This window comes from Phytohabitans sp. LZ39 (assembly GCF_059359075.1).
Genome location: NZ_JCADBM010000014.1, coordinates 169668 through 227338, shown reverse-complemented (window position 1 = coordinate 227338; position 57671 = coordinate 169668). Strand labels below are relative to the sequence as shown.

The 57671-nt window shown below is 72.8% G+C and carries 48 protein-coding genes and 3 tRNA genes (1 of these 51 only partly in view); 26 read left to right on the top strand and 25 right to left on the bottom strand.

Annotated features, from left to right (window positions below):
* The 9 genes from AC5L36_RS26305 to AC5L36_RS26265 form a co-directional block, all read left to right on the top strand.
* Positions 1-677: the 3' portion of a cyclase family protein gene (locus tag AC5L36_RS26305; protein WP_441221352.1), read on the top strand. The gene continues 226 nt to the left of window position 1, outside the view; the window shows 677 of its 903 coding nt (coding positions 227-903); its start codon lies beyond the left edge, outside the window; the stop codon is at positions 675-677.
* Positions 678-916: 239 nt separating this feature from the next.
* Positions 917-990 (top strand) — tRNA-Gln (locus AC5L36_RS26300).
* Between the two features lie 27 nt (positions 991-1017).
* A tRNA-Ser gene (locus AC5L36_RS26295) sits at positions 1018-1100 on the top strand.
* 4 nt (positions 1101-1104) lie between these two features.
* Positions 1105-1176 (top strand) — tRNA-Lys (locus tag AC5L36_RS26290).
* Between the two features lie 49 nt (positions 1177-1225).
* Positions 1226-2437, top strand: a complete 1212-nt coding sequence (locus AC5L36_RS26285) for a hypothetical protein (protein ID WP_441221350.1) — start codon at positions 1226-1228, stop codon at positions 2435-2437.
* Between the two features lie 21 nt (positions 2438-2458).
* Positions 2459-3052, top strand: coding sequence for an acetoacetate decarboxylase family protein (locus AC5L36_RS26280; RefSeq protein ID WP_441221348.1), 594 nt, complete (start codon positions 2459-2461; stop codon positions 3050-3052).
* Positions 3049-4062, top strand: coding sequence for an SMP-30/gluconolactonase/LRE family protein (locus AC5L36_RS26275; protein ID WP_441221346.1), 1014 nt, complete (start codon positions 3049-3051; stop codon positions 4060-4062). The genes AC5L36_RS26280 and AC5L36_RS26275 overlap by 4 nt, the downstream gene beginning before the upstream one ends.
* A 670-nt stretch (positions 4063-4732) precedes the next feature.
* Positions 4733-5227, top strand: coding sequence for a hypothetical protein (locus AC5L36_RS26270; protein ID WP_441221344.1), 495 nt, complete (start codon positions 4733-4735; stop codon positions 5225-5227).
* A gap of 185 nt (positions 5228-5412) precedes the next feature.
* The gene (locus AC5L36_RS26265) at positions 5413-6237 is read left to right on the top strand and encodes an alpha/beta fold hydrolase (RefSeq protein ID WP_441221342.1); all 825 of its coding nucleotides are present in this window, start codon (positions 5413-5415) and stop codon (positions 6235-6237) included.
* 56 nt (positions 6238-6293) lie between these two features.
* Here AC5L36_RS26265 and AC5L36_RS26260 read toward each other — a convergent pair whose 3' ends face one another.
* Positions 6294-7271 carry a DMT family transporter gene (locus tag AC5L36_RS26260; RefSeq protein WP_441221439.1) on the bottom strand — a complete coding sequence of 326 codons (978 nt, stop codon included), beginning with the start codon at positions 7269-7271 and terminating at the stop codon, positions 6294-6296.
* A 117-nt stretch (positions 7272-7388) separates the two neighbouring features.
* On the opposite strand from AC5L36_RS26260, the gene AC5L36_RS26255 reads away from it, so the two are divergent.
* Together AC5L36_RS26255 and AC5L36_RS26250 are read left to right on the top strand one after the other, a co-directional pair.
* The gene (locus tag AC5L36_RS26255) at positions 7389-8318 is read left to right on the top strand and encodes a LysR family transcriptional regulator (protein ID WP_441221340.1); all 930 of its coding nucleotides are present in this window, start codon (positions 7389-7391) and stop codon (positions 8316-8318) included.
* Between the two features lie 85 nt (positions 8319-8403).
* A complete protein-coding gene (locus AC5L36_RS26250; RefSeq protein WP_441221338.1) occupies positions 8404-9642 on the top strand; it encodes a hypothetical protein in 1239 nt (412 codons plus the stop codon).
* On the opposite strand, the gene AC5L36_RS26245 is transcribed toward AC5L36_RS26250, so the two are convergent.
* The gene (locus tag AC5L36_RS26245) at positions 9623-10621 is read right to left on the bottom strand and encodes a hypothetical protein (RefSeq protein ID WP_441221336.1); all 999 of its coding nucleotides are present in this window, start codon (positions 10619-10621) and stop codon (positions 9623-9625) included. The two genes, AC5L36_RS26250 and AC5L36_RS26245, sit on opposite strands and share 20 nt — an antisense overlap.
* An 82-nt stretch (positions 10622-10703) precedes the next feature.
* Between AC5L36_RS26245 and AC5L36_RS26240 the strand changes: the two genes are divergently transcribed.
* Together AC5L36_RS26240 and AC5L36_RS26235 are read left to right on the top strand one after the other, a co-directional pair.
* Positions 10704-11051, top strand: coding sequence for a YciI family protein (locus AC5L36_RS26240; protein ID WP_441221335.1), 348 nt, complete (start codon positions 10704-10706; stop codon positions 11049-11051).
* A gap of 2 nt (positions 11052-11053) precedes the next feature.
* Positions 11054-12250: an RNA polymerase sigma factor gene (locus tag AC5L36_RS26235; RefSeq protein WP_441221333.1), complete on the top strand. Its 1197-nt coding sequence runs from the start codon at positions 11054-11056 to the stop codon at positions 12248-12250.
* Between the two features lie 548 nt (positions 12251-12798).
* On the opposite strand, the gene AC5L36_RS26230 is transcribed toward AC5L36_RS26235, so the two are convergent.
* The 5 genes from AC5L36_RS26230 to AC5L36_RS26210 form a co-directional block, all read right to left on the bottom strand.
* On the bottom strand, positions 12799-14979 hold the full coding sequence (locus AC5L36_RS26230; RefSeq protein WP_441221331.1) for a glycoside hydrolase family 15 protein: 2181 nt from the start codon (positions 14977-14979) through the stop codon (positions 12799-12801).
* A 91-nt stretch (positions 14980-15070) separates the two neighbouring features.
* Positions 15071-15265 carry a hypothetical protein gene (locus tag AC5L36_RS26225; RefSeq protein ID WP_441221329.1) on the bottom strand — a complete coding sequence of 65 codons (195 nt, stop codon included), beginning with the start codon at positions 15263-15265 and terminating at the stop codon, positions 15071-15073.
* Positions 15266-15486: 221 nt separating this feature from the next.
* Positions 15487-16494 carry a hydroxyacid dehydrogenase gene (locus AC5L36_RS26220; protein WP_441221327.1) on the bottom strand — a complete coding sequence of 336 codons (1008 nt, stop codon included), beginning with the start codon at positions 16492-16494 and terminating at the stop codon, positions 15487-15489.
* A gap of 57 nt (positions 16495-16551) precedes the next feature.
* Positions 16552-17616 carry a LacI family DNA-binding transcriptional regulator gene (locus tag AC5L36_RS26215; RefSeq protein WP_441221325.1) on the bottom strand — a complete coding sequence of 355 codons (1065 nt, stop codon included), beginning with the start codon at positions 17614-17616 and terminating at the stop codon, positions 16552-16554.
* Between the two features lie 57 nt (positions 17617-17673).
* Positions 17674-19620: a DUF2264 domain-containing protein gene (locus AC5L36_RS26210; RefSeq protein ID WP_441221323.1), complete on the bottom strand. Its 1947-nt coding sequence runs from the start codon at positions 19618-19620 to the stop codon at positions 17674-17676.
* 124 nt (positions 19621-19744) lie between these two features.
* On the opposite strand from AC5L36_RS26210, the gene AC5L36_RS26205 reads away from it, so the two are divergent.
* Positions 19745-22474, top strand: coding sequence for an exo-rhamnogalacturonan lyase family protein (locus AC5L36_RS26205; RefSeq protein ID WP_441221322.1), 2730 nt, complete (start codon positions 19745-19747; stop codon positions 22472-22474).
* An 8-nt stretch (positions 22475-22482) separates the two neighbouring features.
* Positions 22483-24711, top strand: a complete 2229-nt coding sequence (locus AC5L36_RS26200; protein WP_441221320.1) for a rhamnogalacturonan lyase family protein — start codon at positions 22483-22485, stop codon at positions 24709-24711.
* A gap of 14 nt (positions 24712-24725) precedes the next feature.
* Here AC5L36_RS26200 and AC5L36_RS26195 read toward each other — a convergent pair whose 3' ends face one another.
* The 8 genes from AC5L36_RS26195 to AC5L36_RS26160 all read right to left on the bottom strand — a co-directional run bounded on the left by AC5L36_RS26195 (position 24726) and on the right by AC5L36_RS26160 (position 36396).
* Positions 24726-25613 (bottom strand): Vgb family protein, encoded by an 888-nt coding sequence (locus AC5L36_RS26195; protein ID WP_441221318.1) that lies wholly within the window; start codon positions 25611-25613, stop codon positions 24726-24728.
* A 702-nt stretch (positions 25614-26315) separates the two neighbouring features.
* Entirely contained in the window at positions 26316-26579 is a 264-nt protein-coding gene (locus tag AC5L36_RS26190) for a hypothetical protein (protein WP_441221316.1), read from the bottom strand.
* A 653-nt stretch (positions 26580-27232) separates the two neighbouring features.
* Positions 27233-29914, bottom strand: coding sequence for a hypothetical protein (locus AC5L36_RS26185; RefSeq protein WP_441221314.1), 2682 nt, complete (start codon positions 29912-29914; stop codon positions 27233-27235).
* A 9-nt stretch (positions 29915-29923) separates the two neighbouring features.
* Positions 29924-30754 carry a carbohydrate ABC transporter permease gene (locus AC5L36_RS26180; RefSeq protein ID WP_441221312.1) on the bottom strand — a complete coding sequence of 277 codons (831 nt, stop codon included), beginning with the start codon at positions 30752-30754 and terminating at the stop codon, positions 29924-29926.
* 61 nt (positions 30755-30815) lie between these two features.
* Positions 30816-31760: a carbohydrate ABC transporter permease gene (locus AC5L36_RS26175; protein ID WP_441221310.1), complete on the bottom strand. Its 945-nt coding sequence runs from the start codon at positions 31758-31760 to the stop codon at positions 30816-30818.
* A 2-nt stretch (positions 31761-31762) separates the two neighbouring features.
* Positions 31763-33070: an ABC transporter substrate-binding protein gene (locus AC5L36_RS26170; RefSeq protein WP_441221308.1), complete on the bottom strand. Its 1308-nt coding sequence runs from the start codon at positions 33068-33070 to the stop codon at positions 31763-31765.
* A gap of 5 nt (positions 33071-33075) precedes the next feature.
* Complete coding sequence (locus tag AC5L36_RS26165) at positions 33076-35169, bottom strand: glycoside hydrolase family 36 protein (RefSeq protein ID WP_441221306.1); 2094 nt, start codon at positions 35167-35169, stop codon at positions 33076-33078.
* Positions 35170-35349: 180 nt separating this feature from the next.
* Positions 35350-36396 carry a LacI family DNA-binding transcriptional regulator gene (locus AC5L36_RS26160; protein WP_441221437.1) on the bottom strand — a complete coding sequence of 349 codons (1047 nt, stop codon included), beginning with the start codon at positions 36394-36396 and terminating at the stop codon, positions 35350-35352.
* 144 nt (positions 36397-36540) lie between these two features.
* Between AC5L36_RS26160 and AC5L36_RS26155 the strand changes: the two genes are divergently transcribed.
* Both AC5L36_RS26155 and AC5L36_RS26150 read left to right on the top strand, forming a co-directional pair.
* A complete protein-coding gene (locus AC5L36_RS26155; RefSeq protein WP_441221304.1) occupies positions 36541-37707 on the top strand; it encodes a TIR-like protein FxsC in 1167 nt (388 codons plus the stop codon).
* A gap of 18 nt (positions 37708-37725) precedes the next feature.
* Positions 37726-38289: a protein-tyrosine phosphatase family protein gene (locus AC5L36_RS26150; protein ID WP_441221302.1), complete on the top strand. Its 564-nt coding sequence runs from the start codon at positions 37726-37728 to the stop codon at positions 38287-38289.
* Here the strand turns inward: AC5L36_RS26150 and AC5L36_RS26145 are convergent.
* Entirely contained in the window at positions 38263-39381 is a 1119-nt protein-coding gene (locus tag AC5L36_RS26145) for a DNA glycosylase AlkZ-like family protein (protein ID WP_441221300.1), read from the bottom strand. The genes AC5L36_RS26150 and AC5L36_RS26145 overlap by 27 nt on opposite strands.
* A gap of 193 nt (positions 39382-39574) precedes the next feature.
* Between AC5L36_RS26145 and AC5L36_RS26140 the strand changes: the two genes are divergently transcribed.
* Together AC5L36_RS26140 and AC5L36_RS26135 are read left to right on the top strand one after the other, a co-directional pair.
* Complete coding sequence (locus AC5L36_RS26140; protein ID WP_441221298.1) at positions 39575-40753, top strand: MFS transporter; 1179 nt, start codon at positions 39575-39577, stop codon at positions 40751-40753.
* 36 nt (positions 40754-40789) lie between these two features.
* On the top strand, positions 40790-41161 hold the full coding sequence (locus AC5L36_RS26135) for a VOC family protein (RefSeq protein WP_441221296.1): 372 nt from the start codon (positions 40790-40792) through the stop codon (positions 41159-41161).
* Between the two features lie 45 nt (positions 41162-41206).
* Here AC5L36_RS26135 and AC5L36_RS26130 read toward each other — a convergent pair whose 3' ends face one another.
* A complete protein-coding gene (locus AC5L36_RS26130; RefSeq protein WP_441221295.1) occupies positions 41207-41965 on the bottom strand; it encodes an alpha/beta fold hydrolase in 759 nt (252 codons plus the stop codon).
* Between the two features lie 74 nt (positions 41966-42039).
* Between AC5L36_RS26130 and AC5L36_RS26125 the strand changes: the two genes are divergently transcribed.
* Together AC5L36_RS26125 and AC5L36_RS26120 are read left to right on the top strand one after the other, a co-directional pair.
* A complete protein-coding gene (locus AC5L36_RS26125; RefSeq protein ID WP_441221293.1) occupies positions 42040-42888 on the top strand; it encodes a glucose 1-dehydrogenase in 849 nt (282 codons plus the stop codon).
* Between the two features lie 17 nt (positions 42889-42905).
* A complete protein-coding gene (locus tag AC5L36_RS26120; RefSeq protein WP_441221291.1) occupies positions 42906-43226 on the top strand; it encodes a plasmid stabilization protein in 321 nt (106 codons plus the stop codon).
* Between the two features lie 4 nt (positions 43227-43230).
* Here AC5L36_RS26120 and AC5L36_RS26115 read toward each other — a convergent pair whose 3' ends face one another.
* Complete coding sequence (locus tag AC5L36_RS26115; protein ID WP_441221289.1) at positions 43231-44391, bottom strand: MFS transporter; 1161 nt, start codon at positions 44389-44391, stop codon at positions 43231-43233.
* A 5-nt stretch (positions 44392-44396) separates the two neighbouring features.
* Here AC5L36_RS26115 and AC5L36_RS26110 point away from each other — a divergent pair, with 5 nt between their 5' ends.
* The 4 genes from AC5L36_RS26110 (at position 44397) to AC5L36_RS26095 (ending at position 46286) form a co-directional block, all read left to right on the top strand.
* A complete protein-coding gene (locus tag AC5L36_RS26110) occupies positions 44397-44915 on the top strand; it encodes a MarR family winged helix-turn-helix transcriptional regulator (RefSeq protein WP_441221287.1) in 519 nt (172 codons plus the stop codon).
* A gap of 249 nt (positions 44916-45164) precedes the next feature.
* Positions 45165-45350 (top strand): hypothetical protein, encoded by a 186-nt coding sequence (locus AC5L36_RS26105; RefSeq protein WP_441221285.1) that lies wholly within the window; start codon positions 45165-45167, stop codon positions 45348-45350.
* Complete coding sequence (locus AC5L36_RS26100) at positions 45343-45501, top strand: hypothetical protein (protein WP_441221283.1); 159 nt, start codon at positions 45343-45345, stop codon at positions 45499-45501. Before AC5L36_RS26105 ends, AC5L36_RS26100 begins: the two co-directional genes overlap by 8 nt.
* Positions 45498-46286, top strand: coding sequence for an endonuclease/exonuclease/phosphatase family protein (locus AC5L36_RS26095; RefSeq protein ID WP_441221281.1), 789 nt, complete (start codon positions 45498-45500; stop codon positions 46284-46286). Before AC5L36_RS26100 ends, AC5L36_RS26095 begins: the two co-directional genes overlap by 4 nt.
* A gap of 12 nt (positions 46287-46298) precedes the next feature.
* On the opposite strand, the gene nhaA is transcribed toward AC5L36_RS26095, so the two are convergent.
* Positions 46299-47522, bottom strand: a complete 1224-nt coding sequence (nhaA, locus tag AC5L36_RS26090) for a Na+/H+ antiporter NhaA (protein ID WP_441221279.1) — start codon at positions 47520-47522, stop codon at positions 46299-46301.
* Between the two features lie 158 nt (positions 47523-47680).
* The gene (locus AC5L36_RS26085) at positions 47681-48268 is read right to left on the bottom strand and encodes a hemerythrin domain-containing protein (RefSeq protein WP_441221277.1); all 588 of its coding nucleotides are present in this window, start codon (positions 48266-48268) and stop codon (positions 47681-47683) included.
* Between the two features lie 130 nt (positions 48269-48398).
* On the opposite strand from AC5L36_RS26085, the gene ku reads away from it, so the two are divergent.
* A complete protein-coding gene (ku, locus tag AC5L36_RS26080) occupies positions 48399-49313 on the top strand; it encodes a non-homologous end joining protein Ku (protein WP_441221275.1) in 915 nt (304 codons plus the stop codon).
* Between the two features lie 3 nt (positions 49314-49316).
* On the opposite strand, the gene AC5L36_RS26075 is transcribed toward ku, so the two are convergent.
* The 5 genes from AC5L36_RS26075 to AC5L36_RS26055 form a co-directional block, all read right to left on the bottom strand.
* Positions 49317-50114, bottom strand: a complete 798-nt coding sequence (locus tag AC5L36_RS26075; protein WP_441221435.1) for a SigB/SigF/SigG family RNA polymerase sigma factor — start codon at positions 50112-50114, stop codon at positions 49317-49319.
* Between the two features lie 126 nt (positions 50115-50240).
* Positions 50241-53432: a glycoside hydrolase gene (locus AC5L36_RS26070; RefSeq protein WP_441221274.1), complete on the bottom strand. Its 3192-nt coding sequence runs from the start codon at positions 53430-53432 to the stop codon at positions 50241-50243.
* A gap of 79 nt (positions 53433-53511) precedes the next feature.
* Complete coding sequence (locus AC5L36_RS26065) at positions 53512-54966, bottom strand: glycoside hydrolase family 43 protein (protein WP_441221272.1); 1455 nt, start codon at positions 54964-54966, stop codon at positions 53512-53514.
* A gap of 11 nt (positions 54967-54977) precedes the next feature.
* Positions 54978-56372 (bottom strand): family 43 glycosylhydrolase, encoded by a 1395-nt coding sequence (locus AC5L36_RS26060; protein ID WP_441221270.1) that lies wholly within the window; start codon positions 56370-56372, stop codon positions 54978-54980.
* Positions 56373-56446: 74 nt separating this feature from the next.
* Positions 56447-57643 (bottom strand): ROK family protein, encoded by a 1197-nt coding sequence (locus AC5L36_RS26055; protein WP_441221268.1) that lies wholly within the window; start codon positions 57641-57643, stop codon positions 56447-56449.
* Positions 57644-57671: the final 28 nt, after the last annotated feature.

Genomic DNA, 57671 nt, shown 5'->3' with positions numbered 1-57671 from the left:
CTCCGCGGCGAGCCGGCCGGCTCGTGGAGCTCAACCACGTCATCACCGCCGGCATGACCACCTACCCCGGCCTGCCCGGACCGGAGATCACCCCGCACCTCACGCGCGCCGACTCGCGCGGCCGCTACGCGCCCGGCACCGAGTTCGCCATCGACCGGATCAGCATGGTGGGCAACACCGGCACCTACCTCGACAGCCCCTTCCACCGGTACGCCGACGGCACCGACCTGGCCGGCGTACCCCTGGACGCGGTCGCCGACCTGCCGGTCGTGCTCGTCCGGCTGACCGGCAGTGCTGAGCCGGGCGTGACCGCGACGGCTCTCGCCCCGTACGGCGTGGCCGGCGCCGCCGTGCTGCTGCACACCGGCTGGGACCGGCACTGGGGCACCGATGCGTACGGCGCGCCCGACGCCCCGTACCTCACCGAGGACGGCGCACGTGCCCTCGCCGCGGCCGGCGCGCGGCTGGTCGGCATCGACAGCGTCAACATCGACAGCGTCGCCGGCGACACCCGCCCCGCGCACTCGATCCTGCTCGCCGCCGGGATACCGGTGCTGGAACACCTCACCGGGCTCGACCAGCTCCCACCCACCGGCGCCCGCCTGCACGCGGCACCGCCCCGGGTGCGCGGCTTCGGTACGTTCCCGGTGCGCGCATACGCGGTACTGACCGAATAGGACGGTGGCGGGCTAAAAGCGTTGCGCCGGCTGCCGGCGCGGGCTTACCGTCATTGTCGATACCACACCGACCGGGGAGTCACCGACATGTTGCGGCAAGCCACCGCCAAACCGCGGCGCTGCGCGCTGTGCGGTTTCGCGGGCACGCCCTCCGTCGGCGGGCCCGGCCAGTGCCAGCGGCGGCGAAGTTAGCCGGGGACACTCCCGCGCCGGCGCCGCCCACCCACACCGCTCCACCTTCCGGGGTACGGCGTTGGCGTCCGTGACCGCGCTTTGAACGCGGGGCCCGTGGGTTCGATTCCCGCCCCCGGAGCGGCGCCGAGTCCGGCCGCTGGCTCGCGGAGGGTTCGCCATTGGCAAGGCACGCGGGTTGCTAACCCGTCGCGGGTCACACCGTTGCCGGTTCGACTCCGGCACCCTCCTCTTCGCCGCCGGCGCCTGATGGACGGGCTCCGCACTTTTAATGCGGACTGCGGGGGTTCGATTCCCTCCGGCGGCACCCTCACCGGCGACGGGAACCCGCCGCCGCCTCCACGGCTCCTACCGGCATGGCGCATCACTGGGGCCGCATCCTGGCCGGCACCGCCCTGTCCCTGTCCGTGCTGGCGGCGGCTACCGCCTGCGACGCGGACACCGGCCGGCCGGCCGCCGCGCCGACGACGCCCGGCCACGCGCCGCCGCCGCTGGCGGAGGTGAAGGTCGACCTCGGGCTGCCGGAGGGGTACGCGCCGGTGTCGGTGGAGTTCGCCGACGCGTGGCACGGGTACGCGCTCTTCGTCCGCTGCGGCACGCTCTGCGACGCGCGGCTCTTCCACACCGCGGACGGCGGGCGCACCTGGCGGCCGCGCGAGCACCCGCGTCCGGAGGCGAAGAACCACCAGCTCTACAGCGGTGGCGGCCACGTGGTCGTGCTGCTGGCCGAGCCGCACTCCTGGTACGTCTCGCGGGACGCCGGCGCCTCCTGGCAGCCGCGCCCCTACGACGCCCGGGGACGCACGCCGGTCGAGTACCACTCGGCCAACGGCACGTACTACCTCGACTGCCCCGAGTCCGGTGGCCGATGCGCGGTCCGGGACTGGACGGCCGGCACCGGCTGGCGGCGGGATGTGCCGGCGGAGCTGGCGGCGGCCCGCTCGCTGACCAACGGACGCGACGGCCGGATCTGGCTGTCGGGTGTGGACGGTGGGCGGATCGTCACCGCGGTCGGCTCGGCCGGCGGCGGGTTCACCCGGCTCCCGGTCCCCGACCAGCCGGGCCGCGCCGTCTGGAACGCCCGGGTGGTGACCTCCGCGGACGGCCGGGACATCTGGCTCGTGGCCGGCCAGGAGCAGGCGGACGCCGCCGCGGCGCCCGCCCGCCTCGCGCCCGCCCGGCTCGCACCCGCCCGGCTCGCACCCGCCCGGCTCGCGCCCGTCGGGCTCGTGGCGAGCGCGCGCAAGGGCACCGGGCTGCCGCTGCTGTGGCGGTTCGAGGCGGGCGCCTGGGTGCCGTACCCCATCAGGGGGATCGAGGAGAAGGCCAACTGGCCCTACTCGGTCGCGCCGGCCGGTGGCGGCCTCCTGGTGCTCGCCGGGCCGGAGCTGACCGGATACCTCGACGGTGGCGCCTACTCCCCCGCACCCGGCGCGCCCCGACTGGACTGGGTGGGTCAGCTGCCGGACGGCACGCTCTTCGGCCGCGACAACCGTCCCGGCGTCACGTACCTCAGCCCGGGCACCGGCCCGGCACGCACGTGGTCCACCGTTGAGGTGAGCGCCTGACCCGTGGGGCACCATGGACGGGTGAGCTACCCGCCGGAGCCGTGGCACCTGCGCGGCCAGATGTACGTGTCGCTGTGGATGGTGCCGCGTGCCGCGCTGCCGCCGCCGCCCCAGGCCCGGCCGCTCACCGTCGCCGGCCGCGGGTTCGTCGGCACTGCCTGGGTCGACTACGGCCCGGGTGGTGTGCTGGAGTACCGGGAGCTACTCTCGGCGGTGCTCGTCCGCCGGGCCGCCCGCCCGCTGGTGTCCATCGTGGACATCTGGGTGGACAGTCCCGCGTCCCGCGACGGCGGCCGCGAGCTGTGGGGCATCCCCAAGGAGCTGGCCGAGCTCGATTTCACCGAGACCCGGGCGCGAGCCGGCGGGATCGCCGAGGCCCACCTCGCCACGGGCCGGCGCCTGCCGGGTCGCTGGCCCACGCGGTTCTCCGTGATCCAGGAGCTCGCCGGCCGGGCGAAGGTCTCGCCGGTACGCGCCCGCGCCGCCGTCCGCCTCGCGAAGGCCACCTGGCAGGTGGCGCCAGCCGGCCCGCTTGCCTACCTCGCCGGCCGCCGCCCGCTGCTCACGCTCGCCCTGCGCGACTTCGACATGGTCTTCGGAAGCGAGTCCAAATGAACGCCGTCCCCCGCCCACCGGCGCCCTGGCTGATCCGCCCGGCGAAGCTGCCGGCCACCACCCCGCCGCCCCTCACCGGCCCGTGGGCGCCGGCCGACACCGGCCTCGACACCGCCGACATCCTCGCCGTGCCCGGCGGCGCCCGCGGCCCGGAGGACGTCGTCGCCGACCCCGAGGGCCGGATCGTGACCGGCACCGAAGACGGCTGGATCTGGCGCTTCCCGCCCGGCGCCGCACCCGAACGCCTGGTCAACACCGGCGGCCGCCCCCTCGGCATCGAGCTCGACCCGCGCGACGGCAGCCTGATCGTCTGCGACGCCTACCGCGGCCTGCTCCGGATCACCGGCGACGGCGCCATCACCGACCTGACCCGCTCCGCCGGCGGGACCCCGATCCTGCTGTGCAACAACGCCGCCGTGGCCCGCGACGGCACGGTCTACTTCACCGACAGCTCCAACCGCTTCCCCGTCTCACACTGGCGCCGCGACCTGCTCGAACACCGCCCCAACGGCCGCGTCCTCGCCTACGACCCCGCCGCCGGCACCACCGAGGTCGTCGCGACCGGCTTCCACTTTCCGAACGGCACCGCCCTCACCCCCGACGAGTCCGCGCTGCTGGTCTGCGAGACCGCCGCCCACCAACTCGTCCGCCTGTCCCTGCCGGACGCGACGGTCACCCACCTCGGCGACCTGCCCGCCTACCCGGACAACATGTCGTCGGCCGGCGACGGCACCTACTGGGTCGCGCTGGCCAGCCCCCGCGTGCCCATCGCCGAACGCCTGCTCCCCCACCCGGCGATCCGGCGGCTGGCCGCCATCCTCCCCACCCGCCTACAACCCCAACCGATGCCGTACAGCATCGTCGCCCGCGTCGACGGCGACGGCCGGGTGCTGCGCACGATCCACGGCCCGGCCGGTCGCTACGTGATGGTGACCGGCGTCCGCCAGCACGGCGACACCCTCTGGCTGGGCAGCCTCACCGAGCGGGCGATCGCCCGCCTCCCCCTCTAGAGACCTTTCGCGCACGGTCCGTTTGTCCACAATGCCGCGTGCCGAGTCGACGGGCACCAGACCCGACAGAGGCGCCGTCACCGCGAGTAACCGCCACTGCGATGTGAACGGCGTCCGATGCCAGATCTTGGAGAGTTACGCCGCTATATCAACCCGAAGTCTCCTAGATCTCAAGCCCGACCCCCGACGCTGGTGACGCCGCGTCAGGATGTCGTAGGTGGGGGCTTGTCCCGCGGAGCCGGCAGTGGACGGCCGGAGATTTCGGCTCGCCCTGGCGAGCCGCCGGCCGGGAGCGGTGCCCGCGGGAGCATACGGTCCGCAGCTGACGCGGACCTGGGAAAATCTGTCTCGAGTCTGACCGTGCATTGTGGCCAAGCGCGCCGACCCCGACCGCGCTCCCGGAGTCGGTATGTGCCGCGGCCCGCAGGCCGCGAGACGGGGAGGTGCCATCCCGGCGGCCATCAACCTCGGAGGGCTGTCGACCTGCTCGCACAGACGGGGCAGCTCGACAGCACGGGGTGGGCGCGACAAGGCCGGATGTGACACGGGTGGGGCCGTGCGGCGACAGCTCGCATCGTGGCCGCGCCCGAACGGGTGATAGCCCGCCTTACGCCACCGCCGGGATCCTGTACACATAGGAGCATCTTTCCCCCCTCGAAAGGTAAGACCGATGGCGTGGAGCAAGGAGAAGGTCAAGGCCGTCCTGCTCGATATCCTCGAACGGGCCGGCTGGTCGGCCGGGCAGGTGTTCTTCGCGACGCTCCTCGCGGGCGGCACCGCGAGCACCGTCGCCAACCTGCCGTGGCGGTACGCCATCACGGTCGCGATCAGCGCGGCGGTGTCGTCGGCGTTGCTGACGGTGTTGCAGTACGTCGGCCGGATCACCGACCTGTCCTTCTGGCCGGACCTGCTGGTGCGCCTGGCGAAGACGTTTCTCGCCTCCCTGGCCGGTTCCATCGCCGCGGCGGGTGTCTTCGACGTGACGACCTTCAACTGGGACGCCGCCCTCAACGTCGCGATCATCGCCACGGTCACGGCGCTCGGCAAGGGCCTGCTGGCGCGGGAGCGGCCGGTGCCGCCCGCGACGACCGCGAAGCAGGCGGAGCGGGAGGCGAGTCCGTCGACGTTGCCGCTGGAGACGTACAACGAGGCGACCCAGCGGTAGTCCGGTCCGTCCGGAAAGGACGGTCGGGCGGGGCCGCTCAGCCGCCGCGACCAGGAGCACCGCCAGGCCGGCGACGACGAGGCGGTGCGCTTTCTTGACGCGGACCCCGATTAACGCCCCAGATGTGTAGATCTTGGCGTTGCGGGTGTTGGATCCGGGCGGTGCGGCGGGGCCAGGATCAGGGCATGACGACTTCGACCGCCACCCACGCGCTGGACGTGCCCGGCGCCACCCTGCACTTCGAGATCCGCGGCGACGGGCCGCTCGTGGCCCTGGTCGGCGCGCCGATGGACGCCGACGCGTTCGCCCCGCTCGCCGACCTGCTCGCCGCCGACCACATGGTGCTCACCACCGATCCGCGCGGCATCCGCCGCAGCCCGCTCGCCGACCCCGAGCAGGAGTCCACCCCGGAGCTGCGGGCCGGCGACCTCGCCGCCCTGCTCACCCACGTCGGCGGCGGGCCTGCCGCGGTGTTCGGCTCCAGCGGCGGCGCATGCACGGTGCTCGCGCTGGCGCAGGCCCACCCGGAGACGGTGCACACGGTCGTCGCTCACGAGCCGCCGCTGGCCGACCTCTTGCCCGACCGCGACACCCTGGCCGCCGGCACCGACGAGATGATCGCGAGGTACCTGGCCGGCGACCCGCTCGGCGCCTGGCGGATGTTCTTCGCCCAGGCCGGCATCGACCTGCCCGAGGGCGCGCTCGAGGCGATGTTCGGGGGCGAGCGCGACCCGCGGCACGTGGCCGACGAGCGCCGCTGGTTCGCACACGAGGTGCGTGCGAGCACGTTCTGGCGCCCGGACCCGGCCGCGCTGCGCGCCGGCGGCGCGCGCGTCGTGGTGGGCATCGGTGAGGACTCGGCCGGCCAGCTCTGCGACCGCGCGTCCCGCGCGCTGGCGTCCACTTTGGACGCCCAGGTCGTGATGTTTCCGGGCGACCACACCGGTTTCGTCGACGCACCCGAGCCGTTCGCCGCCACGCTGTCGCCGGTGATCCGCCCGCGAGCCTGACCCCGGAAAGGCGCGCGTCCCGCGGGGCGTGCGCCTCGTCCACAATAGACCGGGTGTCACCAGTCCAGCTTCACCGCCAGCGCGCTTGGGGTGGGTCGGAGCTGGAGGACGGCGACGGAGGACAGGACCAGCACCCCGCCGGCCAGCTGCACCGGGGTCAGGATCTCGCCGAGGGTGAGCGCGGCCAGCGCGGTGGTGACCACGGGTTCGAAGGTGGACAGGATGGCGGCGGTCGACGGACCGGTCCGCTTCAGGCCGGCGAAGAAGGCCAGCATCGCCACGACGGTGGAGACCACCGCGATGCAGACGAGCCAGAACCATCCCCGCCACCCGAAGCCCAGGTCGACGCCGCCGGTGAGCAGGGCGCGGCCGCCGAGGGTGCCGGCGGCGCCGGTCATCACGAGGGTGGAGAGCACCACCGGCGCCAGCCGGTGCACGACGGTGTCGGCGACCAGGATGTAGACCGTGTAGGTGACCGCGGACCCGAAGGCCAGCAGCGCACCGAGCGGGTGGAAGCTCCCGCCGCCAGCGCCGAGCAGGACCAGCAGCGTCCCGCCCGACGCGGCCGCCAGCGCGGCGCCACGTCCACCGGTGAGCCGGTCGCGGCCGAGCAGCACCGCCGCCACGGTGACCAGGACCGGGTAGGTGTAGAGGATCAGCGCCAGCAGCGAGGCGTCCATGAGTTCCAGCGACGAGAAGAACAGGCTCGCCTGCGTGGCGTAACCGATGGCCCCCAGCCCGACGGCGGTGGCCAGTGCCCGGCCGCGCGTCACCGCCGGCCGGCCGGCGGCCTCGCCCGGACGCCGGTCCGGGGCGGCGGCCGCGACCCCGCGCCGGTCCGATCCCGCGGCCTCGACCCGGCGCGGGCCCGGCTCCGCGGCCTCGACCTGGCGCGGACTCGGCTCCGTACGGCGAAGGCCCGGCCGCGCGAGCAGGACCGCCCAGAGCAGGGCCGCGGCCAGGCCGAAGCGCACCAGCAGCAGGGCCCCGGGCGAGACGCCGTCGTCGTAGGCCAACTTGCCGAAGATCGCCATGGCGCCGAAGCACGCCGCGGACAGAAGACACAGTGCGGGACCCACGCTCCAAGGATCAGCGGCCCTACTCGTCGGGTCCAGCGATGATTCATGGAGGCAACTCGTTAGGATTCTCGCATGGTCACGCTGGACCTTCGGCGGCTGCGCTTCCTCCGGGAGTTCGAGGAGCGCGGCACCCTGGCCGCGGTCGCCGCGGCTCTGGGCTACAGCCCCTCCACGGTCTCCCAGCAGCTCACGCTGCTGGAGAAGGAGGTCGGCGCCGCCCTGCTCGTCAAGGCCGGGCGGGGCGTGCGGCTCACCGACGCCGGACAGCTCCTGGCCCGGCACGCCCGCGTGCTGCTCGCGGCCGCCGAGACGGCGGAGGCCGACCTGGCGGCGCTGGGCGGCGACATCCGGGGCACCGTGCGCGCCGGTGGACTCCAGTCGGCCGCCCGGCGCCTGCTGGTCCCGGCACTGGCCCGTATGACGGTCGACCACCCCCGGGTGCGCATGGAGATCTTCGAGCTGGAGCTCGAGCAGTCGCTGCCGGGCCTGCGGCTGGGCGCGGTCGACCTGGTCATCGGTGACGAGTACGACGGCCATCCCCGCCCCCGCCCGGCCGGGCTGCGCTTCACGGTCCTGCTCGAAGAGCCGATCAAGGTCGTGCTGCCGGCGGCACATCCGCTGGCCCGGCCCGGAGGAGCCGTCGCGGTCGCCGCGTTGCGATCCGACGTCTGGACCGCGTCCGCCGAGGGCACCGGTCACCACGCCATGGTCGTCGGGACCTGCCGCTCCCTCGGCGGCTACGAGCCCGACCTGCGGCATCGCTCCAGCGACGCCGACGTCCAGCTCGAACTCGTCCGCGCCGGGGCGGCGGTCGCCCTGATGCCGCCACTGGCTCTGCCGGCCGGCGACCCCGCTGTCGCCATCCGGGACGTCGCCGAAGCCGCCCTCGGGCGCCGCCTTGTCGCCGTCACGCGGGACATTCCGCCCGCTCCCGCGCTGACCGCCCTCCTGACGGCCGTGACGGACCAGGTGCGCGGACTCGACCCGGTCAGAGCCGAGTAACAGGTACCGGAACAAATGGGCCCACGCGGCGATGACCAAGGACGGATGCATTGTCAGTTGTCGATGCCACACCTAGGGTGTCGGCATGCGTCGCATGTGGACAGGGCTGGCGGCCGCCCTGCTGTTGACCGGCACCGCCGTCGCCGTCGCGGAGAGCGCCGCCGCCACGGTGGTCTTCGCGCACGACTTCGAGGACGGCGGCTCCGCCGGCTGGCAGCTCACCGGCGGCCGGTGGGGCGTCTCCACCGACGGCTCGCGCGTCCTGCGCCAGTCGCGCTCCGGCGCCACGTCCGCACGGGCCACCGCGGGCGAGGCCGGCTGGGCGGGCTACACGCTCTCCGCGCGGGTCAAACCCACCTCCCTGTCCGGTCCGTGGGCCGCCGCCGGCATCGTCGCCCGGTCCACCACATCCGGCGGGTACACGCTGGCGTTGCGCCCCGGCGACCGCGTGGAACTGGCCCGCGTGGCGGCCGGGCGGCGCACCGTGCTGGCCACCGCGACGCTGCCGGTGCGCACCGGCCGGTGGTACGACCTGAGCCTGCGCGTCGAGGGCGACCGGCTCCAGGCGACGGTCGGCGCGGCGACGCTCACCGCCACCGACGCCACCTTCGCGGCGGGCGCGGTCGCGCTGTTCACCGAGCGGGCGGCGGCCTCGTTCGACGACGTCACCGTCGACACCGTCCAGGACACCCGGGCACCGTCCCTGCCCGGCCGCCCCGAGCTGCTGGAAGTGACCCCGACGACCGCGACGATCACCTGGCCGGCCTCGACCGACGACACCGGCGTGACCGGCTACCTGATCTACTTCGGCGGCCAGTTCTACGAGGACCACTTCCTGCGCCAGGTCGCCACCAACGCGCCGGTCACGCTGTCGATCGGGGGCAACACCGGCGCCAGCTACCACTTCTCGGTACGCGCCGTGGACGCGGCCGGCAACATGAGCGGCTTCGGCCCGCGGGTCAGCTTCCCGCACCCGCCCACCGTCCCGCGCGTGCCAGGCGACACCGTGCCGCCCACGGCGCCGGGCGTGCCCGTGGTCACCGGCACGGCGAGCGGCACCCTGGTCAGCTGGGCACCCGCCACCGACGACACGGGGATCGTCGAGTACCACGTGGTGCACTCGTTCAACGTCGACGAGGTGCGCGTGCGCGCGATCGTGCCCGGCGGCGTGACCAGCGCGACCGTGTCGTCGCCCGGGACGATGCCCAACCAGGTGTGGGTGGTCGCCTACGACGCCGCCTGGAACGCCACCCGCGGCCCGTCGGCCACCCTGATCCCGTCGACGCCGCCGCCGACCCCGCCGCCTACTGCATCGCCGTCTTGACCGGGTGGTCGAAGGAGCGCGGGCAGTAGAAGACCCACAGTGAGTACGAGCGGCCGATCTGGACACCGGTCGGCTCGCTCGGGCCGAAGAGCGCGTCGGTCTCCGGCTCGGCCGCGTCCTCGACCGGGCGCCAGCTGCCGCTGCCGCCGTCCCACTCGCTGCTCGCCGCGGTGAGCAGCAGCTCCATCGGCGTGCCGCAGTCGTCGCAGTCCATCGGGTACGGGTCGGTCAGGTGCCAGGAGGCGAAGCCGCCCAGCTTCCAGCCCGGGGCGATCGACAGGTCGTACTGGTACGAGTGCTCCGCCTCCTCCTCCCACTCCTCGATCTCGCCGTCGAGGTCTTCGGGCAGCAGGCCGCCGTACCGGTACTCGACCACCGGCTCCGGGTGCACCACGCACGGCACGGGCAGGTAGTGCTCGTCGGCGGCCAGCGGCTCGGGCGGCGCGTCCAGGGCGGTGGCGACGTCGGCCGCGCGCCGCCAGCGGACCGCCACGCGGGGGCAGTACTCCAGGTCGGCGTGGTCGAGCGGGCACCACAGCACCTGGAGCAGGTCGGCGCCGTCCGGGCCGATGAATCCGGGCGTGTCCCGCCGGTAGAGCTGCGCGACCGGCACCATCGCGACCGGCCGTCCGTCGAGCTCCGGCGCCTCGGCCTCCTCCAGCGCGTCGATCTCGGCCTGCTCGGCGTCGGTGATCCGCAGGTCCTCGTCGCGCGGCGTGCGGCGCCAGGCGGCGTCCAGGATGGCGCGCCGCCGCCGCACCGCCGCAGGGTCCGCCGGGTCGCTCACGTCTTCGTGCGGGTCGTCGCAGTGCGGCCACGGCTCGTCGGCGGGCCACAGCAGCGGGCCGCCGACGGAGCTGTGCGTAGCCGCCGGCGCGCCGGGGCGAGGGTGCAGCCGCGTCGTCGAGCGCGCGTGCGCCGCCAGCGCGGGAAACAGCGCCACGACGTCGACGGGGCGAGGAGGGGTAGTCCGGACCACGGTCCAGATGAAATCACGGAAGCGGTGTCGAAGTGGTCCCGGGTCGTTCGTGTACAGGATGGGACAAGAAGGGAGCACGACGATGCAGCAGTACCTGTTCAGCATCTACCAGCCCGACGGCGAAGCCCCGCCGCCCGAGTTCCTCGAACCGATCATGCGGGAGCTGGACGCCCTCAACGCGGACCTGAAGGCCGCCGGCGCGTGGGTCTTCGCGGCCGGGCTGCACGACCCGAGCACCGCCACGGTGCTGCGCGCCACCGACGACGAGGTGCTCATGACGGACGGCCCGTACCTGGAGGGCAAGGAGCACCTCGGCGGGTTCACGATCATCCAGGCGGAGGATCTCGACGCCGCGCTCGCCTGGGCCCGCCGCCTCGCCACCATCGTCAAGCCGCTGCACATCGAGGTCCGGCCGTTCCAGGAGCACTGAGCGTGTCGGTCGAGCAGGTCTTCCGCGAGCACTACGGCTACGCGGTCGCCGTCCTGGTCCGCGCCTTCGGCGACATCGACGTCGCCGAGGACGCGGTCCAGGAGGCGTTCGCGGTGGCGGTGCGGCGCTGGCCGGAGACCGGGCCGCCGCCCAGCCCGCAGGGGTGGATCGTCACCACCGCCCGCAACCGCGCCATCGACCGCCTCCGCCGCGAGGCCACCCGCGCGGACCGGCACGCCGAGGCCGCCCTGCTGCACGCCGCCGAACCGCCCACCGAGGAGGGCCCCGTGCACGACGAGCGGCTGCGGCTCATCTTCACCTGCTGCCACCCGGCACTGGCGCCGGCCGCCCGGGTCGCGCTGACGCTGCGCCTGCTGGGCGGGCTCACCACGGCGGAGATCGCGAGAGCGTTCCTGGTGCCGGAACCGACGATGGCCCAACGCATCTCGCGCGCCAAAGGCAAGATCCGGGACGCGCGCATCCCCTACCGCGTGCCCCGCGAGGCGGACCTCCCCGACCGCCTGCGCTCGGTGCTCGCCGTGCTCTACCTCGTCTTCACCGAGGGCCACACCGCCAGCTCCGGCGAGCACCTGGTCCGCGCCGACCTGTGCGCCGAGGCGATCCGGCTGACCCGCGTCCTCGTCCAGCTGATGCCGGACGAGGCGGAGGCCATGGGCCTGCTCGCCCTGATGCTGCTCACCGAGTCACGCCGCGCCGCCCGCACCACACCGGACGGCGACCTGGTGCCACTGTCCGAACAGGACCGCACCCGCTGGGACCCGGACCTCGTCGCCGAGGGGCAGGCGATCGTGCGCGCCTGCCTGCGCCGCGGCAGCCCCGGCCCCTATCAGATCCAAGCCGCGATCAACGCCGTGCACAGCGACGCGCCGGCGGCCTCGGCCACCGACTGGGGCCAGGTCCTGGCGTTGTACGACCAGCTGCTGGCCCTGACGCCCACCCCGGTCGTGGCCCTGCACCGGGCGATCGCGGTGTCCGAAGTGGACGGCCCGGCCGCCGCGCTCGCCCTCGTGGAGGCGCTGGACCTGGACCGCTACCACGTCTACCACGCCGCCCGCGCCGACCTGCTCCGCCGCCTGGGCCGCACAGCGGAGGCCGCGGCCGCCTACGACGCCGCGATCTCCCACACCGCCAACACCGCCGAGCAGTCGTTCCTCCGGCGCCGCCGCGCCGCACTCTAAGACCTTTCGGAGTCGGGGTGGCTTCGACCCCCTATTTAGACAGAGATTCGAGCTACCGCGATGTCCGTCGTGGTCCAGACCGCTGCGCGGGGCCCCCGGGGAAACGTGGAGCGCAGCGGAGCGTTTTCTTGGGGTGCATTTCCCGCGGCCTCACCCGTCCGCCGTTGGTCACGCTCACCCTGCGCGCAACCGGCGGGGGCAGCTAGCTTGAGCTCACACGCCATGCGGCGGTCGACGTTTGTCCACAATGCCTGTTCCCGGATCGGCGATCCGGGAAAGCAACCGCGATCTCCTCCCCTTAGCTGGTTTACGCTACGTCAGGACCGCGGGGGTCGGGCCGCGAAGACCCCTTCGGGGCTTGTCTCGCGGAGCTGGCAGTGGACGGCCGGGGATTTCGGCTCGCCCTGGCGAGCCGCCGGCCGGGAACGGTGCCCGCGGGAGCATACGGTCCCCCGCTGACGCGAGCATGGGCAAATATGCCTCGAAGTGATGCCACGGCGGGCGGCGACCCTGACACGGAGAGGCCTCTGGAAGCGCGGCGGGCGGGCTCACGTGTAGCGGGCGGCGACCACGGCGGGCTGTTCGAGGACGCGGCCGGCCGCCAGGTTTTGGGCGAGGCGCACGAACTGGGCGTGCGTCCAGGTCAGCGGCGTCGCCGAGAACGTCGGCGTCCCGGCCGGGAACGTCGCCGGGGGCTGGTGGTCCCAGACCTGCTCGGGCAGCATGTAGCCGGGGCCGACCGCGCGGGCCATCGCCGCCAGCTGCCGGCGGGCGCCGGCCTTGTCCCCGGCGGCGATCTGGTACTCGCCGCGCTCGCCGTTGAGCAGGGGCCACGCCCGGCCCAGCGTTATCCGCGAGTCGTCCGGCAGGCCGAACTCCCAGCGGCTCCCGTCGCGCTTCTCGCCGTACCCGTCGAACGAGGCCCGGTGCCAGTAGAGGCCCCGCGCCGTGCGCACGCCGAGCTGGGCGTCGATGACCGGCAGCGTGTTGACGACGGCCGGGTCGTCGGCGGGCAGGACGCCGAGCCGCACCAGGTCGAGGAAGCTCGGGTCGACCACCCGCCGCTGGTCCACGTTGGACGGTCCACTGTCGCCGATCGTGTAGGTGGTGCCGGCGTCGGGGTTTCCGTCCTTGGTGAGGCGCAGGAAGTACGGGCCGGACGAGTACGGGCCGGTGGTGGTCACGGTCCACGACTTCACCTGCGACTGCCACTCGTCGGCCGTCGCCAGGTAGCGGTCCGCGGCCGCGCTGTCGCCGTTGGCCCGCGCGATGTCCGCGGCGCAGACCAGCGCGGCGATCTCGCTGGCGATGGTGGCGGGCGAGTAGCCGGACTGGTTCTCCCACCGCTCCTGCGGCGTGACCGGGCCGGCGCCGAGCAGGAAGTCCGCCGCGCGCCGCACGTGGTCCCACGACCGCGCGTCGGTCCGGCCGAGCTGGTGGGCCAGCACGATCGGGAAGGCCACCTCGTCCAGCTGGAGGCCTTCCCAGACCGGGGTGCCGTCGACGCGCGAGTTCTGCGGGAACGAGCCGTCCGGTTTCTGCTGCACGGTGAAGAGGTAGTCGAGCGCGCGGCCCGCGCCGGCGACGTCGCCGGCCGCGATGAGCGCGGTGGCGATCTGGTAGAGGTCGCGGGACCACACGAGGTGGTACGGGCCGGACGGGTCGTCGCGGCCCCACACCCAGGGCATGCTCGGCGAGGCCACGTAGGCGCCGCGGTGGGTCTTGTCCTCGCCGGCGGCCAGGACCATCACCGACACCCGGTAGAGCCGCCGCTGCTCCGCGCCGTCGAGCACGGCCGGCGGGGTGTGGAGCGACGCGAGGTACCGGTGCCAGCCCGCGGCGTACCCCCGCATGGTGGCGGTGAAGCCGGCGGTGAGCGACCCGCGGGCGGCGGTCAGCGCGGCGCCGGCGTCCGGTCCGAAGCCGAGCGCGAGGGTGGCCCGCCCGCCGCCGCCGAGGCGCAGCCGCGCGGTCTGCACCACGTTGCCCGGGGACGGGGCGCTGGCGTAGCGGTGGTCGAGCCGGCCGTCGGCGAGCAGGTCGGTCCAGCCGTCGCTGGTCCCGCGGTAGCCGCTGGAGGTCGCCGCGAGCGGGGGCGAGCCGGCGAGGGCGCTCGCCGCGGCGCCGTCGGTGGCCACGAGCGCGGCGCCCTCGGTGCGGCCCGTGTCGTCATGGCGGGTGTTGGCCAAGGCCGGGTCGTAGAGCGCGTAGACGTCGTAGTGGCGGCGGTCGGACGCGGTGAAGCGGACCTCGGTGAGCACGGTGGCGCGGGCCGGGTCGGTCACGTACGTCGCGGTGAGCCGCCACCGGCCGGTCCGCTCGGTGAACGTCTGCCGGTAGACGAGCGCGCGGTCGTCGACGAGCTCGGTGCGGACCCGGGCGGCGTCGTTCGCGGCCACCGCGCGGCGGCCGTCCGCGACGGCGAACCGGAGCAGCCGGGCGCTCGGCGTGCTCAGGTCGGGGTAGAAGACCTCGCCGAGGCCGCCCGCCTTCTGCACGGTCAGCCAGACCCGGCTGCCGGTCGCGGTCGCGGTGCCGAAGCCGGACTTGTCGGCCGGCAGGAAGTCCTCGGCGGCTCCCGGGGCGCCGGGCGCGGCACCGGCCGGCGCGGCTACCGGGGCGCCGGGCGCGGCACCGGCCAGCGCGGCTTTCGCGGTGCCGGGCGGCGCGGCGGAGGGTGCGACGAACAGCGTCGCGCCGATGGCGAGGAGCATGGCGAACACGCGCATGGCGGACTCCCGGGATCGAGATATCTACACGCGCGATGTTTCCCCGCTCGTCCCCTCCCAAACTGGGTGTCCGGTTAAGAGTCCTGCCTATTTATGTCCGCGAAAGGACCTGGCGCAACAATGCGGCCGAGCCGTCGGTCAGATGTCCGTAAGTGACCACGGTGCCGCGCTCGCCGTCGCGCTCGACGGCGATTTTCCGCTCGGCGAGCGCGACCGGCCCGCCCACGATCGCGGCGAGCGTGGACTCGAACTCCTGCCAGGTCAGGAGCCCGTCGATGGCCGCCAAAGGGCCATCCATCTGGACCCGCACGCCGAGTCTCCCGACGAATAAGCTGGTGTGCGACATCGCTCTTCTCGCGCTGGCCGACAGTTTCTTCACTCGTGGTGAAAAATTTTCACGTGAGCGTGAACAACAGCAACCTAGCGATCTTCTTTGCCCCAGGCAATGCGCAATTCGTTGTGCGCCGCGGCATCACCCATTTGATGCGGGTCAATCGCGCCCGCAGTCTAGGCGATGCGGTGCAGCTGGTCTGCCCGCACCAGCCCCAGAAGCGGCTCGCCGCGCACGATACGGCCCACCTCCGCGACCGCGAAGTCGCCCAGCCGGCGCAGCTCGCTGCCCTGCGACCCGGCCAGGTGCGGGGTGACCAACACGTTCGGCAGGCGCAGCAGGGGGTGGTCGACCGGCAGCGGCTCAGGCTCGGTGACGTCGAGCACCGCGTCGATCCGACCCTTGGCGCAGTGGTCGGTGAGCGCGGCCGTGTCGACCAGCGAGCCGCGGGCGGTGTTGACGACGGTCGCGCCGTCCGGCAGCAGGGCCAGCCGCCGGGCGTCGAGCAGGTGGCGGGTCTCCGGCAGCGCGGGCGCGTGCACGGTCACCACGTCGCCGCGGCGGCACAGCTCGTCGGTGTCGACAAGCTCCGCCCCGAGCGCCTCGGCCTCCGCGGCGGTCAGGTACGGGTCGGCGACCAGCGGGCGGACGTCGAACGCGCGGAGCCGCTCCAGCACCAGCCGGCCGATCGTCGAGGCGCCGATGACGCCGACCGTCCGCCCGTACAGCCCGGTGCCGGCCCCCGAGCGCCAGTCGCCGGCCGCGCGGTCGTGGGCGTACCAGTGCGCCCGGGTGAGCACCCGCTTGGCCGCGAACACGACCGCGGCGACCGTGTACTCGGCGACCGGCACCGCGTTGGCCCGGGTGGCCGAGGAGACGGCGACGCCGCGCGCGAACACGACCGGGTCGACGTGCCGCTTCACCGAGCCGGCCGCGTGCACGACGGCGCGCAGGCGGGGCGCCGCGGCGAGCACCTGCGCGTCGATCCGCGGGCAGCCCCAGCCGGTCACCAGTACCTCGGCCTCGCGCAGGGCGGCGCCCGCCTCCGCCGTGCCGAACGACGTCAGCGCCGGGCCGGGCGGCAGCCGCAGCAGTGTCCGCAGCCGCTCCAGCAGGTCGGGCGGAAACAGTCCGGACAGCGCCCAGTCCTGCATGGCGAGCGCCGCGGCGGGGCGGTCCGGCACGGTCGACCTCCTCGGAAACGGCTCGTGTAACGGTTACCCCGACCGGCCTCGGGTCGGTCAGGGCAGGCGGGGGCGGACCGAGTCGCGCACCACGAGGTGGGTGCCCAGCGTGACGTGGGGTGGCGTGCCGCCGCGGGTCTCGTGTTCCAGCGCGAGCCGCACGGCGGTGCGCCCGACCTCCTCGTGCGGCAGGTGCACGGTGGTCAGGTCGAGGTCGAGCGACGGCGGCAGGTCGTCGAAACCGACCATCGACACGTCGTCGGGCACCCGCAGACCGCGCTCCCGCAACGCTTTGTGCGCGCCGCCGGCGATCAGGTCGTTGAGGCAGAACACCGCCGTGAAGTCCGGCGGGCCGTCGCCCAGCCGCGCCTTCATCATCCGGTAGCCCTCGTGCCACTCCATCGTGCCCTCGACCTCCAGCGCCGGGTCGTGCGGCACGCGGTGCGCGTCGAGCGCCCGCCGGTATCCGGCCAGCCGCCCCTCCGCGGTGGTGTAGCCGGGGCGGCGGCCGAGGAAGAGGATCCGCTCGTGGCCCGCGGAGAGCAGGTGGCTGGTGGCCGCGAAGGCGCCGCCCGCGTTGTCGTACTCCACCACGACCGCGGGCACGTCGGGGCCGAGCGGCGGGCGGCCGCACAGCACGAGGCAGGAGCCGATGGCGGCCAGCGCGTGCGCGTACTGGCTCATGCGCTCCCGGTACTTGTCGTCGGCGACCACGTTGCCGACGAGGATGACCGCCTCGGCGTGCTGCTCGCGCATGAACTTGACCATCGCCAGCTCGCGCTCCGGGTCGCCGCCGGTGGTGCCGACCAGGCACAGCCGCCCCTCGGCGGCCGCCTGGGTCTCCACGCCCTGCGCGACGTGCGCGTAGTGCGGCGAGATCACCGAGTTGAGCACGATGGCGACGCTCTTGCTGGGCGTGCCGGCCAGGGCGCGGGCGTGCGCGTTGGCCACGTAGTCGAGATCGCGGACGGCGCGCATGACCCGGGCCCGGGTGGCCGGGGCGGCCGGGTAGCTGCCGGTCAGGATCCGGGACACGGTGGCGACGGAGACGCCGGCCCGGTCGGCGACCTCGCGGATCGTGGACCGCCGGCGGTCCGCGGGATCGCTCGCCTGCCGCGCCATCGTCCCCCATTCCCTCGGCAAGTTTGCAGAAAACGGTTACAGAAACACCGGGCGGTGTCAACCCGCGGACCAGCGGACCGGCGTGCCGCCGCCGGCCGGATGGCGTGCGTAGGACGGCGTGTCGCCGAGCGCGACCTCGACCCGCTCCCCGTCCGGATACGTCACGGTGACCGTGTCGCCGTCGACCGCCACGGCGAACGCGTCGGCCAGCGCGGCCGGTTCGACCCGGTCACCGGTCAGTGCCACAAGCGAGACGAAGACCGCGCTCCCGCCGGGATGCGGCCCGGTGAGGTACGGCGTGGCGGAGCGGACGCCGTACGCGTTCGCGTCGACCGCCGGGGCGACCGCGGCGCCGCCCAGCCCGTGCAGGCCGACGACGACGCTGGAGAGCCCGTCCGGCCGGCTCACCCGAGCCCAGCCGGGTCCGGTGTGGACGGACGGCGGGCGCGAGCCGGCCAGCGCGTAGCCGCCGTCTCTGACCGTGCGGCCGGCCGGCGCGGTGACCCGGTGCGCCCGCACCTCCCAGGGCCCGCGCGCGACCGAGGCCGTGACCACCCGCACGGGGCCTTCCGGCGTCTTGTCCACATAGGCCGACGCGGCGAAGCGGTCGTGCGCGGCGACCGGCTCGATCCGGCGCCGCCGGGAGACGGTGCCGTCGGGGGCCATGACCGCGAGGTGCCCGTCGACCGCCCGCACGCGGGAGTCCTCGCCGGCCTCGGGCGCGGCGTGCGACGCGTACCCGAACCGCGCGTAGTGCGGGTCTTCCAGCCCTTCGGGCGCGATGTGGCGGGCCCGGTCGCTGCCGTGGTTGACCAGCCGGACGATCCCGTCGTGCCGCGTGGCGTGCACCAGCCAGCCGGGGCCGGGCATCGCGACCACGCGGTCGCCCTCGTCGATCGGCGCGGCCGCCTCCCGCACCGTCCACGCTGGATGGTCGGCGGGCAGCAGCAGGCCGACGAACGCCTTGCTGGCCCAGTACGGCGAGGCCGGCCCGGAGTAGTGCTGGACGCACGGCAGAAACCGGTCGTACCAGCCGAGGCTGAGCAGCCCGCGCTCGTCGGGCACGCCCCGCTCGACGAAGTGGCGCAGCGCCCCGCTGGCGATCCGCCGGGTGCGGCCGGCCGGCAGCGGGGTCGCGTCGAACAGCTCGCCCAGCCACAGTGGAGCGACCGCGGCGAACCTGTAGCACAGCGACCGTCCCTGGTGGACCGGCGCGCCGTCCCTCGCGAACATGTGCTGGTACTGGTCGAGGAACACCCGCAGCCGCTCCCGGTAGCGGGCGGCGCGCGCCTCGTCGCCGGACATCCGGGCCCACAGCAGCGGGTAGAGGTGCAGCGCCCAGCCGGCGTAGTAGTCGAAGCTGCGGCCGTCGCCGTCGGTGTACCAGCCGTCGCCGACGTACCACTGCTCGATCCGGTCGAGCCCAGCCTCCACCGCGGCCGGGTCGTGCGGCCCACCGGCGCCGGCGAGGAACTGCTGGACCATCACCGGAAACAGCACCCAGTTGCTCTGCCAGGTGCGCTTGCCGGCGAAGCCGTCGAGCCAGGCCACCACCCGCTCACGCTCGCCGGGGTCGAGCCGGTCGAAGAGCCACGGGCGGGTCTCGTGCAGCGCGACGGCGATCGAGGCCGCCTCGACGATCTGCTGGGAGCAGTCGGCGGCGACCGGCCACGCGTACGGGTGCCCGGGGTCGGTGCCGTGGACCAGCCCCTCGGCGTAGCGCTCCAGAAGGGACGGCGCGACCTCGCCCCCGGCGCCGGCGATCCGGAACGCGGCCAGCAGGAACGTGCGCGCGAACCCCTCCAGGCCGTCGCTGGCCAGCCCGGAGATGCTGGGCCGGCCGGGCAGGCGGAACCGCGCGAAGCCGGGCGTCGCGTAGGGCACCACCGCGTCGAGCAGGTGGTCGGCGAGCGCCTCCCAGTGCGCGCGGGTCCACCCGGTGTACGGCGACAGCGGGGGGTCGACCGGCGGCAGCCTTGTTAAAACGTTTGTAGCGATGCGCACGAGCCTAGACGAGCCTCCGGCAGCGGATCAAGCAGGTACAAGTAGGTATTGACAGCTGTCAGCACTCCTGGTTACCTGCATGGTCATAGTAAGCGTTTTCCACCCCCACGAAGTGGAGTGCGCCATGCCCCAGCTGCCCAGGCGCAGCCTGCTGATGGGCGCGGCGATCGCCGGCGCCGCGTCCCAGTTGCCTCTCACCCGCCCGGCCGCCGCGGCGCCCGCCGGAGCCACCGCCGAGACCCTCGCCGCGGTCGAGCCGGCCGACGTGCCCCTGCGCTGGCTCGACGGCGGCACCCCCTCGGCGCTCGTCGGCTCCACCTGGGGCGTGCCCTGGGCGCGCGGCACGCTCGCCCGCGGCCAGGAGCTGTCGCTGGCCACGGCCGACGGCGCGGCCGTGCCCGTGCAGTCGTGGCCGATCGGCTTCTGGCCGGACGGCAGCGTCAAGTGGACCGCCCACGCGATCGGCACCGGCGTCCCGCCCGCCGAGCGATACACGCTGCGCCCCGGCGCCCCGGCCGCGCCGGCCGCTCCCCTGAAGGTCACCGAGACCCGCCGCGAGGTGGAGGTCGACACCGGCGCCATCCGCTGCGTGTTCGCCCGCCAGGGCCGGGTGCTCGTGCGCGAGATCGTCCGCGGCGACCGCACCGTCGCCACCCACGGCACGCTCGTGTGCCTGCGCAAGGACGACGCCGACGACGCCCCGGCCACGGTGCACACCGAGCGGTTCACCAGCGAGATCCACAAGGTGACCGTCGAGCAGAGCGGCCCGGTCCGCGCGGTCGTCCGGGTCGAAGGCAAGCACCGCGCGGACAAGGGCCGCCGGGAGTGGCTGCCGTTCACCGTGCGGTTCTACCTCTACGCGGGCAGCGACGGCATCCGGATGGTGCACACCTTCGTCTTCGACGGCAACGAGAAGAAGGACTTCATCAGCGGCCTCGGCGTCCGGTTCCGGGTGCCGATGGCCGACCAGCTCTACGACCGGCACGTGCGGTTCGCCGGCGACGGCGACGGTGTGCTCGGCGAGGCCGTCCGCGGCATCACCGGCCTGCGCCGCGATCCCGGCGCGGCCGTGCGCCAGGCGCAGATCGCCGGCCGGCCCCTCCCGGATCCGTCCACATGGGACCAGCGGGTGACCAGCCGGCTGCACCTCATCCCGGCCTGGGGCGACTACAGCCTCCGGCAGCTCGCCGACGGCTGCTTCGACATCCGCAAGCGGACCAGCGCCGGGCACGGCTGGGTGCAGGTCGACACCGGGCGACGGGCCAGCGGCCTCGCCTACGCCGGCGGCGTCTCCGGCGGGCTCGCGTTCGGCATGAAGGACTTCTGGCAGCTGCACCCGACCCAGCTCGACGTCCGCGGCGCGGCCGGGGAGCACGCCGAGGTCACCGCCTGGCTGTGGTCGCCCGACGCCACCCCGATGGACCTGCGGTTCTACCACGACGGCATGGGCCAGGACACCTACCCGGAGCAGCTCGAAGGCCTCGAGATCACGTACGAGGACTACGAGCCCGGCTTCGGCACCCCGTACGGGATCGCGCGCACCACCGAGCTGTCGTTCTGGGCGCTCGACGCCACCCCCTCCGCCGAGCGCTTCGCCCAGCTCGCCGCCGCCACCGCCGCGCCGCCGCTGGTCGTCAGCACGCCGGAGCACCTGCACGCCGCCGGCGTGTTCGGCGACTGGAGCCCGGTCGACCGGAGCACCGACGCCCGGCGCGAGATCGAGGACCGGCTCGACTTCCTCTTCGACCACCACCGCAAGCAGGTCGACCAGCGCTCCTGGTACGGGTTCTGGCACTACGGCGACATCATGCACAGCTACGACACCGACCGGCACGTGTGGCGGTACGACGTCGGCGGCTACGCCTGGGCCAACTCGGAACTCTCCCCCGACCTCTGGCTGTGGTACCAGTACCTGCGCTCCGGCCGCGCGGACGTGTTCCGCTTCGCCGAGGCGATGACCCGGCACACCGGCGAGGTCGACGTCTACCACCTCGGCAAGTGGCGCGACCTCGGCACCCGGCACGGCGTGCTGCACTGGGCCGACAGCGCCAAGCAGCTGCGGATCAGCAGCGCCGCGTACCGCCGCGTCTACTACTTCCTCACCGCCGACGAGCGGGTCGGCGACCTCATGCGCGACCTCGTCGACTCCGACCGCACTTTCCTGGTGCTCGACCCGATCCGCAAGATCCGCACCGAGCCGTACGAGCCGGACCCGCACGCGCTGTCGATCGGCACCGGCACCGACTGGAGCGGCCTGGCGGCGGCCTGGCTCACCGAGTGGGAACGCGGCGGAAACCCGATCGCCCGCACCAAGCTGCTCAACACGGCGCGCACCATCGCCGCCATGCCCAACGGGTTCATCCAGGGCAGCGGCCTCTACGACCTCGACACCGGCGAGTTCGCGCCGGCCCAGCCGGTGGTGTCGGTCGGTTCGCTCGGCGCGGTGTTCGGCCTCGTCGAGATGTGCAGCGAGCTGATCGACCTCGTCGACATGCCGGAGTTCACCGACGCCTGGCTCCAGTACTGCCGGCTGTACAACGGCACCGCCGCCGAGCAGATCGCCGAGACCGGCCAGTCGTTCGGCAACCTCAACCTGCGCCAGGCGCACTCCCGGCTCACCGCGTACGCCGCCGTGAAGACCGGCAACGAGGCGCTCGCGGCCCGCGCCTGGCAGGAGTTCTACACCGGACACGCCGGCTACCCGCGCAACCTCAACTGGCGCTCCGTGCGGGTCGGCGGCTCCGCCGTGCTCAAGCCCGTCGACGAGGCCGCGTTCGTGTCCACCAACGCAAGTGCCCAGTACGGACTCGCCGCGATCCAGTGCCTCGCGCTGGTCGGCGACCACCTTCCGTGAGGCTTACCATGAGACGTTCGTTGACGGTCGCGTCCGCCGCGACCCTCCTGTTCGGAGCCGGCGTCGTCGTCGCGCTCCACGCGTCCGCCGCGACCACCCGCTACGAGGCGGAGAACGCCCCCGCCACCTGCGAGGGCACCATCGCCTCCAACCACTCCGGCTACTCCGGCGGCGGGTTCTGCGACACCAACAGCGGCACCGGGGTCGCGGCGCAGTTCACGGTCAACGCGCCCGCCGCCGGCAGCGCCACAGTGGACATCCGGTACGCCAACGGTGCCGCGGCCGGGCGCCCGGCCGATGTCAGCGTGAACGGCTCGGTGGCACACGCCGGCGTACCCTTCGACGGCACCGGCGCGTGGAACGCCTGGGCGACCCGCACGCTGACCGTCCAGCTCAACGCGGGCAACAACACCATCCGGCTCGCCGCGACGACCGCGGGCGGGCTGCCCAACGTCGACTACCTCGACGTCACCACCGGTGGCACCACCACCCCGCCGCCAAACGGCCGCCGGATGGAGAGCCTCGGCCGCGGCGTCGTGGCCGTCCGCTCCGGCACCAACCAGGTGCTGGTCAGCTGGCGGCTGCTCGGCCTCGACCCGGCCGGCATCGGCTTCAACGTGTACCGCTCCACCGGCGGCGGCGCCGAGACCAGGCTCAACCCGGCCGTCCTGACCGGCGGAACGAACTATGTGGACAGCACGGCCAACCTCGCCCAGGCCAACACCTACCGGGTGCGGCCGGTCGTCGGCGGCGCCGAGCAGGCACCGAGCGGCGCGTTCACGCTGACCGCCAACCACGCGACCGAGCCTGTCGTGCGGGTGCCGATCCGCGGCGGCGGCGCGGTCAAGTTCGTCTGGGTCGGCGACCTCGACGGCGACGGCGAGTACGACTACGTGCTCGACCGGCAGACGTCGCCGCAGACCATCGAGGCGTACCGGAGCAACGGGCAGTTCCTCTGGTCCGTCGACATGGGACCCAACAGCACCAACCAGGACAACATCGAGGGTGGATCGTCCACCATCGACATCGGCCACAACGACGGCGTCACCGTGTACGACCTCGACAGCGACGGCCGCGCCGAGGTGGCGGTGCGGATCGCCAACGGCGTCCGGTTCGGCAACGGCGTCACGTACAACGGCCTGAGCGACAACACCCGCCAGGCCATCGCCATCCTCGACGGCATGACGGGCGCGGCCCGCGCCACCGCCGCGGTGCCCACCGACTACCTCTCCGACGGTCCGCTGTACGCGCGCTTCGGCGTCGGCCACCTCGACGGCGTCAACCCCAGCCTCGTCGCGTACATGAAGAACCGGATCGGCTCCGGCGACTTCAACCTGATGTTCACCGCGTGGCGGTTCACCGGCGGCGCGCTGAGCATGCAGTGGAAGTTCCTGCGCGGCAACCAGAACCTTCCCGACGGGCACAACACCCGCATCGTCGACGTCGACGGAGACGGCCGGGACGAGATCGCCGAGATCGGCTTCGTACTCAACGGCAACGGCACCCTCCGCTACTCCCTCGCCCCGCGCGGCATCATCCACGGCGACCGGTTCCACATCACGAAGATGGACCCGAACCGGCCGGGCCTCCAGGGGTACGGCGTGCAGCAGGTCAACCCCAGCGGCCTGCGCGACTACTACTACGACGCCACGACCGGCAACATGATCTGGCAGCACGTCGAGTCCGGCACCGCCGACGTGGGCCGGGGCATGGCCGGCGACGTCGACCCGCGCTTCCCCGGCATGGAGGTCTGGGCCTTCTCCGGCCTCTACAACGCCCCCACCAACCAGCTCACCCAGTCGAACACCACGCTCCAACCCTGGCCGCAGCTGGGCCTGTGGTGGGACGGCGACATCACCATGGAGCTGCTCAACGACGGCAAAATCGAGAAGTGGAACCCGACCGCCCCGACCGGGACCGGCAGCGTGCCACGGCTCGTCAGCACCTGGAACTACGGCGCCGTCGACGCCAGCCAGGGCGTGCAACCAACGTTCTACGGCGACATCCTCGGCGACTGGCGCGAGGAGGTCGTCTACACCAACGCCGCCTTCAACGAGCTCATCGTCTTCACCACCAACCAGCCGTCCACCACGAGGCTGTACACGCTCGCGCACAACCCCGCCTACCGCAACGCCATGACCCTCAAGGGGTACATGCAGTCACACCACGTCGACTACTTCCTCGGCTCGGGCATGGCCACACCACCCCGGCCGGCCATCACCTACCCCGCTCGGTAGCCGCGCCGCCCGGGTCACGTCCCCCACGGCGTGACCCGGGCGGCCGCGCCGGTCTCCAGCGCGACCCAGACCGCACCGTCCGGCCCGACCGCGAGACCGTGCGGCTCGGCGCCGGGCGTCGGCAGGTCGTGGTGGCGAAACTCCCCGCCGGGGCTCACGTACCCGACCCGGTTGGCACCCCACTCGGTAAACCAGCAGCCTCCGTCGGGGTCGGCCGCGATCGCGTGCGGCCGGGCGCCCCGGTCCGGCAGCGGATACTCGGTGATTTCACCATCGGGCGCGATGCGACCGACCTGACCCGCGCCGATCTCGACGAACCACAGCGCGCCGTCGGCGCCACGGGCGATGCCGACCGGCGCGGCGCCCTCGGTGGGCAGCGCGTGCAAGGTGACCGCACCGCCGAGACCGATCCGCCCGATCGCGTTCGCCTGGTTGAGCGTGAACCACATGGCCTCGTCGGGCCCGGCGCAGATCATCGAGGCGAAGCCGCCGCGCACCGGCAGCGGATACTCGGTGACCTCGCCATCCGTGGTGACCCGACCGACGGCGTCCGCGTTCATCTCGGTGAACCACAGCGCGCCGTCAGCGCCCGCCGCGATGCCGAACGGCCCGCTCTCCGCCGTAGGCGTAGGGAACGACACACTCTCCCCACCGGTCGTGATCCGACCGATCCGGTGGTCACGGTTGCGGGTGAACCACAGCGCCCCGTCCGGCCCCGCCGTGATGACCGAAGGCCCGCAGGCCGGCGCGTCCAGCGGGAACGTGGTGACCCCGCCACCCCCGAGGTCGAGCCGGGCGATCCCACCGCCGTGCACCAGCGTGAGCCACAGCGCCCCGTCGGGCCCGCCCACAATTCCGTACGGACCGGCCCCCGGGCCGGCCACCGCGAACTCCGTGATCATCAAGCCCACTCTAGAGACCTTTCGGAGTCGGGGTTACGCGCGCGGCGGCGTTCCGGCAGATTTTCCCCGTCCGCCTCAGCGACGGACCGTGTGCTCCCGCGGGCACCGCTCCCGGCACCGGCTCGCAGCGCTCGCCGAAACCCCCGGCCGTCCACAGCCGGCTCCGCGGGACAAGCCCGAAGGGTCTTCGCGGCGCTACCTCCGCCATCCTGACGCAGCGTCACCAGCCAGGGGACGAGACTTGTTGCTTTCCCGGATCGCCGATCCGGGAACGGGCATTGTGGACAAACGTCGACCACTGCCTGGCACGAACTCAATCCATCCGCCCCCTTTCTCCCCGGGCCGGTTACGCGCAGGGTGAGCGCGACCAACGGCGGACGGGTGAGGCCGCGGGAGCAGCGGTCTGGACCACGACGGACATCGCGGTAGCCCAAATCCTTGTCCTAAAGGAACTCAGCGCCTGGCCACCTCGACTCCGAAAGGGCTCTAGGCGATGTATCGCCAAGGCGAATTCGAGCTACCGCGACGTCCGTCGTGGTCCGGACCGTCGCTCCCGCGGCCCCACTCATCCGCCGTTGGTCACCACTATCGGCGTACCAAACGCTTGAGATATCGGAAGCCATAGGAGCCAGCGACGCAAAACGTTTTTGGCATGATCCACCATCGGTTAGGGGCGAGAATTTCCCGCCGGCCGCGGGACAATTAGGTATGCGGCAGCTTCAGTTGTTCACGTCGGCCGCGCTCGCCCAAATGCGTGACCGGACCGCGTCGCGAAACTATTCTCCCGAGCGTGACGAGTTCCGTCGCGCGCATGAGCGCCATCGCGCCTGGGGTCTGGTCCAGCGCCACGGCCACCGCCGCCGCCACCTGCGCGACAGCTCCCGCGCCGCACCGGCGGTCAGTCCGGTCGCGCCAGGCCCACCAGCAGAGCCGCACCGGGACCACCCACCACACCCAGCTCGACATCTGCCCGCAACCTCGACGTCTACCCCACCTGAGCAGCGGAAACTCCCGGCGTCTCCAGGGGGCGGCATCCGCGCGGTGTAAAAACGCGCCGGCGAGATCGCCGCATCGCCGACCATCGCCAGCATCAGCAAGGACCGCTCCTTTCCTCAGGACCAGGCCGCGGTGGATCTCGCGCCAACGACAACCAATTCACCGGCCGACCGAATTCACGATCGACATCGCATCGTTTGAGCGCGCGACGTCAGTCCAGCCACGAAGTCCGCCCCGGTTCCTATCACCTTCGCGATACCCGGGGCGCCGCCCCCACTTATCACCCTCGCCAAGAGGGAGCCCGCAGGGCACCAAGCGGCGGACGAGGTCGTCGAGCGCGTCGAAGACTACTGCCTTGTCTCGCCGATGAGCTTGGCGGCACGGGCACCGCGCGTCCGAGAGCTTGCCGCGCGGGCGCCGCGCGTCTGGGGGCTTGAACGGCGGAGCTGGCAGTGGAGGCCGGGGGTTTCGGCGAGCCCTGGCGAGCCGCCGGCCGGAGCGGTGCCCGCGGGAGCATACGGCCCGCAGCTGGCGCGGACGGGGGCAATCTGCTTGTCGATCGGGACTTGGTGGCGCGGCGCGCCGTGCGACACGCCACCGAGGTCCCTGATCTACATGGATGGTCAGCGGGGGGCTGTCGTGGGTTTGCCGACGACCGCGGGGGCAATGACGAGCTTGTCGATGTCGGGGGCGTAGGCGTTGGGGTTGCCGAAGACGAGTGGGGCGTCCGCTGTCGTCAGGGTTATCGGGATGGTGCGTTCCAGGAAGCTGTTCCAGGCGTAGGTGTAGCGGAAGTACGCGTACGCGCTGCCGCCGCCGGTCTCGGTGACCTCCAGGCGGCGGTCGACGACCTGGGGGTTGTAGTCGTGGCGGCCGCTGAGCTCCGCGTTGGCGTACGTGACCGCGATGTCGTAGTCGCCCGGACGGTCGAAGCCGGGGCCGCGGGGCACCTCGAACGTGTTCGCGGCGCCGTTGCCGACGAAGCCGAGCCCCTTCAGGCCGGAGGCGTTGCTGCCCGAGCCGTCCGCGTACGTGGCGACCGCCGTGGCGCCGTGCCGGATCGCGTCCTCCGCCTCGACCGTGACCGCCGCGCTGTCCGCCTCGGCCACCCGGGTGGTGGTCAGCTCGCCGACCAGGGCGCCGTTTCTGGAGCGCACCTCGACCTCGTTGATGCCGTGGCTGAGGTGGACGCGGACGGTGGAGCGCCAGGCGCCGGCGCGGGGCGCGCGGAAGGTGGCGACCTGGCGGCCGTTCACGGTGAGGCCGAGGTCGGTGGCGCGCTGGCTCCGGTAGTCGACGGTCAGGTCGTGGTAGCCGGTCTCCCAGGCCTGGAGGTACGCGTCGGCGCGCTCGCCGCGGCCCTGGATCAGGCCGTGGCCGCGGGCCCTCGCCACGTCGTACGTGACGTGCGCGCCGCCGTAGTAGCGCAGCGTGGAGGCCGGGTAGATGGTGGGTTCGCCGCCGGTGACGTCGGTGAGCAGGAGCTTGTCGAGGGTGATGTCGGAGTTCGGCAGCACGGTCGCGCCGTCCACACTGGACCGCAGCGAGAGCGTGTGCTCGCCGGCGGTGAGCGGGATCGTCACCTCGGCGCTGCCCCGGTACTGCCACCGCTGCACCGAGGTGAGCGCGAGGTCCGCCCGGTACTGGACGATCGTCGGGCCGGCGCCGTCGACGAAGAGGGCGTGCCGGCCGGGTACGCCGGGCGTGCCGCCGATGACCTGGAAGCGGTAGCTGCCGGTGCGCGGCACCGTGACCGTCCACTCCGCCTTGGAGGTCGGCCGGTTGAACGAGCCGACGTCGTGGCCGCCCGACGCGAGGAACTTCCAGCCGCCGCCGTTCAGCGGGTCCTGCTGGTACACGGTGGCGTCGGTCAGGCTTGCCTGCTCCGCCTCGATGCTCGCCTGCCAGCCGGAGAGGGTGGGCGCGCGGTCCTGCGCCGGGGTGACGAGCACCTGGTACGCGGCGTAGCGGTCGTACACCGGCACGTCGAGGCTCAGCTTGCCGCGGTCGAGGCGGGCGTCGTCGAGCACCTTGACCACGCGGGGTGCGCCGGAGACGCCCTCGGCGCCGGAGAGGGTGATCTCGCGGACCTCGACGTCGACGCGGTGGCCCAGCGAGCCGAGGCCGGACAGGCGCAGCGACACCGGCTGGCCGCCACCGCCGAAGAGCACGGTGGCGCGCTTGTTGCGGCTGTCGATCGCGCCGATGCCCTGAAGGGTGTCCACTGTGTTCAGCGCCGGCGGGGTGACCGCCACGGTGCGGCTGCCGGCCAGGTCGCCGTACCACTTGAACATCCACCAGCCGGCGTTGGCCGCGTTGGCGCGGGCGCTGTTGTCGCTGAGGTTGCCGGCGTAGTTCCAGTACGCGGTCTGGCCGTCGATCTTCAGGTCCTCCATGATGGACAGCCACTGGATCAGCTGGCCGGGCGTGCTCATGTCGCGCAGCATGCCCCACTCGGTGACGTTGACGTGGATCGGGCCGACGCCGAGGTCCTTCTCCAGTTGGCGGTACGCCGCGTAGTTTCCGCGGAACGTGCGCAGGTTGTCGATGCCGAGCTCGTGCCAGATGAAGATGTCGGGCAGCACGCCGTGCGCCTTGCCGTAGACGAGGAAGTCGGCGGAGCGGGCCGGCTGCCACCGGGTGTCGCCGGGGCCGCCGATCCGGGCGTGGCCGAGGCCGTGCCGCGCGTACACCTCCTGGATCTTGTCGTAGGTGGCCTTCCAGTCGGCCAGGAACGTGTCCTTCAGCGTGCCCCAGTCGGCGTACCAGTTGCCGCCGTCGGGCTCGTTGAACGGGATGAACACGTAGCTTTCCGGCCGGGACGAGCGCGCCGCGACCGCCTCGGTGACGAACTCGACCACCTCCAGGTAGTCCCAGACCCCGTTCGGCGTGTCCACGTAGGTGCCGTCGGCCTGGTTGTACGTGCGGGTGTCGCCGGGGCGCCGGCCGCCGTTGTACGACCAGTCCGGGTAGTAGTCCTGGACGTAGATGTACATGTCTTCGCCGTGCTTGCGGAAGAAGCCGTCCTCCACCTTGAGGGCGTCGCCGCTCGGGTGCTGGGTGCCGTACGGCGCCTTCTGCGAGGTGTTGGTGATGTGCGCGCCGTTGATGAGCGCCTGGGTGGGCGCCCCGTCGTCGCCGAAGCCGTACAGGGTGCCGGTGGCGCCGCCGCGGAAGGCGCCGGTGGTCTGTCCGAAGTCGACAGCGAGCACGTCGGCGGAGGCGGCCGCGGAGGCGGAGGCGGCCGCGGAGGCGGGCACGGACAATCCAACCACCACCAGGGCAAGGACGGAAAGAACCTTCAAGGGAGACTCCTACTTCACAGCGCCGCTGGTGATGCCAGAGATGATCTTCCGCTGGGCTACCGCGAAGACCGCCACCAGCGGCAGGCTCATGAGAATCACGTACGCGAAGATGAGGTGCCAGTTGTTGAGGTAGAGACCGGCACTGGCGACCCGGAAGAGGTTGAGCGGCAGCGTGTCCAGCCGGCCGCCCACGACGAAGAACGCGTAGAAGACGTCGTTCCACACGTACAGGCAGATGAGGATCGTGGCGGTGGCGAGCACCGGGCGCAGCATCGGCAGCACCACCCGGCGGAAGACGGTGAACGGGCCGGCACCGTCGATCTGCGCGGCCTCCTCCAGCGACGCCGGGATCGTGCGCACGAAGCCGGTGACGAAAAAGACCACTGTGGACATGTAGATGCCCATGTAGACGCCGATCATCCCGACCGCGGTGCCGGCGAGCCCGAGCTGGCGCAGCAGCAGCACCACGGTCACGACCGCCGGCGGCAGCACGATGCCGCTGATGGCCAGCGCGTAGAGGACCGCGCTGACGCGGGTGGCCCGCCGGGCGAGCACCCACGCGGCCATCGAGCCGAACGTGAGCACGCCGGCGACCGTGGGTGCGACGACGAGCAGGCTGCCGAAGAACGCGGCCGGCACGTCGCCCTCGCTCCAGACCGACTTCAGGTTGGCCCACAGCTGCCAGTCCGAGGGCAGGGACAGGTCGGGGTTGAGCGCCTCCCCCTGCGACTTGCCCGCGGTCACCACGACCAGCCACAGTGGAACGCCGATCAGCACTACCACGAGCGCGGTGGCGACGAAGGGCTGTAGCCGGCGCCAGATCGCCGAGTCGCTGTTCACAACGCCTCCTTTGATCGCTCGCTCACCGTCGTCGCGGGCAAGCGCCGCTTGCCACGCTCGCTCACAGCACCCGCTCCCTTCGGCGCAGCAGGTAGATCACCGGGAACGCCATCAGCGCGACCAGCAGGAAGAGGATCAGGCTCATCGTGGTGGCCTGGGCGAACAGGCCCTGGCCGAACGTGCGGTAGATGAAGATGTTGAGGATCTCGGTGGTGCGGGCCGGTCCGCCGCCGGTGGTGGCCTGCACGATGTCGAAGCCGTTCATCGAGCCGAGCAGCGCGGTGGCGACGTTGAACGTGACCGCCGGGGCGAGCAGCGGCGACCGGATCCGCCAGAACGTGCGCCACCGGGACGCCCCGTCGATGCGGGCCGCCTCCATCAGGTCCTCCGGGATCGTCTTGAGGCCGGCCAGGTAGATGAGCATCGACAGGCCCATCCACTTCCACCCGTGGATGGCCGCCACCACGACGATCGTCCACGTGGTGTCCCCCAGCCAGGCGTAGTCGAACGGTTGACCGGTCACACCACCGATGAGCTTGTTGACACTCCCCTCAGGTTTGAGCAGCGCCTGGAAGATGTAGCCGACCGCGAGCGCGGACATCAGCACCGGGACCAGGAAGAAGACCCGGGCCAGCCGGTTGAGCCAGGTGTCCCGTTCGAGCAGCACGGCCAGCGCGAACCCGAAGACGTTCTGGAAGATCGCGACCAGCACCGCGTACACGACGGTGGTGCGCAGCGCCCGGAAGAGCGTGCCGCTTCCGGCGAGCTCCTCGACGTTGTCGAACCCGACCGGGTTGATCTGCGCCTTGAAGCCGGACCAGTCGGTGAACGCGTACACGAAGTTGTAGACGGTCGGCAGGAAGAAGAAGACCAGCAGGATCGCGAGCGCCGGGGCGAGGAACCACATCGGGTGCGTGCTGCGGTTGATGGCGCCACGGGCGCGGCGCGGCGCCGAAGCGGGCTTCGCGGCCCGCTCCGGCACCCGCGTCTCCTCGAGAGTGGGCATCGCTAGAACCCGGGCGCCCCGGCCGCCTTGGCCAGCTGCGCGAACTGGTCCTGCGTCGCCTTGGCGACCTGCTCCGGCGACATCGTTCCGGTGATCATGTCGGCCAGGTTGATGTAGAGGTCGGGGTTGGCGACGGCGAGCGCCTGCATCGAGCCGACCGAGGTGGGCAGCGCGGCGTGCACGTCGAGCAGCGCCTTGGGCACCCCGGCCGGGTTGGGCACGGCGGTCTCCAGCGAGACGGTGTTGCGGTCGGTGACGAAGTCGGCGTAGCCGGGCCCCATCCAGTACGCCATGAGCTGCCGGGCGGCCGCCTCGCGCTTGGCGTCACCGGTCTTGAACGCGACCAGCGCGTTGGACTGGTCCGGGATGAACGTGCCGACGTTGCCCGACGGCGAGATCGGGAAGAAGCCGATCTTCTTGTCCAGCGTGGCGGTGTCGGCCTTGGCCTGTAGCTGGCCGAAGAAGGAGTTGACCTGCACGACCATCGCCGCCTCGCCGGCCAGCAGCGCGGCGCCCTGGTCCTCGAACTTCGCGGTCTTGATGTTCTTGTTGAACAGACCCTCGTCGATCAGCGACTTGTAGGTCTTGATCGCGTCCAGCACGACCGGGTCGTTGAACGTGGCCTCGCCCTTGTTGACCTTCTCCCAGAAGCCGGCCTTCGCCGCGTCGGCGAGCTGCACCTGCACCCACCACTGGGTGGCCCACCGGTCCGCGGCCATCTCGTAGAACGGCGTGACGCCCTTGCCCTTGAGCGTGCGGGCCAGCGTCACCATCTCGTCGAAGCTCTTCGGCGTGGTCGTGACGCCGTTCGCGGCGAAGACCTCCTTGTTGTAGTAGACGCCCTCGACGGCCGGGCTGGTGATCAGCGCGGCGTACCGGGTGCCGTCCAGGATGCCCGTGATGTCCTTGAGGTCCGGGGACAGCTTGGTCAGCCACGGCGCGTCGTTCAACGGCTGGAGGTTGGTCTTGGCGTTGATGGCGGTGAGCATCGACGCGGTCGGCTGCCAGAAAGCGATGTCCGGCTTGTCACCCGTGGCGACCTTGGTCTGGATGCCCTGCTCGTACGGGTCCGGGATGGTCACCACCTCGACGGTGGCGCCGGTCGCGGCCTGGAAGCCCTCGACGACCTTCTTGGGCACGGTGTTGCTGTTCTGAGCGGCCCAGATCGTGAGCTTGACGCCATCGAGCTTCGCGGTCGGGTCCGCCCACGTGGCGGCGGTGTCGGTGCCGGTCTCCGCGGCCGGGTCGCTGCACGCCGCGAGACCGAGCGTGAGCACCGCCGCGGTGGCGAGGCTGGTCCATCTCTTCATCGCGTTCATCCTTCAGTAATCTTGATCAGCCGGGCAGCGGGTTCGGCGCCCGTGGGGGTGACGGTCAGTGATCCGGCGGCCCAGTCGAGCCGCCAGGCGGGCAGATCGCGCGGGTAGAGCACGTCGATCCGGACGTCCCGGCCCCGCAGGTGCGGCAGGGCGAGCGTCGCGGGCGCGGTGGCGCCCCCGCGCCGCCACACCGCCAGATACGTGGTGTTTCCGGTGCGCAGCGCGAGGCTGAGCCACGGGTCGTCCCACCGGGGCAGGCCGAGCGGCCACAGCGGCACGGCGGCCGCCAGGTCGGCGCGGATCGCCTGGTGCGTCCGCACCGCGGCGCGCACCGACGCCCGCTGCTCCGGCGACATGTGGTCGAGGTGACCGGAGAGGTAGAGGCGGCCGAGCATGCCGGTGCACATCGTGTACGCGAGCTCCTCGGGCGTCATGTCCGGCTGCGGGTACGCCCAGCTGGCCGACTGCTCGGGCAGCACCGACATCGGCGCGGCCACCGCGATCGGCGGGTACCGCAGGAAGTCCTGCTGGTCGCTGGTCGACTGGAGCTGCATGCGGGACAGCACGGCGTAGTCCATCCGCATGGCGCCGGAGGCGCAGTTCTCCAGGATCAGGTCGGGGTGCCGGTCGAGGAGCCGGTCCAGCCAGGCCAGGTGGGCCCGGTTGTGGCCGAGGAGCCCGGCGCCGGCGCTGTCCGCGTCGAGGTCGGTGCCGGCGCCCGGGTCGATGTTGTAGTCGAGCTTGAAGTAGCCCACGCCGAGCTGCTCGACCAGCCGGTCGACCACCTCGTCCAGGTGCGCGACCGCGCGGGGGTGGCGCAGGTCCAGGTGGTACCGGCCGTGCTCGACCACCCGCACGCCGCCGCGCTGGAGGAACGCCTCGGGCGGCAGCTTGTCGGCCATCGGGCTGCGCACCCCGATAACCTCGGGCTCCAGCCACAGTCCCGGCAGCATGCCGTGCGCGCGGATCCGCGCGAGCACCTCCTCGATGCCGCGCGGGAAGCGGGTCTGCGACGGCTGCCATTCGCCGACGCTGTCCCACCAGTTCGCGTCGTTGTCGTACCAGCCGGCGTCGACGCAGAAGACCTCCGCGCCGGCGTCCGCGGCCGCGTCGATGAGCGGCAGCAGCTTGGCGGTCGTGGGGTCGCCGGCCAGCGTGTTCATGTAGTCGTTGAAGACCACCGGCAGCGCGGACCGGTCCGGGTGCGGCCGCAGCAGCGCCCGCCGGTGGGCGGTCAGCGCCGCGACCGCGCCGTCCAGGCCGTCCGCGGACACCGCGACGGACACGGGTACCGACGTGAACGACTCGCCCGGCGCCAGCCACTGCGCCCACTGGTGGTCGATGTCGGTGGGGCCAAGCAGCGCGACGTACGCGCCGCCACGCCGCTCCCCCACCTCCCAGCGCCAGGGCCCGTTGTGCTCGACCTGCCACAGCCACGCCGGCCCGCCCACGCGGTCGACGAGCCCGCCGGTCGGCAGGTGCGCGCCGGTGGACCAGGTGCCCTGGCTGGTGAGCGCCACCCGACCCCGGGCGTCCTGGCCGTGCAGGCCGAGGTTGAGGTCGGGTACCGCGTCGCGCAGCGGGTGCCGGGTCCACCGGCTCTCGCCGAGCCACTCGCTGTCGGCCCGTACCAGGTCGAGGTCCGCCACCGGCGTGGCGCCGAAACCGGCGGCGAACGACGTCAGGCCGAGCAGCCGCACCGGCGCGGCGCCGTGGTTGGTGAGCCGGGTGCGGACCTGGCAGGCGCTCACCCCCTCGGGCGAGCGGACGAGCAGCTCGGCGGTGAGGCCGGTCCGCTCGTCGCGCAGCTCGACGGTCAGCTCGCGCCAGGCGCCGTCGCGGCGCTGCGCGCTGCCGGCGTACACCAGCCGCCGCCCGATCGCCGTCTCCGAGAAGCGCTGCGACACCTGCGCCCGCCCCTCGCCGGCGACCAGCACCTCCACCAGCGGCTGGGTCGCCCGCGGCGGGTGTGGCGCGATGCCGGCGGAGAGCATCCGCAGGGCCACCGGCCCGTCCGGGGACACGTCGACGACGAGCGTCAGCGCTGCGTGGCCCCAGACGAGGCTGGTGACGGATTCCAACGAGGTCACGTACGTGCTCCTTGCCGAGTGTGCGGCGAGTTCGTGCGCCGACCGGAGCGGTCGAGACCATCGATGTGATCGGTCACACGCGCCGGCTGAGATGTGAGTGTGATCGGTCACACGGGCCGGCGGGAAGGGCTCGTTACCTTGTTGTTACTAACAGATTTCCGCGGCGCCCCTCAGGCGTCCTCAGCGGCGCCGCGGCGGGGCGGTCGACTCGCGCACCACCAGGCGCGGCGCGGCCAGCTCGGGCTCGGGCCGCTCGCGCCCGGTCACCTCGGCCACGACGGCGGCCAGGCAGGCCCGGCCCAGCCCGACGAAGTCCATCCGCACGGTCGTGAGCGCCGGCGTCCAGTACGCCGCGCCCGGCACGTCGTCGAAGCCGACCACGCTCACGTCGCCGGGCACGTCGCGGCCGGCCTCGTACAGCGCGCGGCGCACCGCGAGCGCGGTGTCGTCGTTGCCGCACAGGATCGCGGTGACCGCGGGATCGGCGGCCAGCTCCCGCCCGGCCAGGTAGGCCGAGTGCGGGTCCCAGCCGACCGGCTCGACCGGCGGCACCGGCGCGCCGGCGGTCTCCAGCACGTCTCGCCAGCCGGCCTGGCGCGCGCTGGTGCCGGTCTCCGACGGGATCGCCACGTGGTGCACGGTGCGGTGGCCGAGGTCGAGCAGGTGCCGGGTCGCCTCGGCGGCCGCCTGCCGTTCGTCGAGGTAGAGCATGGTGCGCGTCGAGTCGGCCAGGCCGCCGGCCTCGGTCGCCGCGACCGCCGGCACGCCGTCCGGCAGCGCCCGCAGCACACCGGCGCCGGGCGCGTCGAACGCGACCACGATCACGCTCCCCGCGCTCGGGTCGCTGACGTAGTCGATCGCGTGGCGCACGTCGATGGGCAGATCGGACTCGACCACGCGCACGCCCACCGCGAGCCCCTGCGTGCGGGCCGCCTCCTCGATGCCGCGCAGCGTGGACGCGTACCCGTAGAGGGTCGTGTCGGCGGTGACCACGGTGACCGCCTTCGCCCGGCCGGAGCTGAGCGCCCGCGCGGCCCGGTTGGGCCGGTAGTCCAGCCGCCCGATCACGTCGAGCACCAGCTGGCGGGTGTCCGGGCTGACCTTCGGCGAGTCGTTGAGGACCCGCGACACCGTCTGGTACGACACCCCCGCCGCCGCCGCGACGTCGCGGATGCTGGGTGCGCTCTCGCGCCGCCGCCCTACCTGCCGGTCCGGAGATGGTCGCATCACACCAGACATCGTGCGGGGTCGTGCCACCCGAGGTCAAAGACGCCGCCCACCCCGTAAACGCGTCTGTCGGACGAACGTGAATCTGGGGATAATCGGCGCGACGTCGCGTATGGGGCACCTCCGAGGCCGAGGGAGCGCGGTTTGCTGTACTTCTTTCTCAGCTACGCGCGCGGCGACGAAGACGACCTGGTCCGGCAGTTCTACAACGACCTCAGCGTGGAGGTGCGGGTCCGCGCCGGCCTGCACAAAGACGCCGAGGTCGGGTTCATCGACGCCCGCATGAAGGCGGGCACGATATGGGCGGGCGAGCTCGTCGAGGCCTTGGCCCAGAGCCGTTCGTTCGTGGCCCTGCTCTCGCCGCGCTATTTCCTGAGCCGCCCGTGCGGTCAGGAGTGGCAGATCTTCGCCGATCGCGTGGCGCGCTACGAGGACGACACGGGCCTCGAGCCGTCGGTCCTCAAACCCCTGCTCTGGGTGCCCCTCCCGCCCGGCAAGATGCATCCGGTCGCGGGCCGCCTGCAGTTCTCCTCCGACCTGGTCGGCGACACGTCCGTACGCCAGCTGATGCGGCTCCAGCGCCACCAGGACGCCTACCGGGAGTTCGTGTTCGAGCTGGCCGGCCAGATCGTGGAGAGCGCCGAGGCGCACCCGATCCCGGTCGGGCACCGGTATCCCGACCTGGAGAGCGCGCCGAGCGTCTTCCACGCGCCGGAGCCGGTCCGCGCCGAGCCGCCCACCCTCGACCCCCTCACCGTCCACTTCGTCGTCGCGGCGCTGACCCGCGGCGGCGCGCTGGCGGTCCGCTCCGATCGGCACTTCTACGGCGACCGCCCGCGCGACTGGGCGCCCTACCATCCGGACGACCCTCGCCCGCTGGCCGAGTTCGCGTCGGGCCTCGCGGAGAGCCACGGCTTCGCCGCGCGGGTGGCCGACCTGGAGGAGCTGCCGCAGCGGGCCGAGATGGCCGGCCAGCACAACCAGATCGTGGTGCTCCTGGTCGACCCGTGGGTGACCGAGGTCGAGGCGGCCACCCAGGTTCTGACCGCGTACAACGCCCGCGACATTCGCGCGCGCGAGCCGACCACGGCCGTGCTGATCCCGCGCGCCCTCGACGACCGGGAGACCGTGGCGCACTGGCGCCGGCTCTCCGAGGAGTGCCGCCGGATCTTCCGCGGCAGGTCCGACTACGACGAGCTCTACCGCGCGAACATCCCCAGCCGCCAGGTGTTCGAGCAGGAGCTGCCGGCGGTGCTGGAGGTCGCGGTCAACCGCATGTTCGTCAGCGGCCACATCCACCGGCGGGCGTGACGTGCCTACTCTTGATCCATGTTCACGTGGCGGGAGCGGTACTACCGCTACAGCACCAGGTTCTACCGGCCCGACCGGGCCTCGGCACCATTGAGCTGGATCGGCGACGAGCGGATCGCGGTCGGCAACCTGCCGCTCGCCGCCGCCCTGCCCGACCTGCCCGCCCAGGGCGTCACCCACGTGGTCAACTGCCGTTCCCGCGCCCAGATCTGGGTGTCGCAGGACCTGGCCGTCGAGCGCGCGCTCTTCGGGCCGGGCCGGGTGGTGCACGTGCCGCTGCTCGACTTCGGCCAGTACCAGCGCCCGCGGCTGTGGTCCGCGGCCGCGCACTTCGCCGCCGACGTGCTGGCCGGCGACGGCGAGGCGGGCGTGCTCATCCACTGCCACCAAGGCCGCCGCCGGTCGGTGATGCTGGCGTACGCGGTGCTGCGCCTGCGCGGCCGCTCAGCCGCCGAGGCCGTCGCGCTGATCACCGGTCATCGCGCCGAGGCGGTGCTCGTCGAGGCGTACGCGCGCAGCGTCGAGACCTGGCTCGCCGCCGGCGCGCCCCGCCGCTCAGCGCCGCGCCAGCTCGGCCGGTAGGTCGAGCGGGAGGCCGAGCCAGCGGGCCAGATCCGCGATCTCGGCGGTCACCGCCGCGGTCATCGCCTTCGTGAACGGGACGTCCTGGTGGATCGCGTCGACCCGCAGCATCCAGGCCTTGCGGTCGGCGGTGGCGTCGAGCTTGCCGACCAGGCGGTCGCCGTAGAGGATCGGCAGCGCGTAATAGCCCCAACGGCGCTTCGCCGCCGGCTTGTACATCTCCACGGCGTAGTCGAACTCGAAGAGCTCCAGCACCCGCTTGCGGTCGAAGACGAGCCGGTCGAGCGGCGACAGCAGCGCCGCCCGCCCCTCGAACGGCCGGCCCAGCCGCGCCGGGTCGACCCGCCACACGCCCTTGACCCCCTCGATCCGGGCCGGCTCGCCCACCTCGCTCAGGTGGTAGGCCCGCTCCACCTGCGTCTCCGGCTGCCTGGCCCGGACGATGCCCAGGGAACGCAGCAGCCGCTCGCCGCGGATCCGCACCGCCTCCGCCTCCGGCACGACATTTCCCGGATACACCCGGGAGGCCAGATCCCACAGCCGTTCCCGCCCGTCGAAGCCGGCGACCGCGACCTCGCCGCGCCGCACCATGAAGCCGAGCAGCATGCCGACGTTGCGGTCGTTGTTCCACCCCGAGGAGCCCCACTTGACCGCGCACGTGTCCGGGAACGCCGAGGCCGGCAGCGGCCCGTCGACGTCGAGCCGGGCGAGGATGTCGCGGCGGCAGGCATCGTTGGCGCGCACCCATCCGCGCTGGGCGACCTCCCAGTCCTTGAGGCCGGTGCGCGTCTCCCAGGCGGCCATCTCGGCGGTGTAGAGCGCGAGGTCCTCGCGCGGCCGGATCCTGGCGTGCAGGTCGACGAGCTCACGCCTTTCCAGCGCCCGCGCCAGCTCCGCCGGCCGGTAGGCCGAGCCGAGGCGGCTCCACAGCACGAGGTCGGCGCTCGGCGCGACGGCGGCGGTCCAGTCGACCTGGAGGAACGTCAGGTGGCGCACGACCTCCATCAGGTCGGACGGCCGCCCGGCGTCGAGGAGCTGCGCGCTCACGGCGACGCGGCGGGCCTCCTGCCGCGAAAGCTCGTGGACGGTCACGGCGACAGGTTATGCCTGGCCCCCGACAACCGGGGCGGGGTACGGTGACGCGGTGATCTCGCGCTGTGCCTTCCGCCAGTGGATCACGCCTGACCTCCCGCTCTACGGCAACGACCACGAGCGCGGCGACTTCGCTCCTTAGGCTCTCCCGTTTTATCGCTTGTTCGCGCCGATAAGTCGGGGAGTATTCGTCATGTCCAACTCGGGCGTGCTTGCCGTGCTGCGCGTCGCCCAGGTCGCCCGGGTGCTCGCCGCCAGCACCGTCGGCCGCATCCCGCTCGCGTCCTCACCTGTCGCGCTGCTGCTCTTCGCCCGCGAGCGCTGGTCGATCGGCGTCGCCGGACTGCTCGTCGCCGTGTACACGGTCGGGCTGGCCGCCGGCGGCCCGATGCTGGCGCGGATCGCCGACCGGTGGCGGCAGCCGCCGGTCATGCTGGCCGGGGTGGCGGTGTCGACCGCGGGCTTCCTGGCCCTCGCCGCCGGCGAACCGCCGCTCGGCCTGGCCGTGCCGGCCGCGCTGCTTGCCGGTGCCGGCGCGCCGCCGTTCGAGTCCGGCCTGCGGGTGCTTTGGCGCGACCTGCTGCCCGAGTCGCGGGTGCACACCGCGTACTCGCTGGACATCGCCGTCCAGGAGCTGATCTTCATCGTCGGGCCGCTGGTGTCGGTCGCGGCGATCGGTGCGGGCGGCCCGGCCGCCGGGCTGTACGCGACCGCCGCGCTCCAGGTGCTCGGCACCGCCTGGTTCGTCACCACGCCGGCCGTGCGGCGGTGGCGTGGCGTCGCCGCCGAACGGCACTGGGCCGGCCCGCTGCGCTCCATCCCGCTGCGCCTGCTGCTGGTCGCGGTCGTGCTGGTCGGCGCCGGCGTCGGCTCGCTGCCGGTGGCGGTCACCCGGCTGGCCGAGGACGCCGGCGACCGCGCGTGGGCCGGCTGGCTGCTCGCCGCCCAGGCCACCGGCGCGCTGGTCGGCGGCCTCGTCAACACCCGCGTCAAGCTGCCCGAGCGGTACGCGCCGTGGATCGCCGCCGCGCTGGCCGCCGGGTACCTGCCGCTGGTGCTCGCCGCCGCCCCGCCGGTGATGCTGCCGCTCGCGGTGGTTTCCGGGCTGGCGCTGCCGCCGCTGCTGACCGCCACGTTCGTGACGGTGGACCGGATCGCGCCCAGCGGCACGGCGGCGGAGGCGTTCGCGTGGGTGGCGACGGCGTTCACCAGCGGGGCGGCGCTGGGGGCCGCGCTCGACGGCGCCATCCTGGACCGGACGGGCGGCGTGGCGGCGGGGTTCGTGCTGGCGCCGGTGGTCATCGCCGCGAGCGCCGGCCTGTACCGCCTGCTCGCCCGCCGCCTCCCGGCCGAGTCAATGCCGGTGACCTGAGCCCGGATGTCACACCACCGCCCTAGGGTGAGGGGCATGGATTGGAAGATCGAACTCATCCCGGTCCCGGTCACCGACATCGACCGGGCGAAAGACTTCTACGTCAAGGTGGGCTTCAACGCCGACCACGACCACAAGGTGCAGGAAGGGCTGCGCTTCGTGCAGCTGACCCCGCCCGGTTCGGCCTGCTCCATCGTGATCGGCGACGGCATCACCGAGAAGACGCCCGGCACCCAGGAGATCCAGGTCGTGGTCGCCGACGCCGAGGCGGCCCGCAAGCAGCTGCTCGACGCGGGCGTCGAGGCCAGCGAGGTCGACCCGCAGCCGTGGGGCAATTTCGTCTACTTCCGCGACCCCGACGGCAACAGCTGGTCGCTTCAGGCGATGGAGTCCCGCCCCAACGGCTGAGCGGTCGCTCAGCCGCGGTCGGCGACCGCGACGCGGCTCGCGCGGTCAGGCATCGCCGGCGCGCAGAAAGTCGACCAGCAGCGCGTTGAAGGCGTCCGGCCGCTCCAGGCTGGGCAGGTGTCCGGCCCAGTCGAGCGGCACGTGACGGGCGCGCGGCAGCCGGCCGGCCAGCTCGTCCGCGATCTGCCCGAAGTCGGGCAGGTCGTGGACGCCGGAGAGCAGCAGCGTCCGGGCGGTGACGGCCGAGACCTCGTAGGCCACCCTGACCTGGGCAAACTCCTCGGCAGCCGCGAGCTGCACGTCGAAGGCGTGGCGCTGCATCTCCCGCACCTTCGCCCGGACCGCCTCGTCGGCGTGCGGGCCGAGCCAGGTCGCCACGTTGAGCTCGGTGGCGCCGGCGACGTCGCCCGCGTCGAAGAGCTCCTCCTCGCGGGCGTCGAACGCGGCCAGCGCCGGGCTCGGCTCGTGGCCGGCCAGCGCGGTGTTCACCAGCATCAGCGCGGTCACCCGCGCCGGCCAGCGGGCGGCCAGCTCCAGCCCGACCCGGCCGCCGCCGGAGGCCGCCACCACCGCCACGGGTCCGCCGCCGACCTCGTCCAGCACCTCGACCACGTCGTCAGCGTTGTTGTAGGGCCGGTCGGGCATCGGGGTCTCGCCGAAGCCGCGCAGGTCGGCGCGGACCGCGCGGTAGCCGGCATCGACCAGGGCCGGCACCTGCGGATCCCACATCCGCCGGTCGCAGACCGTCGAGTGCAGCAGGACAACTGTGCGGCCGCTCCCGGCCACGTCATACGCGATCGTCATCGACCACGACCCTAGATAGCCGGCGCCCAGCCGTCATCGGGTTTAAGAAAGCCCGGCCCGGATATGGAAAAAGCATGTCTGACCAGCAGAAGTCCGAGCCGCGGCAGGAGCCGCCCGGCACGCTGACCGCCATGCGCCGCAAGCCCGACCACGGCGAGGAGTCCTACCGCGGTTCCGGTCGCCTCGAGGGCAAGCGCACGGTCGTCACCGGCGGCGACAGCGGCATCGGCCGCGCCGTCGCGATCGCGTTCGCCCGCGAGGGCGCCGACGTGCTGATCGCCTACCTCAGCGAGCACGACGACGCCGCGGAGACCGCCAAGCTCGTCGAGGAGGCGGGCCGCCGGGCCGTGCTGGTGCCGGGCGACCTCGCCGACCGCGACCACTGCCACGAACTCGTCGACCGCGCGGTCGCCGAGTTCGGCGGGATCGACGTGCTGGTCAACAACGCGGCGTTCCAGATGACCCACGAGACCCTCGAGGAGATCAGCGACGAGGAGTGGACGCGCACGTTCGACATCAACATCACCGCGATGTTCCGGATCGTGAAGGCCGCGCTGCCGCACATGGGCGAGGGGGCGTCGATCATCAACACCAGCTCGGTCAACTACGACATGCCGAAGCCGACGCTGCTGCCCTACGCGACCACGAAGGGCGCCATCGCCAACTTCACCGCCGGCCTGGCCCAGATGCTCGGCGGGCGCGGCATCCGCGTGAACGCCGTCGCGCCCGGCCCGATCTGGACCCCGCTGATCCCGTCGACGATGCCGCCCGAGCACGTCGAGAAGTTCGGCCAGAACACGCCGCTCGGCCGCGCGGGCGAGCCCAAGGAGGTGGCGCCGGCGTACGTGCTGCTCGCCTCCGACGAGGGCAGCTACATCTCCGGCGCGGTCGTTCCGGTCACCGGAGGCAAACCCATTCTCTGAGTACCAAGGAGGCGGCCATGCCCGCAGGATCGAGCCCCAAACGGGAACGCCAGTACGAGCACATCAAGGACAGCGCCAAGAAGCGCGGCGCCTCCACCAAGCGCGCCAAGGAGATCGCCGCCCGCACCGTCAACAAGGAGCGCGCCCAGGCCGGCGAGTCCCGCACCGCCAGCCGTTCGTCCACGAAGGACATGTCGGCCAGCCGCCGGGGCGGCCAGCGCTCGCACAGCGGCGCGCAGGGGCGCACGAAGGAGCAGCTGTACAACGAGGCGAAGAAGCGCGACATCAAGGGCCGGTCGAGCATGAGCAAGGCCGAGCTACAGCGCGCCCTGTCCTGACCTCTCAGGCCGAGCCGGCGGTCAGCCGCAGGGTTCGCCGGCGGCTGGCCGCGAACGCCAGCGCGGCGCACAGCGCGGCCGGCACGAACACGAACGCGGCCGCCGTGCCGGCGCGGTCGCTGAGCTGGCCCGCGGCCGAGGCACCCGCCGCGACGCCGAGCTGGCCGGCGGTCTGGAGCCAGCCGTACGCCTCGGCGGTGTGCGGCGGCGGCACCGCCCGCGCCAGCAGCTCGTCGGTGACCGCCAGAAACGACGCCAGCGGCAGGCCGAAGAGGGCGACCGCCAACGCCATCCGCGGCACCGTGCCGGGCAGCGGCAGGGCCACCGCCGTGACCGCCAGGGCGGCCAGCAGGGTGAGGTACGTGGCGCCGCCGCTGGGTCGCCGGTTCGTCGCCGCGCGCAGCACACCACCGGCGAGGCTGGCGACCGACCACACCGTCACGAGGACGCCGGCCGCGCCCGGGCTGCCGGCCGTCGCGGCGAACGCGGGCAGCAGCACCCACATCGCGCCCATGCAGGCCATGTACCCGACGTGCGCGCCGATGATGGTGCGCGCGGCCGGCAGGTCGCGGCGGGCGCCGTCGCCGCCCGCCGGACGCTCGCCGGCGGGGCCCGGCCGGCGCGGGATGACCCCGGCGAGGGCGGCGAGCGCGGCGCTCCCCACCGCGAGGAACGCCAGCAGCGCGCCCGCCGGCCCGGACACCGCGAGGCTCAGGGTGACGGCGAGCGGGCCGCCGATGTAGAGCAGCTCCTGCCCGATCGCGTTCACCGCGTAGACCCGGGTGAGTGCGTCGCCCGGCACCAGCACCGGCAGCAGCGCCCGCCCGCTGGCGAGCACCGGCGGCGTGGCCAGCCCGGCGACGGCGGCCAGCACACCGAACGCGAGGGCGTCCCGGGTCACCGTGAGCCCGAGCAGCGCGGCCAGGTGCGCGGCGCCCAGCACGAGCAGCACCGGCCGGTGACCGAGCCGGGCCATCAGCCGGCCGGCGACCGGCGCGCTGACCGCGAGGCCCAGGCCGCAGGCCGCGCTGGCCGCGCCGGCCGCAGCGAAGCTACCCGTGTTGTGGTGCCCGAGCAGCACGACCAGCAGCTGCCGCATGGCGACCGGCAGCTGGGCCAGGTTGGCCAGGCCGATGACAGCCAGAGCGCGGCCAGGTAGATTCATAACTTATGAGTTTGCCGGACACCAACGGTCCAAACCTCCTCGGGGCACTCGCACTGCACGTCGACACGCTGATGCGCGCGGCGGTGACCGCTCCCGCCGGCGCGGGCGGCGCGCTCGCCGAGGCGATCGTCGTGGTCAAGGACCAGCCCGGCGCGACCGCCGAGTGGCTGGCCCAGGTGCTCGGCCTGTCCCAGCCCGGCTCGGCGCACCTGGTCCGCCGCCTGGTCCAGGCCGGCTGGGTGGAGCGCCGGTCCGGGACCGACGCGCGGGTCCGCGCCCTGCACCTGACGGCGGCGGGCGAAGCGGCGGCCGCGGAGATCCTCGCGGCCCGGCGCCGCGCGCTGGAGCAGGCGATGGCGCCGCTGACCGACGAGCAGCAGGCGCAGCTGGCCACGATCGCGCGGGCGATCCTGCGACCCGAGGCCCACGACGACCGCTGCCTGGCCCGGCTGTGCCGCCTCTGCGACCGTACACAGTGCACGGTGTGCCCGGTCCACGCCGGCTACCTGGACGCCCAGGCGTAAGCCCGGTGCCTCGTACCAGGCCAACCCACCCGAACCGGCTTAATGGGGCGGCGCCGGCTACCTGGTCACCCGGCCCACCACGTTCCGCGACTACCGGGTCACCGCGGTCGACGCCGCGCGGTCCGCCTACGGCCTGGAGAACGCGGGCGACGTCGCCGCCCTCCGCGCCGCGCTCGACCCCGTGGCTACCTGGGCGACAAGGTCAACGGACGGCTCGCCAACACGCTGGGAGTCGTCTACCTTGTGGTCGTGGTCGCCGCCGCCCGCCTTGACACCGACCGTCGCGGCCCGCGCCGCATTCCCTACCGCCTGGTGTCCGAAGTAGACTCCGCGGTGCGGCTACGCGTCCGTCGCGAGCTGCGGGCCGAGCCGCCACTGGAGGCCTGGCTCAACTCACACCTGATCGGCCACATCCCCGGAGCCGGCGATGACTGACAGACACCCGCTACGCGCGTCCGACCTCCTCGGCCGCACGGCGCCCGGACCCGGCGGCGAGCCGCTCGGCCGGGTGGTCGACCTGGTCTGCGAGCACGACACCGAGGGAGCGCCGGTGGTGACCGACCTACGTCCGGCCGACCCGGCATGAGCGGCCGCGCCCGGATCCTGACGTGGAACCTGTGGTGGCGCTTCGGCCCGGACTGGGAGGAGCGCCAGCCGCACATCCGCGACACGCTGCGTACGGTCGACCCGGACATCGCCGCGCTCCAGGAGGTGTGGGGCACCGACGGCACGAGCCAGGCGCACGAGCTGGCCGACGCGCTGGGCCACCACGCCGCCTACGCCCAGCCGTCGCTGCCGCCCCCGCCCACCGGTCCGGAGGAACATCCCGGTGTCCACGTCGGACTCGGCCTGGTCAGCCGCTGGCCGATCGCCTCGTGCGACGCGGTGCGCATGCCGGCCCGCTACCGGGCGCCCACCGTGGCGCTGCGGGCCGCGGTCGAGCACCCGGCCGGGCCGCTGCACGTGCTGGTCGCCTGCCTGGAGTGGGAGCCCGCCTTCCAGGAGGACCGCTACGCCCAGGCCCGGCGCCTCGCCGGGCTGGCCACCGACCCGGCCCTGGACGGCCCGGCGCCCGTGGTGGTGGCCGGCGACCTCAACGCCGCACCGGGCAGTCCGGTGCTCCGCCCGCTGCCCGCCGCCGGCCTCGTCGACGCGTGGACGGCGGCCGGCGGCGACCCGGACGCGGTCACGCTCAGCTCCGCCCACCCGCACGCCCCGCTGGAGGCCAAGGAACTGCTCGACCGCCGCATCGACCACCTCCTGGCCCGCCCCGGCCACCCGGACCAGCACCTCACGTTTTCGGACGCCACGCTGGCCGGCGACTTCAAGGCCTCCGACCACTACGCGATCGCCTGCGACCTGTCCTGGTGACCCGCTCCGCTCTCAGGCGCTCTTCGCACGGCGCCGGGCGGTGAGGCGCAGCAACACGGTGGCCAGGAGGGCGGCGCCGACGGAGCCGGCCAGCACGGCGACGGTGACCTGCTCGGCGCGGGGCGTGCCGTGGCCGAAGGCGAGCTCGCCGATGAGCAGCGACACGGTGAAGCCGATGCCGCCGAGCATGCCCAGCGCGACCACGTCCGCCCAGCCCAGCCCCTCGCCCAGGGTGGCCTTCGTGAAGCGGGCGACGAGCCAGGTCGCGGCCGTGATGCCGGCGCCCTTCCCGACGACGAGGCCGGCGATGACGCCGAGCGCCACCGGCTCGGTGAGGGCGTCCGCGAGGCCGTGCGGGCCGCCGACGGTCACGCCCGCCGTCAGGAACGCGAAGACCGGCACAGCGACGCCGGCGGAGATGGGGCGGAAGCGGTGCTCGAAGTGTTCGGCCAGGCCGTCGCCGTCGCGGCCCACCGGCACCGTGAACGCCAGCAGCACGCCCGCCACCGTGGCGTGCACGCCTGACTCGTGGAACAGGACCCAGGTGGCGACCGCGAGCGGCAGCAGCAGCCACCACCTGCGTACGCGGCGGTGCACCAGCAGGGCGAACAGGCCGAGCGGGAGCAGTGCGCCGAGCAGGGGGAGCACGGCCAGGTCGGCGGTGTAGAAGACGGCGATGATCAGGATGGCGATCAGGTCGTCGACCACGGCCAGCGTCAGCAAGAACGTGCGCGGCGCGCTCGGCAGGTGGCGGCCGACGACGGCCAGCACGGCGAGGGCGAACGCGATGTCCGTCGCGGTCGGGACCGCCCACCCGCGGGCCGCGTCGCCGCCGGCTCCCCCGGCGACGATCAGGTACAGGATCGCGGGTACCGCGACGCCGCCGGCAGCGGCCGCGACCGGGACCGCCGCGCGGCGCGGGTCGCGCAGGTCGCCGGCGACGAACTCGCGCTTGAGCTCCAGGCCGGCCACGAAGAAGAAGATCGCCAACAGGCCGTCGGCCGCCCAGGTGGCCAGGCTGAGGTCCAGGTGCAGGGCGGCCGGGCCGAGGTGGTACTCGCGCAGCGACTCGTACGCCGCCGACCAGGGCGTGTTGGCCCAGATCATGCCGACGAGGGCGGCGCCGAGCAGCAACGCGCCGCCGATGGTCTCCTGGCGCAGGATCTCCGCGACCCGCCTGGCCTCGATCCACGACCCGGGGCGAAACAGCCGGGGCGTGGAGCGGGGAGCAGCCATAGCGGGATCGCCTTTCCGGGGCAGGCCGACAGCGAGTGCCGACCAGACTTCCCGGCGCGCCGCCCCCACCCTATCCGGCGGTCCGACCGGCCCGGGAACTTTTCGTCGCCCGCTGACCGCACGAGGCGGTGCCCGGCCCGGCGTGACCGGGTCCGGCGCTACCGCTCGTCGCGGACGGCGTCGGCCAGCTCCTGCTTGGTCATCGAGGACCGGCCGGGTACGTCCGCCGCCTTCGCCCGCTCGTACAGCTCGTCGCGGGTCAGGTCTTCAGACCCTTCGGACCGGGTACCGGCGTCGCCGAAGCCGTGCTCGGTGAGCACCGCCATGCGCCGTTCCTCGAAGTCGGCGCCGAGCTGCACCAGCCGGGCCTGGTCGACCGACTCGGCGAGCGCCGGCAGGATCTTGGTCTCCTCCTCCTCGACGTGGTGCAGCACCGCCTCGGTGAGCTCGGACAGCACCGCCTCGAAGCGGTCGCTGTTCGGGTCGGCCTCCTCCAGCTTGTGCAGCAGCTGCTCGGCCTCGTGGTGCTCCTCCACGCCGTGGTACACCTCGCCGCGCTCGGGCGGGTCGGCCTGCACCAGCACCGGGTAGACCTTCTCCTCCTCGGCCCACGAGTGGGCGGAGAGCCGCGCGATGCACTCCTTCACGAGCGCCGCGCGTTGCTTCTTCTCGGTACGCATGCGCTCGAAAAGCCGTTCCATCACACGGTGGTCGTTCTTGATCAGGGTGACCGCGTCGGACGCCATCGTCCCCGCCTCCTTCTTCGACGAAAGGCAATGCCCGCCTGGGGCGCCGCGCCTGATACCCGTTCGGGCGGCGACTACACCTCGCGCTTTCCGGGTACGGGAGGGGATGACACGCGGGAGGTGATGCGCTGTGGCACGTGCCATCTGGAGTGGCGTGATCAGCTTCGGGCTGGTGTCGGTGCCGGTCGCCCTGTACTCGGCGACCCGGGAGCACGAGGTGTCGTTCCACCAGTTCGAGAAGGGCACCAGCGACCGGATCCGCTACCACCGGGTGAACGAGCGCACCGGCAAGGAGGTCGACTACGACGACATCGTCAAGGGCGCGGACATCGGCGGCGGCCACTACGTGATGCTCGACCCGGACGAGCTGGAGGCGGTGGCGCCTGGCCGCTCCCGCGCGCTGGACATCCACGCGTTCGTCGACCTGGACGAGATCGACCCGATCTACTACCAGAAGTCCTACTACCTCGCGCCGGGCAGCGACGAGACCGCCAAGACGTACGCGCTGCTGCGCGAGGCGATGGCGGGCGCCAACCGGGCCGCGATCGGCACGCTGGTGATGCGCGGGAAGGAGTACCTGGCGACGATCCGGCCCCGCGACGACCTGCTGGTGCTGGAGACGATGTACTTCGCCGACGAGGTACGCGACCCGCACGAGGAGATCGACAAGCTGCCCGGCCGGGTGAAGCCGCGGCCGAACGAGCTGAAGATGGCCACCCAGCTGATCGACTCGATGAGCGGCCCGTGGAAGCCGGCCGACTACCGCGACACGTACACCGACCGGGTCAAGGAGCTGATCGACGCCAAGAAGGATGGCGCCGAGGTGACGGTGGCCGAGGAGGCGCCGGAGGCGACCAGCGCCAGCGACCTCATGGAGGTGCTGCGCCGCAGCGTCGACGCCGCCAAGCAGTCCCGGCGCGGTACCAAGAGCACCAAGAAGGCCACGAAGCGCGCGCCGGCGAAGAAGTCGTCGACTCCGAAAACGAAAACGACCGCGAAGAAGAAGGCGACCGCCAAGAAGAAGGCCACCAAGAAGGCCGCCTGACCCCTACTCCTCGGCGAGCCGGTCGCGGAGCTTGCCCAGGGCCTTGGCGAGCAGCCGGGAGACGTGCATCTGGGAGATGCCGACCTGCTCGGCGATCTCGGTCTGCGTCTGGTTGCCGTAGAAGCGCAGCATGACGATCCGGCGTTCGCGGGCGGTGAGCACCTCCAGCGCGGCGCCGATGGTCATCCGCACGTCGGCCAGCTCGAAGCCGTGGTCTTCCCCGCCCATGCTCTCGCCGAGCGTGGTGCCGCTGTCCTCGCTGCCGACGGGGGCGGACAGGGACGCGGACTTGTAGGCGCGGGCCCCTTCGAGCCCCTCCAGGACCTCTTCCTCGGTCAGCTCCAGGTGGGCGGCGATGTCGGCGACCGTCGGCGAACGGCCGAGGCGGTGGGCCAGCGTGGAGTTGGCGTCGCTGATCGCGATGCGGAGCTCTTGAAGCCGCCGCGGCACCCGCACGTCCCAGGTGCGGTCGCGGAAGTGCCGCCGGATCTCGCCCACGATCGTCGGGATGGCGAAGCCGGTGAAGTCGGTGCCCCGCTCCGGATCGAACCTGTCGACCGCCTTGATGAGCCCCACCATGGCGGTCTGCACGAGGTCGTCCAGCGGCTCCCCGCGCCCGTGGTAGCGGTTGGCGAGGTGGCGGGCCAGCGGCGTCCAGGCGGTGATGGCCCGGTCGCGCAGCGCGGCACGGGAGGGATGCCGCTCGGGCAGGGCCTTGAAGGCGACAAGCAGCCGCACCGCGTCGTGGCCGGCCTCCCGGTATGCGGTGAGCGCCTCGGTGTCGCCGGAGACGGCGTTCATTGTGGACACGACAGACTCCCCCCTCCGCTGTAGTTGTCACGCCAGCGTACCCATTCGGCCACCCGGACACTAGCCGAAAGGCTGATGTATTTAACAGACATAAATACACCAATGGGGCTGACTGGCTCAGCGACGGGCGACCTCCACCCGGTAGACGCGGGTCTGTGCCCCGTCCTCGCTCGTCACCGTGACCAGCCAGGTGGGGCGCGCGGCGGTGCGGTCGCGACCGACGTGGACGGTGGCGTACGGGTCGTTGGCGGTCGCGGTGACCACCGCCTGGGCGGGGCGCGTGGCGGTCGCCCGGTACTCGGTGCGGGCCGGGTCGAAGCCGGCCACCGGCACGCCGTCCACGGCGAGCCCGGAGAGCGTGGCGTCCGCCGAGACGCCCGGCGCCTTGGCGAAGACCTCGATCTCGCCCAGCGTCAGGTAGCCGCCGGGCCGGGGCGTGAGCACCACGCACACGCCGGTCGTGGCGCCCGCGCTCACCGGCACGCCGACCGCCGGCGTGCCGTCGGTGCCGACCGCCACCTCACCGCTGGCGTCCACACACGTGCCGTCGGCGGCGCGCACCTGGACGCGCAGGCTCTGTGCCAGGCCGCCGCCACCCGCGCTGTCCCGGTAGAAGTGCGTCACCACGCGCGCCACGTCGGCCGGCCGGGGCAGCGTGACCGTGATGGTCTCGGACGGGTTCTGGGTGCCTGGCTTCCAGTTGGACCACGCCTTCTCCGCGGTGACGCCGTTGCGCAGGCCGGCCGGCGAGTAGCCGCTCTCGGTGAAGGTCGCGGCGACCGAGGCGCCGTCGTCGAGCGCGGCGTTGGCCTCGCCCGGCGCGGTGACCTGCACGCGGACGGTGGCCGGGAGCGAGGTGCCGTCGACCACCCGGGCCACGCCGGTCAGCGTCGTCACCCCGGCCCGGTCGAACGCCCCGGGCGGCGCCGGATCCCAGACCACGGGCAGCGTCGCGCGCCCGCCGTGCGCGCCCAGTCCGGCCACCGTCGCCGGCAGCTCCGGGACCCCGCCGGTGTACGTCTTGGCCCGTCCCGGCTCGGTGGCGGTGAACGTGTCCACCGTGACCTCGGCGGTGGCCGTGACCCGCTTGCCGAGCACGTCGGTCGCGACCCCGCGGACGGTGACCACGCCGGGCTTGCGCCAGGCCGCTGGCGCGGGCTCCTTCCACGTCACCGGCAGCGGACGGCGGTCGCCGCCGCGCAGGACCGCGGTCACCGTCTCCGGCAGCGCGGGCGCGCGGCGGGGCACCGTGTAGAGCGCGGCGGTCTCGGTGCTGGCGACCGACTCGTCGAGCAGCGCCCAGCGCTGGTTCGCGGCGCCGTTGGGCTGCCAGACCGAGATCGGGCTGCCGTCGGCGGTGGCGCTGCCGGAGACGTCGAGCACGCGGCGGGCGCCGACGTTGACGAACGTGTACGTGCCGTCGCCGGTCGTGGAGACGATCCACTGAGCGCCGGCGTCGGGCCGGGTAGTGGCCGCCTCCAGCACCGTGGCGTCGCCGCGCACGGCGAGGCGCTGGCCGGTGCCGGCGTTGACGATGGCGTACCGGTCGCGGTTGGTCACGTCGCGGCCCAGCTCGCGCACGTACCAGAGCTGGTCCGGCCGCGCCGGGTCGGTGGTGCGCAGGACCGCCGAGGCGCCGTCCGCGGCGGGCGCGAGCGACCGTCCACTCTGCACACCGCGCAGCCGGTACGGGTGGCCGGCCTGGACGTGGTCGGCACCGGCGGCCACGCCGGAGACGCCGGTGACCAGGAACGTGGTGACCGACTCGCCGGGCACGGTGAGCGTGGCGGAGCCGCCCCTGACCCGTACCGGCGTGCCGCGCACGAGCTTGCCGGCCGCGCTGGTCACCACCGGCGTGACGGTGGCGCCGGGGCGCACCGTGCCGAAGCGGGACAGGTCGAGCGTCACCGCCTGGGCGCCGGCGTCCGCGTTGGCGTGCACCACGACCGCGTCCCGGCCGTTCTTCTTGACCGCCGCGACGCTCGCCGGGTCGTCCACTTTGACCAGACGGTCGCCGGGGCGGATGTGGTGAGTGAAGTTGCGGACCGTGTCGAACTTGGTGTTCGTCCTGATCGGACATGTGGCGAGCGTGTCGGCCGCCGTGCAGGTGAACGGGACGTGGATGCTCCCCCACTGGAGGTTGCCCTCGGCCACCATGTTCTCGGCGTCCTCGACCGGCTGCCACAGCACCCAGGCGGCCGGCTCCAGCTCGCGCAGGTCGTCGATGATGTGGCGGGCCACGCCGAGACCGGAGTCCATGCTGGTGAAGTCGTTGCCCCAGCTGCCCTCCACCTCGCTCATCCACAGTGGACGACCCTCGGCCTTGGCGACGTCACGGGCGGCGGTGCGCTGCCCGGTGCCGTACGTGTGCACGTTGAGCTGGGACACCGCCGCCTGCGCCTCGGCCGGGTAGCCGTACCAGTCCTGGAGGAAGATGCCGGGGTTGGTCTCGTCGGGCGCGGAGACCTCGGCGCGGGTCTTCGCCGTGGCGAGCCGCCGCTTCAGCGCGAGCACCACCTGCGCCTGCGACGCCGGGCCGGCGTGGGCGCCCTCCTGACGCCCGCCGGTGGGCTTGCCGTCGGGACCGAGGGTGGTGCGCCAGTACGGGGTGTTCGGCTCGTTCAACGGGTCGATCGTGTCGAACCTGATGCCGTGCGACCGCTCGATGTGCTCGCTGACCCGCACGAGGTAGTCGGCGAACTCGTCGACCCGGTCGGTCCGGATCTGGTCGGCGCTGGCGTCGAAGCCGCCGGAGACGTACCCGCTGACGGTCTGGAACCACGGCGGCGAGTTGCTGAACGCCTCCCAGGTGTCGACCCTGTCCTTGATCTGGTCGATCCACCAGCGCTGGTTGGCGTCCGCGTCCCAGTTCCAATGGTCGGGGTTGTCCGCGTCCCACCACTCCTTGTCGCCGGGGCCGAACGCCTCCGGCGCCTTCCAGAAGCCCGGCACCGCGCCGCCCCGGCGCAGGTAGTCGTCGACGGTGGGCGCGTTGCCGCCGCCGATGTTGTAGCGGGCGATGTTGAGCCGCAGCCCGTCCTCGCCGAAGAGCAGGTCGACGAGCTTGTTTCGCACCTCGTCGGGGTAGCCGCCGGTGACGTTGGCGAACCAGACCAGGCTGGTGCCCCACCCCTGGAACGGCGCCTGCTGGTAGGACGGGTCGATCCGGATCGTGACGCCGGCCGCGGCCGCCGGGGTCTCCGGCTCGGCCGCGGCCGGGCTGGGCGTGACGCTCGCCGAGAGCCCCGCGACGAGCGTCGCGACCGCCGCCGCGCTGGCCATCCGGGTCGTGCCGCGTCGAGTCGCCATCGCCCACCCTCACTTCGTAAAGGGGTTATTGAAACCTCTGCGCAATGTACGGGAGCGACGTGGTCCGATACAAGACCGGTCAGCTGACGACCCGGAACGTCGCGTCGCTCCGGCCCTGGGCGTCGGTGATCGGGTCGAGCCGCAGCAGGTAGTTGTAGTGCCGGATGTACCGGTCCGGGTAGTTGTACGACTGGAACGAGGCCCAGGAGGAGCTCGCCAGCCCGGCCACCTGGCGGAAGGTGGCGTCACCGGCGAACGTGCTCGTGCCGTCGCTCGCCTCGAGCCGGAAGTCGAAACCGTAGTGCCGCAGGTAGTACCCGGGGAAGTTGACCGACTGGAACGAGACGGTGCCGGAGGCGCCGGCGAGGCCGGGCACGATCCGGAACTGCGCGTCCTGCGCCGGGCTCACGTTCGCGTCGATCCGCACGTCGTAGTCGGCGTGCCGCACGTACCGGTCCTGGACGTTGTACGACTGGATCCGGTTGATCGGCGCGCTGCTCCCCCAGCGGGCGAGCACCCGGCTCTCCTCGGCGGCGGTCAGGTTGAGGATCGAGCCGTGCCGCTTGCGGCTGCCGCCCATCGCGTAGTTGGACTGGGTGCGGAAGTTCTGCGTGCTGCCCAGGTTGGTGGAGACGATCGGCATGTACCCGCGGCCGGTCGCGAACTGGTCCAGCCACAGCGCCCACTCGTTGCGCCCGTTGAACTGCGCCCACATCGGACCCTCGACCACGTTGCCGCCGCCGGTGCCGTTGGAGATGCCCATGTGCGACAGGTTGCCGAGCGTGGTCCACGAGCCGAGCACCGAGTTGCTCGCCTCGATGGTGATGTGGCCGTCGGCCGACGCGCGGTAGTACCGGTAGCCGCCGACGCTGCCCGCCACCTCGACGATCTGGGTGTCGATGAGGCCCTGGCTGCCGCCCCGCTCGATGTACAGCTGCGGCGCGGTGAACGAGCGGAAGTCGCTCGTGCGCACGTACCAGATGCGGTGCTTGGTCACGCCGTTGCGGGCCGAGTTGGTCGCCCAGTAGACAACGTAGTCGTTGGTCGCCGGGTTCCAGATGGCCTCGGGCGCCCACGCGTTGCCGGCGCCGGAGATGCCGCCCGCGACGTTGACGAGGCGCGGCGCGGACCAGTTGACGAGGTCGGTCGACTCCCAGACCACGAGCGAGGTGCTGCCCCGGTTGGCCGCGTCGCTCCACGAGGTGCCGCTGGCGATGCGCAGGTCGGTGGCGACGATCCAGTATCGGTCGCCGGCGGGCGAGCGGACCAGCGCGGGGTCGCGTACGCCACGGGTGCCCACTGTGGACAGCAGGACCGGGCCGCCGTTGTTGAGGTCGGTCCAGTGCAGGCCGTCCTTGCTGTGCGCGAAGTAGATCTGCTCACCGGTCGCCGACTCGCCGGTGAAGTGAGCCATCAGGTATCCGGTGAACGGGTCGAGCGCCGCGGCCTCCTTGGGGCTGACGGCCGACCACGAGGCGAACAGCAGGCAGGCGGCCGCGAGCAGCGCCCCCACCCGGTGCAGGGCTCTGGACATGGGTGTCTCCTTCAGAGCGTGGGGACGACCGGGCGGATGGTGCCGTCCGCGTTGAACTCCAGCCGGTCGATAGTGGTTTCCCGGTTGGTGCCGTTGCCGGCCGGCACGGCGAACCGGTGGTAGGCCACGTACCAGGTGTCGGTGCCGGGCGCGCGCACCACGGAGTGGTGACCGGTGCCCTTGACGCCGAGGTCGAGGCGCTTCTGGAGCACGACACCGCGGTTGGTCCACGGGCCGAGCGGCGAGGTGCCGGTGGCGTAGGCGACGCGGTAGTCCTCGCTGCGCGTGTCGTTCTCCGACCACATGAGGTAGTAGGTGCCGTTGCGCTTGAGCACGAACGGCGCCTCGTTGTAGCCGGCCGGGGTGATGACGCGCACCTGGGCCGGGTCGAACGAGACCATGTCGGCGTTCAGCCGCACCGCGCGGGCGACGCCCTGTCCCCAGTACAGATAGGACTGTCCATCGTCGTCGGTGAACACCATCGGGTCGATCGCCTGCCCGCCGGAGAACTGGTCCGCGCGCACCAGCGGGCGGCCCAGCGCGTCCCGGAACGGGCCGGTGGGGCTGGCGGCGACCGCCACGCCGAGCTGCTTTGCGGTGTTGCCGCTCGCCAGCCCGCCGCTGAAGTACAGGTAGTAGCGCCCGTCGCGGGTGGCGACCGCCGGCGCCCAGGCCGAGTTGTCCGCCCAGGACACGTCCGGACCGTGGTCGAGGGCCACCCCGTGGTCGGTCCAGTTGACCAGGTCGGTGGAGGAGAACGCCTTGTAGTAGGTGCCGCCCCAACCCGCGTACCCGTCGGTGGTCGGGTAGAGGTAGTAGCGCCCGTTGAAGGTGGCGATGTGCGGGTCGGCGAAGAGGCCGGGGATGACCGGGCCCTTCGCGGTCTTGGGCGCCCACGGCGCGGCGAGCCGGAAGGAGCTGTCCGCCCGGAAGGTGGCCGTGTCCTGGTAGGTGTCGAGCCAGAGCGCGAAGTCGCGGTGGCGGATCCGCCGGGTGGGGTAGTTGTACGAGACGAGCGCGACCGACCCGGCGACCGAGCCGTCGACCGCGCAGAACGTGGCGTCACCGCGGAACGTGGCGTCGCCGGTGTTGGCGTCGACCCGCAGCCGGTAGTCACGGTGCCGCAGGAAGAGCCCGTCCTTGGTCTGGAACGAGTAGCAGGCCGGCGAGGCAAGCCCGTTGACGACGGTGAACGTCGCGTCGCGCTTGGCCTGCGCGGTGCTGCTCGTCGTCACGGCGGCGAGCTGACCGAGCGTGTTCGCGTACCGCCCGGGATAGTTGACCGACTCCAGCGAGCGGGCGCCGGTCGGCAGCGCCACCGCCTGCGCCGGCCCGCCGCTGACCGCAACGACAAACCCGGTGACCAATGTGGACAGTGCCAGGACCGGAACGAGACGGCGCGTCATGCGGACGAGTGTTAACGATAACAGTTACAACTGTCAACCCCCGAGCGAGGCTTATCCGAACCCATGTAAAAAGGTCAGCGCAGGCCGATTCCCGCCAGGCACTGCTCCAGCGCGAAGGTGGCCGCACCGAGGCTCACCGGGTTGCCGGCGATGCCACAGAGCGTGATCTCCGCGGCGGCGAGGGGCCGGGTGAGCGCGCGCTCGGCCGCGACCGCCCGCACCTCGGCGACCAGCGGCTCGCCCAGCAGGCTCGCCACCCAGCTGCTCAGGACGACGACCTCGGGGTTGACCAGGTTGATCAGGTCGGCCACGGCGACACCCAGGTAGCGGGCGGACTCGGCCACTGCCTTCACCGCCACCGGGTCGCCGGCCGCCACGCCATCGGCCAGCGCCCGGATCGTGGCGGTCTGGTCGTTCGGGTGCAGCATCGCGCTGCCCGGGGCGAGGTCGCGCAGGTTTTCCATGATGCCGGGCGCACCGACGTACGCCTCGACGCAGCCGCGGCTGCCGCAGTGGCACGGCCGCCCGTCGAGCACGAGCGTGGTGTGCCCCCACTCCCCCGCGCTGTTGGTCGCGCCGCGGTGCAGCGCGCCGCCGAACACGAACCCCGCGCCCACCCCGGTGCCCAGGTTGACCACCACGACGTCGTCCCGCCCCCGCCCGGCGCCGAACCACAGCTCGGCCACCGCGCAGGCGCGCAGCGGGTTGTCCAGGTAGAGCGGCAGGTCGAGCGAGGCGGCGAGCATGCCGCGCAGCGGCACGTCGTGCCAGTCCCAGTTGGGCGCGAAGACCGACACGCCACCCTCCCGGTCGACCTGGCCCGGCACGCTCACCCCGACGCCGAGCACCCGCTCGTGGGGTACGCCGGCCTGGTCGAGCGCGTGCCGCAGGCTGGACAGGATGTGGCCGACGACCTGCTCGGGCCGCGCCTCCTCCGGGTGCAACGTCTCCTCGACGCTGGCGAGCACGGTCAACGCCGGGTCGAAGAGCTCGACGTGCACGTACGTCTCGGCCACGTCGATGCCGACCAGCACACCCCCGGCCGGGTTGACGGCGACGAGGCCGCGCGGCCGGCCGCCGCCGGAGTCCTGGTAGCCGACCTCGACCAGCAGCCCGAGCTCCAGCAGCTCACCGACGAGGTTGGCCACGGTGGCGACACTCAGCCCGGTGTCGCCGGCGACCTGCTGCCGCGAGACGGTGGCGCCCGCGATGATGTGCCGCATCACCTCGAAGCGGTTGGTGACCCGGATGTCCCTGGACGTGCGGCGCACACGCAAACTCTAAACCCGCCCAGACAGT

What these genes read in the sequence shown, in the direction of transcription:
- AC5L36_RS26160 (WP_441221437.1), bottom strand. Translation starts at nt 36,396, where the DNA reads ATGCGACCATCTCCGGACCGGCAGGTAGGGCGGCGGCGCGAGAGCGCA.
- AC5L36_RS26085 (WP_441221277.1), bottom strand. Translation starts at nt 48,268, where the DNA reads ATGGCGTCCGACGCGGTCACCCTGATCAAGAACGACCACCGTGTGATG.
- AC5L36_RS26275 (WP_441221346.1), top strand. Translation starts at nt 3,049, where the DNA reads ATGAACGCCGTCCCCCGCCCACCGGCGCCCTGGCTGATCCGCCCGGCG.
- AC5L36_RS26125 (WP_441221293.1), top strand. Translation starts at nt 42,040, where the DNA reads ATGTCTGACCAGCAGAAGTCCGAGCCGCGGCAGGAGCCGCCCGGCACG.
- AC5L36_RS26100 (WP_441221283.1), top strand. Translation starts at nt 45,343, where the DNA reads ATGACTGACAGACACCCGCTACGCGCGTCCGACCTCCTCGGCCGCACG.
- AC5L36_RS26195 (WP_441221318.1), bottom strand. Translation starts at nt 25,613, where the DNA reads ATGATCACGGAGTTCGCGGTGGCCGGCCCGGGGGCCGGTCCGTACGGA.
- AC5L36_RS26285 (WP_441221350.1), top strand. Translation starts at nt 1,226, where the DNA reads ATGGCGCATCACTGGGGCCGCATCCTGGCCGGCACCGCCCTGTCCCTG.
- AC5L36_RS26265 (WP_441221342.1), top strand. Translation starts at nt 5,413, where the DNA reads ATGACGACTTCGACCGCCACCCACGCGCTGGACGTGCCCGGCGCCACC.
- AC5L36_RS26250 (WP_441221338.1), top strand. Translation starts at nt 8,404, where the DNA reads ATGCGTCGCATGTGGACAGGGCTGGCGGCCGCCCTGCTGTTGACCGGC.
- AC5L36_RS26115 (WP_441221289.1), bottom strand. Translation starts at nt 44,391, where the DNA reads ATGAATCTACCTGGCCGCGCTCTGGCTGTCATCGGCCTGGCCAACCTG.
- AC5L36_RS26150 (WP_441221302.1), top strand. Translation starts at nt 37,726, where the DNA reads ATGTTCACGTGGCGGGAGCGGTACTACCGCTACAGCACCAGGTTCTAC.
- AC5L36_RS26120 (WP_441221291.1), top strand. Translation starts at nt 42,906, where the DNA reads ATGCCCGCAGGATCGAGCCCCAAACGGGAACGCCAGTACGAGCACATC.
- AC5L36_RS26240 (WP_441221335.1), top strand. Translation starts at nt 10,704, where the DNA reads ATGCAGCAGTACCTGTTCAGCATCTACCAGCCCGACGGCGAAGCCCCG.
- AC5L36_RS26060 (WP_441221270.1), bottom strand. Translation starts at nt 56,372, where the DNA reads ATGACGCGCCGTCTCGTTCCGGTCCTGGCACTGTCCACATTGGTCACC.
- AC5L36_RS26175 (WP_441221310.1), bottom strand. Translation starts at nt 31,760, where the DNA reads ATGCCCACTCTCGAGGAGACGCGGGTGCCGGAGCGGGCCGCGAAGCCC.
- AC5L36_RS26215 (WP_441221325.1), bottom strand. Translation starts at nt 17,616, where the DNA reads ATGGCGCGGCAGGCGAGCGATCCCGCGGACCGCCGGCGGTCCACGATC.
- AC5L36_RS26130 (WP_441221295.1), bottom strand. Translation starts at nt 41,965, where the DNA reads ATGACGATCGCGTATGACGTGGCCGGGAGCGGCCGCACAGTTGTCCTG.
- AC5L36_RS26070 (WP_441221274.1), bottom strand. Translation starts at nt 53,432, where the DNA reads ATGGCGACTCGACGCGGCACGACCCGGATGGCCAGCGCGGCGGCGGTC.
- AC5L36_RS26135 (WP_441221296.1), top strand. Translation starts at nt 40,790, where the DNA reads ATGGATTGGAAGATCGAACTCATCCCGGTCCCGGTCACCGACATCGAC.
- AC5L36_RS26205 (WP_441221322.1), top strand. Translation starts at nt 19,745, where the DNA reads ATGCCCCAGCTGCCCAGGCGCAGCCTGCTGATGGGCGCGGCGATCGCC.
- AC5L36_RS26075 (WP_441221435.1), bottom strand. Translation starts at nt 50,114, where the DNA reads ATGAACGCCGTCTCCGGCGACACCGAGGCGCTCACCGCATACCGGGAG.
- AC5L36_RS26190 (WP_441221316.1), bottom strand. Translation starts at nt 26,579, where the DNA reads ATGTCGAGCTGGGTGTGGTGGGTGGTCCCGGTGCGGCTCTGCTGGTGG.
- AC5L36_RS26230 (WP_441221331.1), bottom strand. Translation starts at nt 14,979, where the DNA reads ATGCGCGTGTTCGCCATGCTCCTCGCCATCGGCGCGACGCTGTTCGTC.
- AC5L36_RS26065 (WP_441221272.1), bottom strand. Translation starts at nt 54,966, where the DNA reads ATGTCCAGAGCCCTGCACCGGGTGGGGGCGCTGCTCGCGGCCGCCTGC.
- AC5L36_RS26270 (WP_441221344.1), top strand. Translation starts at nt 4,733, where the DNA reads ATGGCGTGGAGCAAGGAGAAGGTCAAGGCCGTCCTGCTCGATATCCTC.
- AC5L36_RS26140 (WP_441221298.1), top strand. Translation starts at nt 39,575, where the DNA reads ATGTCCAACTCGGGCGTGCTTGCCGTGCTGCGCGTCGCCCAGGTCGCC.
- AC5L36_RS26170 (WP_441221308.1), bottom strand. Translation starts at nt 33,070, where the DNA reads ATGAAGAGATGGACCAGCCTCGCCACCGCGGCGGTGCTCACGCTCGGT.
- AC5L36_RS26110 (WP_441221287.1), top strand. Translation starts at nt 44,397, where the DNA reads ATGAGTTTGCCGGACACCAACGGTCCAAACCTCCTCGGGGCACTCGCA.
- AC5L36_RS26260 (WP_441221439.1), bottom strand. Translation starts at nt 7,271, where the DNA reads ATGGCGATCTTCGGCAAGTTGGCCTACGACGACGGCGTCTCGCCCGGG.
- nhaA (WP_441221279.1), bottom strand. Translation starts at nt 47,522, where the DNA reads ATGGCTGCTCCCCGCTCCACGCCCCGGCTGTTTCGCCCCGGGTCGTGG.
- AC5L36_RS26255 (WP_441221340.1), top strand. Translation starts at nt 7,389, where the DNA reads ATGGTCACGCTGGACCTTCGGCGGCTGCGCTTCCTCCGGGAGTTCGAG.
- AC5L36_RS26095 (WP_441221281.1), top strand. Translation starts at nt 45,498, where the DNA reads ATGAGCGGCCGCGCCCGGATCCTGACGTGGAACCTGTGGTGGCGCTTC.
- AC5L36_RS26200 (WP_441221320.1), top strand. Translation starts at nt 22,483, where the DNA reads ATGAGACGTTCGTTGACGGTCGCGTCCGCCGCGACCCTCCTGTTCGGA.